At 45.2% G+C, this 41,862-nt stretch carries 33 protein-coding genes and 1 other RNA gene; 13 read left to right on the top strand and 21 right to left on the bottom strand.

Annotated elements, in window-relative coordinates; translation table 11 throughout:
* Nucleotides 1-127: 127 nt before the first annotated feature.
* From BIZ39_RS12125 to BIZ39_RS12090, 8 genes are all read right to left on the bottom strand, one after another.
* Nucleotides 128-1,060: an exopolyphosphatase gene (locus tag BIZ39_RS12125; RefSeq protein WP_187447082.1), complete on the bottom strand. Its 933-nt coding sequence runs from the start codon at nucleotides 1,058-1,060 to the stop codon at nucleotides 128-130.
* 84 nt (nucleotides 1,061-1,144) lie between these two features.
* Nucleotides 1,145-2,434 carry a M24 family metallopeptidase gene (locus tag BIZ39_RS12120; protein WP_187447081.1) on the bottom strand — a complete coding sequence of 430 codons (1,290 nt, stop codon included), beginning with the start codon at nucleotides 2,432-2,434 and terminating at the stop codon, nucleotides 1,145-1,147.
* Between the two features lie 110 nt (nucleotides 2,435-2,544).
* Nucleotides 2,545-3,420, bottom strand: a complete 876-nt coding sequence (locus BIZ39_RS12115; RefSeq protein ID WP_039228032.1) for an EamA family transporter — start codon at nucleotides 3,418-3,420, stop codon at nucleotides 2,545-2,547.
* A gap of 47 nt (nucleotides 3,421-3,467) precedes the next feature.
* Nucleotides 3,468-5,012 carry a M28 family metallopeptidase gene (locus BIZ39_RS12110; protein ID WP_187447084.1) on the bottom strand — a complete coding sequence of 515 codons (1,545 nt, stop codon included), beginning with the start codon at nucleotides 5,010-5,012 and terminating at the stop codon, nucleotides 3,468-3,470.
* Nucleotides 5,013-5,260: 248 nt separating this feature from the next.
* Nucleotides 5,261-6,433, bottom strand: a complete 1,173-nt coding sequence (locus BIZ39_RS12105; protein ID WP_187447080.1) for an FAD-dependent monooxygenase — start codon at nucleotides 6,431-6,433, stop codon at nucleotides 5,261-5,263.
* Nucleotides 6,420-7,766 carry an FAD-dependent monooxygenase gene (locus tag BIZ39_RS12100; RefSeq protein WP_168462683.1) on the bottom strand — a complete coding sequence of 449 codons (1,347 nt, stop codon included), beginning with the start codon at nucleotides 7,764-7,766 and terminating at the stop codon, nucleotides 6,420-6,422. Before BIZ39_RS12100 ends, BIZ39_RS12105 begins: the two co-directional genes overlap by 14 nt.
* Nucleotides 7,767-7,959: 193 nt before the next feature.
* Complete coding sequence (gene pepP, locus BIZ39_RS12095) at nucleotides 7,960-9,279, bottom strand: Xaa-Pro aminopeptidase (protein WP_168462682.1); 1,320 nt, start codon at nucleotides 9,277-9,279, stop codon at nucleotides 7,960-7,962.
* Between the two features lie 76 nt (nucleotides 9,280-9,355).
* On the bottom strand, nucleotides 9,356-9,922 hold the full coding sequence (locus tag BIZ39_RS12090; protein ID WP_039228193.1) for a UPF0149 family protein: 567 nt from the start codon (nucleotides 9,920-9,922) through the stop codon (nucleotides 9,356-9,358).
* A gap of 594 nt (nucleotides 9,923-10,516) precedes the next feature.
* On the opposite strand from BIZ39_RS12090, the gene ssrS reads away from it, so the two are divergent.
* The 7 genes from ssrS (at nucleotide 10,517) to serA (ending at nucleotide 17,537) form a co-directional block, all read left to right on the top strand.
* Nucleotides 10,517-10,699, top strand: a non-coding RNA gene (gene ssrS, locus BIZ39_RS12085) — 6S RNA.
* A 21-nt stretch (nucleotides 10,700-10,720) separates the two neighbouring features.
* The gene (locus BIZ39_RS12080; protein WP_061096417.1) at nucleotides 10,721-11,617 is read left to right on the top strand and encodes a ribokinase; all 897 of its coding nucleotides are present in this window, start codon (nucleotides 10,721-10,723) and stop codon (nucleotides 11,615-11,617) included.
* 22 nt (nucleotides 11,618-11,639) lie between these two features.
* On the top strand, nucleotides 11,640-12,581 hold the full coding sequence (locus BIZ39_RS12075) for a nucleoside hydrolase (RefSeq protein WP_014980008.1): 942 nt from the start codon (nucleotides 11,640-11,642) through the stop codon (nucleotides 12,579-12,581).
* Between the two features lie 115 nt (nucleotides 12,582-12,696).
* Entirely contained in the window at nucleotides 12,697-14,277 is a 1,581-nt protein-coding gene (locus tag BIZ39_RS22525) for an ATP-binding protein (RefSeq protein ID WP_187447083.1), read from the top strand.
* Nucleotides 14,278-14,531: 254 nt separating this feature from the next.
* Nucleotides 14,532-15,212 (top strand): 5-formyltetrahydrofolate cyclo-ligase, encoded by a 681-nt coding sequence (locus tag BIZ39_RS12065; protein WP_222936568.1) that lies wholly within the window; start codon nucleotides 14,532-14,534, stop codon nucleotides 15,210-15,212.
* Between the two features lie 90 nt (nucleotides 15,213-15,302).
* Nucleotides 15,303-15,959 (top strand): ribose-5-phosphate isomerase RpiA, encoded by a 657-nt coding sequence (rpiA, locus tag BIZ39_RS12060; RefSeq protein WP_014950385.1) that lies wholly within the window; start codon nucleotides 15,303-15,305, stop codon nucleotides 15,957-15,959.
* Between the two features lie 348 nt (nucleotides 15,960-16,307).
* Nucleotides 16,308-17,537: a phosphoglycerate dehydrogenase gene (serA, locus tag BIZ39_RS12055; RefSeq protein ID WP_014980012.1), complete on the top strand. Its 1,230-nt coding sequence runs from the start codon at nucleotides 16,308-16,310 to the stop codon at nucleotides 17,535-17,537.
* Between the two features lie 126 nt (nucleotides 17,538-17,663).
* Here serA and BIZ39_RS12050 read toward each other — a convergent pair whose 3' ends face one another.
* The 7 genes from BIZ39_RS12050 to BIZ39_RS12020 all read right to left on the bottom strand — a co-directional run bounded on the left by BIZ39_RS12050 (nucleotide 17,664) and on the right by BIZ39_RS12020 (nucleotide 26,273).
* Complete coding sequence (locus tag BIZ39_RS12050; RefSeq protein WP_014950387.1) at nucleotides 17,664-18,422, bottom strand: YdiY family protein; 759 nt, start codon at nucleotides 18,420-18,422, stop codon at nucleotides 17,664-17,666.
* A 213-nt stretch (nucleotides 18,423-18,635) separates the two neighbouring features.
* Nucleotides 18,636-19,439: a YdiY family protein gene (locus tag BIZ39_RS12045; protein WP_014950388.1), complete on the bottom strand. Its 804-nt coding sequence runs from the start codon at nucleotides 19,437-19,439 to the stop codon at nucleotides 18,636-18,638.
* Nucleotides 19,440-19,572: 133 nt separating this feature from the next.
* The gene (locus tag BIZ39_RS12040) at nucleotides 19,573-20,397 is read right to left on the bottom strand and encodes an HDOD domain-containing protein (protein WP_187447079.1); all 825 of its coding nucleotides are present in this window, start codon (nucleotides 20,395-20,397) and stop codon (nucleotides 19,573-19,575) included.
* A 40-nt stretch (nucleotides 20,398-20,437) separates the two neighbouring features.
* Nucleotides 20,438-20,728 carry a DUF1289 domain-containing protein gene (locus BIZ39_RS12035; protein ID WP_039228189.1) on the bottom strand — a complete coding sequence of 97 codons (291 nt, stop codon included), beginning with the start codon at nucleotides 20,726-20,728 and terminating at the stop codon, nucleotides 20,438-20,440.
* Between the two features lie 271 nt (nucleotides 20,729-20,999).
* A complete protein-coding gene (locus BIZ39_RS12030) occupies nucleotides 21,000-21,710 on the bottom strand; it encodes an SIMPL domain-containing protein (RefSeq protein ID WP_014977212.1) in 711 nt (236 codons plus the stop codon).
* A gap of 163 nt (nucleotides 21,711-21,873) precedes the next feature.
* Entirely contained in the window at nucleotides 21,874-24,996 is a 3,123-nt protein-coding gene (locus BIZ39_RS12025; RefSeq protein ID WP_187447078.1) for an efflux RND transporter permease subunit, read from the bottom strand.
* Nucleotides 24,996-26,273 (bottom strand): efflux RND transporter periplasmic adaptor subunit, encoded by a 1,278-nt coding sequence (locus tag BIZ39_RS12020; RefSeq protein ID WP_187447077.1) that lies wholly within the window; start codon nucleotides 26,271-26,273, stop codon nucleotides 24,996-24,998. Before BIZ39_RS12020 ends, BIZ39_RS12025 begins: the two co-directional genes overlap by 1 nt.
* A 404-nt stretch (nucleotides 26,274-26,677) precedes the next feature.
* Between BIZ39_RS12020 and BIZ39_RS12015 the strand changes: the two genes are divergently transcribed.
* On the top strand, nucleotides 26,678-27,760 hold the full coding sequence (locus BIZ39_RS12015; RefSeq protein ID WP_187447076.1) for a LysR family transcriptional regulator: 1,083 nt from the start codon (nucleotides 26,678-26,680) through the stop codon (nucleotides 27,758-27,760).
* Nucleotides 27,761-27,916: 156 nt separating this feature from the next.
* Here the strand turns inward: BIZ39_RS12015 and lpdA are convergent, their stop codons facing one another.
* From lpdA to ampD, 6 genes are all read right to left on the bottom strand, one after another.
* Nucleotides 27,917-29,338, bottom strand: coding sequence for a dihydrolipoyl dehydrogenase (gene lpdA, locus BIZ39_RS12010; protein ID WP_014950394.1), 1,422 nt, complete (start codon nucleotides 29,336-29,338; stop codon nucleotides 27,917-27,919).
* A 132-nt stretch (nucleotides 29,339-29,470) separates the two neighbouring features.
* Nucleotides 29,471-31,522 (bottom strand): pyruvate dehydrogenase complex dihydrolipoyllysine-residue acetyltransferase, encoded by a 2,052-nt coding sequence (aceF, locus tag BIZ39_RS12005; RefSeq protein ID WP_187447075.1) that lies wholly within the window; start codon nucleotides 31,520-31,522, stop codon nucleotides 29,471-29,473.
* 21 nt (nucleotides 31,523-31,543) lie between these two features.
* Nucleotides 31,544-34,219 carry a pyruvate dehydrogenase (acetyl-transferring), homodimeric type gene (gene aceE / locus BIZ39_RS12000; protein ID WP_187447074.1) on the bottom strand — a complete coding sequence of 892 codons (2,676 nt, stop codon included), beginning with the start codon at nucleotides 34,217-34,219 and terminating at the stop codon, nucleotides 31,544-31,546.
* A gap of 211 nt (nucleotides 34,220-34,430) precedes the next feature.
* Nucleotides 34,431-35,177: a pyruvate dehydrogenase complex transcriptional repressor PdhR gene (gene pdhR / locus BIZ39_RS11995; protein WP_014950397.1), complete on the bottom strand. Its 747-nt coding sequence runs from the start codon at nucleotides 35,175-35,177 to the stop codon at nucleotides 34,431-34,433.
* Nucleotides 35,178-35,542: 365 nt separating this feature from the next.
* Nucleotides 35,543-36,445: a beta-lactamase regulator AmpE gene (gene ampE, locus BIZ39_RS11990; RefSeq protein WP_187447073.1), complete on the bottom strand. Its 903-nt coding sequence runs from the start codon at nucleotides 36,443-36,445 to the stop codon at nucleotides 35,543-35,545.
* A 42-nt stretch (nucleotides 36,446-36,487) separates the two neighbouring features.
* Complete coding sequence (gene ampD, locus BIZ39_RS11985; protein WP_187447072.1) at nucleotides 36,488-37,027, bottom strand: 1,6-anhydro-N-acetylmuramyl-L-alanine amidase AmpD; 540 nt, start codon at nucleotides 37,025-37,027, stop codon at nucleotides 36,488-36,490.
* Between the two features lie 183 nt (nucleotides 37,028-37,210).
* Here ampD and BIZ39_RS11980 point away from each other — a divergent pair, with 183 nt between their 5' ends.
* The 5 genes from BIZ39_RS11980 to BIZ39_RS11960 all read left to right on the top strand — a co-directional run bounded on the left by BIZ39_RS11980 (nucleotide 37,211) and on the right by BIZ39_RS11960 (nucleotide 41,834).
* The gene (locus tag BIZ39_RS11980) at nucleotides 37,211-37,729 is read left to right on the top strand and encodes a TIGR02281 family clan AA aspartic protease (protein ID WP_014977216.1); all 519 of its coding nucleotides are present in this window, start codon (nucleotides 37,211-37,213) and stop codon (nucleotides 37,727-37,729) included.
* A gap of 32 nt (nucleotides 37,730-37,761) precedes the next feature.
* Nucleotides 37,762-38,616, top strand: a complete 855-nt coding sequence (nadC, locus tag BIZ39_RS11975; RefSeq protein ID WP_187447071.1) for a carboxylating nicotinate-nucleotide diphosphorylase — start codon at nucleotides 37,762-37,764, stop codon at nucleotides 38,614-38,616.
* Between the two features lie 568 nt (nucleotides 38,617-39,184).
* A complete protein-coding gene (locus BIZ39_RS11970; protein WP_187447070.1) occupies nucleotides 39,185-39,616 on the top strand; it encodes a prepilin-type N-terminal cleavage/methylation domain-containing protein in 432 nt (143 codons plus the stop codon).
* A 60-nt stretch (nucleotides 39,617-39,676) separates the two neighbouring features.
* Nucleotides 39,677-40,888 carry a type II secretion system F family protein gene (locus tag BIZ39_RS11965; RefSeq protein ID WP_187447069.1) on the top strand — a complete coding sequence of 404 codons (1,212 nt, stop codon included), beginning with the start codon at nucleotides 39,677-39,679 and terminating at the stop codon, nucleotides 40,886-40,888.
* 52 nt (nucleotides 40,889-40,940) lie between these two features.
* Nucleotides 40,941-41,834 (top strand): prepilin peptidase, encoded by an 894-nt coding sequence (locus BIZ39_RS11960; protein ID WP_187447068.1) that lies wholly within the window; start codon nucleotides 40,941-40,943, stop codon nucleotides 41,832-41,834.
* The last annotated feature ends 28 nt before the right edge of the window (nucleotides 41,835-41,862 follow it).

The raw sequence follows: 41,862 nt of genomic DNA, 5'->3' as shown, positions 1-41,862 counted from the left end.
AACTGCACTCAAATGGTACAGCTCCATAGTCGACGGGGCCTGGACCGCAGGCACATGGAATTAAATTCGTGGGGATCCCTCAGGGTCAGAGTACTTTTTCTGCCCCACCGTTCTTATTCAATTAGCTTTAGCCATCACTCGTGATGGTTTCGATAAGCTCGCCGAGTACAGTTTCGGCTTTGCTGGTTTCAACCTGACATGTACCTGCGTTCATGTGACCACCGCCGCCATACTTCAAGCACAACTCTCCCACATTGGTTTTTGAGCTACGATTAGTAATGGATTTACCAATAGCAAATACCACGTTTTGCTTTTTCAGCCCCCACATCTTGTGAATAGAGATATTGCAGTCGGGGTACATGGCATAAATAACAAACCGGTTTGTCGCGTAAATGGTTTCTTGGTCGGTTAAATCAAGCACTACTAGGTTGTCGTATACGGTAGAACACTTGGCAATTTGCGCCTTCGCCATTTCATTGTGCTCGTGATACAAACTCACGCGCTCGGCCACGTCTTCCATTTGCAGTATTTCTTCAATGCTGTGGTCTTTGCACGCATCTATTAGCTTCATCATTAGCTGATAGTTAGAGATTTTGAAATCTCTGAAACGACCAAGCCCAGTTCGCGCATCCATAATGAAATTCATGAGCACCCAATCTGTGGGCTCAAGGATTTCTTCTTCGCTAAACTGTGCAGAGTCTCCTTTATCTACTGCATCCATCATATCTATTGAGATATTAGGAAATTTATCTGCACCACCGTAATAGTCGTAAACAACACGCGCCGCCGACGGCGCTTTCGGGTCAATGATGTGATTATCAATATCGCCTGAGTTACGCACTGTTTCACTTAAGTGATGGTCGAAGGCAATATGGCAACCCGCAACGTAAGGCAGGTTAGTAGTGATATCATTCTCGGTAATATCAATTTTACCGTCTTGCATGTCTTTTGGATGAACAAACAAAATATCGTCAATTAAGTCTAAATCTTTCAATAAAACTGCACATACCAGTCCATCGAAATCACTTCGCGTAACCAATCTAAATTTTCTTTCAGGCATAGTTTATCCATCATTCACTTAGGTAATAATTTTAAGTGTAACAGCTAATAAAAATTTTGAGAGACAGGTTTATTAACTTCTTATTTAGCTTTTTAAATTCAGTAATTTACCCAGCGGTTTCGCCAAACTTTCTGGCGGTTCGGTAAAGTATGCGGGGCCTGTTTCTGTCATGTACAAACAGTCTTCTAAGCGCACACCAAATTCACCCGGAATATAGATACCTGGCTCATTAGAAAAGCACATGCCTTTTCTAAGTGGCGTATTTTCACCACGCACGAAGTTAACGCTCTCGTGTCCTTCCATGCCGATACCGTGACCTGTTCTGTGACTTAGCCCAGGCAATGCATAGTCTTTGCTGTACCCCTTGCTAGCATAGTATTGACGCACTGCGTCGTCCACTTTGCCTGCTGGCTCACCAATTTTAGCTGCGGCAAATGCTACGTTCTGCCCTTCCCTTACTGTATGCCATACGTCCTGAACTTTCTGAGACGCTTTGCCAAATACCAAAGTACGGCTTATGTCGCTTTGGTAACCGTGCACGCTGCAACCGCTGTCTAGCAAGATCACCGAGCCTTCTTTGATAGTTTGTGCTGCGTTTGTGCCATGAGGATAAGCACTTGCATCGTTAAACAGCGCCAAACACCATGTACCGCTGCCGCCTAAGTGCTGCTGTGCGGTGTTCATCAAACTTTTTACATCCTGCTGACTCATGCCAAGCTTTAGGTTACTAAAAACAAACTCGTAAGCACGTAAAGTAACTTCATTGGCCTTATGCATAAGTGCCAGTTCACTCGCAGTTTTATACATGCGACAACCTAGTGTAATTGGCTCGGCGGGAACGATATTAATGTTTGGTAGCGATCGGCTGACTCCAGTAACTACAAAGTAGCGTACGCTGCTTTCAAAGCCGATATTGCCGCTTGTTATACCGCGCGATTTTAAAATATTGGCTACGACATCAAACGGGCTTTCATGCTCTTGCCACACTCTTACATCATCGCCTATAGCTAACGACTCAAGCACACTTGACTTTTCGAAAAATGGCGTAACCACCGCCATGTCGCCTTTCTGAGGGATAACCAGCGCGGTCAAGCGCTCACTACGCCACCATTTAATCCCTGAAAAATAATCCATAGCTGCGCCAGGCTCGACCAGAATCGCCGCAATGTCTTGGGCTTTCATAAGCGACTGCGCTTTTTCAATACGCGCTTTGCGTTCTTCTACGGTAATCGGCTTCGCATTTGCGGTGATATCACTTAGCCCGCTTAAACCGTTAATGTCTGTTGCATTGGTTTGATTAATTGCAGCCATAGAAGCCACAGGAGCAAGCGCAAAGCTAGCGCCCGCTAATTTCAAGAAATGTCGCTTATCCATGTTCCCTTCCTGTCGTTTTAATTAAGGTTGTTTAGCACTTTTTTGTTTTATGAAAATAACATTCAATTGATTTTGTACTAAAAACTTCAGTGTTTAATATTGTCAGTACTTTATGCCCACATAACAAAGATTGCGGCAAGCCCAATAAGAAGTAAGCCAGCAATTTCGCGTTTTGTGACTGCATTTTTTAGCCAGTAATGTGAGAGTATCAAGGTAAGTAACACCTCTAACTGCCCAAGCGTTTTTACTAGCGCCACATGTTGCAATGCCATAGCGGTGAACCAACAAATTGAGCCCAAACAGCTTACCGTGCTAATCGCTAGCACCTGCTTTTTAGCGTTGGTTAGCTGTCTGAACACGAAGGGTTTAGTTAGCGCAATATAACCACTTAAACTTATCGTTTGTACACATAGCACCCATAACAACACCCAAGCAGCAGCCACTGTATGCTGAACATTAAGCATGTGACTGGCTTCGCGCACCAACAGTGATGTCAGCGCAAAGCAGGTACCGCAAGCAAGACCTATAACCATGGTTTTCACACTAATACCATGAAGCCGATTGCCGCTGCTTAACACAAATACTGCTATTGCGCCTATTACTATGCCCGCCCACCCAAGGGGCGTTAAATAACTTCCGAAAAAGAGCATGCCTACAACGCCGGCCACCAAGGCCTCACTCTTCGCTAGACCTGCGCCAATGGCAAAATTCTTCTGCTTGAACAAAATCACCATTAAAGAAGTGGCCGCTATTTGAAGTAGCGAAGCACACAATATCACTGTAATAAAAGAGCCTGAGAACTCAGGCACTTGACTGGCGCTACTGCTGTAGAGAATGAGTAAATAGACGAGAGCTATTGGCGGAGCCAAAATAAAGCGAGAGAGCGTCACCCCAGAGGTGTTAACTGCACCGCTCAGCTTACTCTGAAGTGCATTGCGCACGGTTTGCATAACAACCGCGCCTAACGTAAACAAAATCCAACTCATTAGCGTCGCTTCACCTTGTTATATCGCTACCTACAGTTAAGCGTGAATTACTTTGCCTCTTTCGCTTCCATTGCCTGTGTGCGCTTGTCTTTAAAATCAGAGTCACGTTTCCAGTATGGCCACACATCGCCTTGGGCGTAATAGTTCAGCATAGAGCCGATAAGTGAGAGGTCTTGTTGCACACCACCTAATGTCCAGCTTGGAAGGTAGTCATCATCTGCTTTATGATAGCGTTTGGCGATGAAGCTAGGGTCGGTATCGCCTAAGCTCATGAACAAAATTGAAGGCACGCCCTGCTTAGCAAGCGCGAAGTGATCTGAGCGGAAGAACAGTCCATTTTGAGGTCGCGGATCCATTTTAACCGTTCGTCCTTGTAGCGCGGCAGCTGTTGCTAAATCGTCTTCAATAGATAAATAACCTTCGCCGTACTGCAAAATGTAATCAACGCCATCGTTTACATTCATGCCGTCGATATTTAAAAAAGCCACCATGTTCGATGTTGGTACCGGCGGGTTATTTGCAAAATAATCGGCACCGAGTAGCCCTGTTTCTTCAGCGGTAAACGCACTGAACATTAGTGTGCGCACAAAGCCCTCTTCGCGTTTTGAAAGCGCATCTGCTAACGTAAGCACACCTGCTACGCCTGACGCGTTGTCTACCGCACCATTGTAAATAGTGGTTTGGCCGTTTTTCTCAACTTTGCCTAGGTGGTCCCAGTGAGCGTGAAGCATTACCCACTCTTCTGGCTTATCTGTACCTTCTAAAATGCCTGCAACATTTTGCGACTCGGCACGCTCAATAGTATTGGTGAAGCCCAATGATGCTTTTGTGTTTAGCGCGATGGGAATAAATCCTGGCTTTGAAGCTTTGTCTTTAAGCTCGCCATACTCCATACCCACCTTTTCAAATAGCTGTCTGGCGGCATTTAGGTGAAGCCAACCCATTACACCAACTTGTGAAGCATTGTTGTTGTCGTCGACTAAACTGAATTTGGTATTGGAGTTAGAGTTTTCGACTACGCCCCACCCGTAACCCGCTGGCATGGTTTCATGAATAATGAAAACCGCTTCTGCCCCCTGCCTGGCTGCTTCTTCGTACTTATATGTCCAGCGACCGTAATAGGTCATTGCGTTGCCCTGAAAAAGCTCTGGATCTTTAGAAGCGAAACCCGGGTCGTTTACCAGCATGACAACGGTTTTTCCTTTTACATCCAGGCCTGCGTAATCATTCCAATTGTACTCTGGGGCATTAATGCCATAACCCACAAAAATAACGTCACTATTTGTAAGTGAGTAGTCATTAACAATGCGCTGAGTTCGGGCGGTAAACTCGCTACTTGCGCTAAAGTCAAGCCCGCCTATTTTTAACGATGAAATGTTCTTAGGCGTTATTTTGGCTAAAGGCACAGCTTGAGTATAGCTATCGCCAAAGGCTGGCTTTAGCCCTAGCTTTTTGTATTGGGTTACCAAGTAATCGACTGTTTTCTCTTCCCCTTTCGACAATGGCCCTCGCCCTTCAAACTCATCGCTTGCCAGTGTTTTAACGTGCTGACGATATACGTCCAAATCGATAGAGGCATTACTCAGCGTCATCTTTTTGCTTTTTGTTGTCGCCGACGATTCAGCCAAGGCTAAAGTGGAAACCACTGCGTCGGCATTCGCCGAACTAGTCATTAAAGTAGAAGTAAGTACGGAAGCGGCGCAGACAAAGGAAAAGGCGCGATAAGGTTTGCAAAGATAAGTAAACATAAGCCATTGGTACAAATAAAAAAGGATACCGAAGAGTATCCTGTACCGCTGACTATCTCAACGCCGAAACGACTAAACCACAAGAATGGAGTTTATAGACCCATGGCGTGGCTGACGAAGGCGGTTTTAATGGTGCTGAGTTTATCTGTGGCTGAAAGGCCAATTCCTCGGACCAACTTTTTGAGGGGGGCGTCGCCATCGAATAAGAATTTAAAGCCGTCCATTGCGGCAATCATTTTCGTGGCTTCTGTTTTACGGCTTCGCTCGTAGCTGCGTAAGTGCTTGTACAAACCAATGTCTTTGCCCGACGCCTTTAAGTTGTTTAGGGTTTCCGCCAGTGCGAGCGCATCTTGCATTCCCAAGTTAGCGCCCTGCCCTGCAAGCGGGTGAATGGTATGCGCTGCATCGCCTACCAGCACCACACCGTCTTTCGCCCACTGGCGTGCATAACGCATGGTCAACGGGAAAGCGGCGCGCTTGGTTTCAAGCGAAATAGTGCCAAGAACGCTATTACTAGCCGCAGTTAACGCATTACAGAACGCAGCGTCATCCAATGCCATTAATAAGTTCGCTTGCTCTGGCGTTTGCGACCATACAATAGAACATACATTTGGCTCAGACATAGGCAGTAGCGCGAGCGGTCCCGTGGGTGTGAACGCTTGTCTCGCCACATTACTATGCGGCTCTACCGTTTTGATATTAGCGACAATCGCCGTATGCTCGTAGTCTTTAAAAGTAATAGGCAAGCCAGCCTGCTTTCTCACAAACGAATTTGCGCCATCGGCGCCTACTAACAACCTGCAGCTTAGCACGTCATCATTATCAAGCATCAGCATGGATTGGTTTGGGCCAGCTAATACTCTATCAATACCCGCGGTAATCATCTCCACGTTAGGCTGCGCTTCCACAGATTTAGACAGTGCATTGACTAAAGCTTGATTCTCTACAATCACGCCAAGCGCATCACTGCCCATTTCATCGCATGAAAAGTGAATGTCGCCAAAACTGTCTTTGTCCCACACATGCATGTCGGTGTAAGGGTTGGCGCGGTCTTGCTGCAAATGCGACCACACATCAAACTGTTGAAGCGCTTTAATATTAGCCTGGTTTATGGCACTCACTCTCGCCGTTGGCTTCTCGTCCAGAGTCTGATAACACGCCGCTTTATCGACTATTGCTATGCTCAATTCACTGTGTTTAAGCGCCGCTGCAAGGGTTAGCCCTACAATTCCGCCGCCCACTATCGCTATATCAACATGCTGCATTGTTATCTCTTTTTCTTAGTGGTGTTTCGCCATAGCCCGTCGTGTGTTTAACAAACGCTTTTTTCGCCTGGGGCATCATGCTTAATGCCAATAACGACACATTGCGCCCAATTACCGTTGGAAAATACTGGTTTGAAAAGGTGCGAACTAGCGTATCGGTCAGGGCTATCGTGTTATCCCTGTCATTCTTACGCGAATTGGCGTAATGCTGAGTAATACTAAAAGCGCCTGCATCGAAATTAGCGGATGCGATTGTATCGTTTTTCTCTTCATATGAATTATGCTCGCCGTGCTTTTCCGCTGACACTTGCAGCACAGACACTAAAGTACTTAAGTCGCGTAAGCCTAGATTGAAGCCTTGCCCTGCAATAGGATGTAGCGCCTGTGCCGCATTGCCTACCACCACTGTGCGATGACTAGCAACTTGCTGGGCTTTAGTAAGCGCTAACGGGTAACTTGCCAACTCACTGACTCTCAGTACTTTGCCCTGTCGATAGCCAAATGCTTCCTGTAGGGCCTTGATAAATGCGCGTTGATTTAATGCCATTAACGACTTTGCGGCGTCAGTATCTACAGTCCATACAACTGAAAAGCCGTTTCCACTAGCCTTGATATCATCGATTTCACTGTCGAAAGGCAGGAACGCTAACGGGCCATTTTGGGTGAAACGCTCGTAAGCTCTGTTTTCATGAGGGAGCTGAGTGTGAACGTTAAAGACAATGGCCGTTTGATGATAATCATTGACTGTTTTTGTAATGCCCACCTGGTCAGCTAATCCTGAACGACCGCCATCGGCCAGTACCAGCAACTTTGTGGTAAGCGATTGCCCACTATCTAGCTGCACCTCTACATAATTGCACTGCTGCTTTACGTTCGTTACCTTGGCAGGTGCGATATATTGGTAGCTTGAGGTTGCACCTGCCGCCAATCGCGTTAGTGCGCTTAAGCTCACCACCTGGCCAAACGCGTCAATGTGGTAGTCACTGCTTTGAAGGTTTAATAGCCCCAAGTGCCCTTTGTCACTAACCTCAATATGCTTAATTTGAGGAGGTAACTCACCGTTGTGCTGCTTAGCTACATCATCAAGGTTTAGCCCCATGTGAGACAGTTCTTCAACAGTACGTCTTGCCAAGGCAATCACTCGGGTGTCGGTAAAAGGGTTAAAGTCGACTAAGCTTTTACTGGTTTGCTCTGGGTCAGCCGCATCAATTAGGGTGACAGATAAGCCAGAGCTGTTTGCAGGAAATACTTTCTCTGCGAGTGCTTTGGCTAATACAGTACCGACAATACCACCACCAATAATTACTACATCAACCGCTGCTGCCGATTCCACTGTTTTTATATTCCTGTCGTCCAGAGGCTCTAATTATTAAAAGCGTTAATTCTGAGATTTTTTTCTTTATATTAAAGGCTAGTTTTTAGCGTAATTTAAACTGGTAGTTTAAACCGGTAACTTGAACCAAAGTTCCGTATTTCACACTTATCGCAGTTTTTCAAACCTTGGTAAACCTAGCAAATTTTGACAACTAGGCTCTGCTTTCAGCCATAAGTGCTTCAATCTCATCAATGTCTTTTGGCACATCTGCGGTAAGAATATCGACACCCGTCGCAGTAATCACCACATCATCTTCAATTCTTACACCAATGCCTTTGTATTTTTCCGGCACGTTGCTGTCTTGGCTAATGTAAATGCCGGGCTCAACAGTGATCACCATGCCAGGCTTTAACGGACGGTCTTCACCGTCAATTTTGTAGTTGCCTACATCATGCACATCTAGACCTAAATAGTGCCCTAAACCATGCATGTAAAACTGACGCCACGTTTCATTTTCAAGGTTTTGTGCCACACTACCTTCAAGAACGCCAAGGTCAACTAAACCTTGAGTAATAATTTCTACGCTATGTAACATGGCTTGTGACAGAGTAACGCCGGGCGCTAACATATCTAGCACGCTTTTTTGCGCTTTTAATACAACGGTGTAAATTTCGCGCTGAGCATGCGTGAACTTTCCATTTGCAGGAAACGTTCGCGTGATATCCGCAGCATAACCTTGATATTCAGCACCTGCATCGATCAAGATCAAGTCACCGTCATTTACCTGCGCGTTATTTTGCGTGTAATGCAAAATACACGCATTGTCGCCGCTTCCAACAATAGTGCTATAAGCAGGTGAACGGGCTCCCGCCATCGCAAATTCATGGTGAATTTCAGCTTCTAGCTGGTACTCGTAACAACCAGGCGCGGCGAACTGCATAGCTCGCTTGTGCGCACGTGCGCTTATCTCACCCGCCGCTTTCATCATGGCCACTTCACACGCTGATTTGAATAAACGCATTTCGTGTAAAATAGGCTGTAAGTCGTGAATCGCCCTTGGTGCCAGTGATTCTTTAGGCGCATCGCGCAAGGTGTTTAGCGCTTCAGAAAATAACAGGTCATTGTCTTTCTTGTGACCCAACGAAAAGTACACGTTGTCTTGACCTTGAATTGACGCTAACAGCGCTTCTTCAAGTTCTTGCAACTCAAACGCTTCATCTAGACTAAATCGGGCAAGTGCAGCTTCGGCTCCTAAGCGTTTGCCGTGCCAAATCTCTGCACTTTTGTCTTTCTCTTGTACCACCATTGCACGATAACTTTCACCGTAACGAGGGTGGTTAGACAATATCAACCAAGCATTAGGCTCTTCAAATCCTGTCAGATACCAAAAGTCGCTATCTTGCCTGAATGTATATTCGGTATCGCGACTTCGGGTTACCATACCTGCTGCTGGCACAATACACACACTATTTGGCTCGCACTGTGCAAGCAGTCGGTCCTGCCTGGCGATAAACTCTTGCGCACTAATCATAAAAGAGAAAACCCTAAAAAAATCTCGTTAAAACGAGTGGCGACTTACGGCCACTTTTAATATCTTCAGTTAATTACTAGTGTACGGATGGCGTGTCTTGTTGATCATCTAGAAGTGATTGGCCCAGTTCGCTGAAGCATAAAATTGCTGAAATTTTCACGTATTCTTCAACCTCTAACAGCGCCTTCTCAGACTCTTCGTCCGCGTCCATTGGCTCTTCCATACGTGAAATATCTGAAAAGTCTTCAAGTGCTTCTTTTACGTCGTCAGAACATTGCATAAGGTCTTGCTGGTGTAGACCAAACCCAAGCATGAAACCTTGCACCCAGTTTATTAGCGCAGCACCGCGATCGTTGATAGGCGCTTGATCATCAGGAAGTAACAAATTGAGCGCGAATTCAGGCTCAAGAAGCTGCTGACAGGTTTGATTGAAAAGACTATTTAAAAGGTGCTGGGTAGGGTCGCTAAACGCATCACCCTGATTAATGGTTTCACTCAACGCTTCTAGCCATTTTTGGTCGGTAAGCGACATGCCTCCGCAAAGCATACCGCACAGAATGCCATGCACTTCTGCAGCATCAACAATTACGCCTTGCTGAGACAATTTATTACTTACGCTATCGTAATCGAGCTGTTTTTCCACGAATTGTTCTCTTTTGTTTTGAATAGTTTGAGATACAGGCGCCACTTTTATATAGCGATTAATTACCATCTATTTTGGCTGCGACTTACGTCACTGTCATCTCTTGATGGAGTTAATACTAGCAAAAATCAATGTGTAACGCCTCCTTTTGACCTGCCACTGCTCTAACTTTGAACAAACAGCAAAAGTACATTCAAGGTCTACCAACACTGTGTCGTACACACTTTACACAACGGTACTTAAACGTTATTTACTCACTGTTCAAACAATGTTTAATTTGCGGCTATTTCGCTAAATTCGTTGCCGGACGGCTAGCAACATCGTCAGATTTCATCTAAGATCGCTGGTGTTGGATACGGAATTCCTTTAGCAACAGCGTGACAACGTTCATTAGCCTCTAATGCCTGAATAGCTGATTGGTTATTATTGAGCTTCTCTTATATGCGTGTATAATTGCTGACCAATTGGTCAAGAAAAGTAATATTTTTTTACCGCTTTTATAATCACCACGCAAAATAGTTATAAAGCGCTTTAGGTGATCCTCTTCACTGGATCTCGCGTTTGTTATACCCTGTTGCGTTAATACAACAACAATGTTTCCTGGGATGTTTGCTAGTTCATTCATGTCCCTGGCCGATGCTTTAAACCAAGGAAGTTGAAACAGCTGCTATTGTGCAAGCTCGACGCGTATCGAGAAGCCTACGGCAATTGTGATACTTCCGCCCTGAACTTTTCGGTTCACGGGCGAAACATGGACAGCGGCATTCTGGGAAGCGCCCTCTTTCGACGGAAGAAGAAATGGCAATAATAAATTTTGGCTCTATAAATATTGACCACGTTTATCAGGTAGATCACTTTGTACAACCTGGTGAGACGTTGGCTTCTACCCATTATCAAACCTTATTAGGTGGTAAGGGTGCAAACCAGTCTATTGCTTTAGCGCAAGCAGGTGCAGACGTAAGACACGTCGGCAGCATTCACGAAAACGACGCCTCATTTAAACAAGCTCTTATTAAGAAGGGTGTTGATTGTCGTGGCGTAAAGTGCTCAGAAGTTCCTTCAGGTCACGCGATTATCCAAGTCACGCCTAGCGGTGAAAACGCCATCGTATTATTTGGTGGTGCTAACCAAACCATTACCGCAAAAACCGTAATGCAAGCGTTAGACGATACGCGTCCTTCAGATTGGGTACTAACCCAAAATGAAACAAGCAGCATTGAAGAAGTACTTCGCCAAGCGAAAGAAAAGCAGCTTAAAGTAGCCTTTAACCCAGCGCCTATGAGCGAGTCGGTTAAGCAGCTTCCGTTAGACTGTGTAGATTTACTTATTGTAAATGAAACCGAAGCTGCTGCGATTACCGGTAAAGAAGAACTTGAAGATATTGTGACAGCGTTCAAAGAGCAGTGGTCACACAGCGAAGTTATTATTACACTGGGTAAAGCGGGTGTAATGATGCTGCGCAAAAACGATGTTGTAGAAGTAAAAGCATTCTCTGTAGACGCGGTAGATACCACCGCAGCTGGTGACACCTTTATCGGTTATTTCCTGTCTGCATACAGCAACCACACCGATGCTAAACAAGCATTGCGTCGCGGGTGTGCAGCTTCAGCCATTGCGGTAACACGCGAGGGCGCAGCGCAGAGTATTCCAACACAAAAAGAAGTGGATCGTTTCTTAGCGAAACACGCCAACTAGCAAGACGCACTGAGATAAATTGATGGCACATAAGATCATATTAGATACGGATCCGGGGATTGATGATGCAATGGCGATCTTTTTCGCCTTTCAGTCTCCAGACATTGAAGTACTTGGCTTAACGACCGTTTACGGTAACGTTCCAGTAACAATGGCAGCGCAAAACGCACTGACACTTTGCGAAATTGCAGGTAAAGATATTCCTGTAACTAAAGGTGTTGGCATGCCATGGGTTGGCCCAGAGTCAACGTACGCACACTTCGTACACGGCGAGCACGGCTTCGGTCATATTAAACCTGAAGCGCCTAAAACCGAGCTTGACCCACGCAGCTCTGCGCAGTTTATCGTTGATATGGCGCGTAAATACCCGGGTGAAATCACCATTGTTGCTATTGGCCCACTAGGTAACTTGGCCCTTGCACTTCGTCTTGAGCCAGAACTTCCTAAGTTGGTAAAAGGCGTTAGCATTATGGGTGGTGCAGCGTTTGTACCAGGTAATGTTACGCCGGTAGCTGAAGCGAACATTTGGAACGATGCACATGCAGCAGAAATCGTTTTCGCAGCAGACTGGGAACTGACCATGTTTGGTTTGGACGTAACAAACTTCACGCCGTTCTCGCCAGCCTTTGTTGAAAAGCTTGAAGAGAAAAACAATACCCTTGGTGGTTTTGTGAAAGAAAGCGCCCAGTTCTACATGGATTTCTACTCGCAAAACCGTGAAGACCGCGTGTGTTTCTTCCACGATGCATTCCCGATTGCCCACCTTCGCCACCCTGAACTATTTGAACTGACTGAAGGTCATGTGCGCGTTGGAACAGGGACACTAGATAGAGGGCAAACCGTGGTTGCGCCTAAAGGTACAACACCGAGTCCACTATGGAATGAAGCAAATACCATAAAGGTAGCGACTAAAGTTGACCACAAAAAGCTGGAACAACTATTCATAGACACCTACGCTCTATGATATGTTTAAGGGATTGTTAATACACAATCCCTATTTTATTTAAAGCTAGGTTTAAACTCAACGGTTATGAAAACGGCGCCCCCCCCCTCAAAATGAAGATGAACGTCTTGCCGAACTGCTCAGCTACGACGTACTTGATACTGAAGCTGAACAACTCTTTGATGACCTTACAGCCCTTGCCTCTCAAATTTGTGAAACCCCTATTGCGCTTATCAGCCTCATTGATCCAAACCGCCAATGGTTTAAATCAAGAGTAGGTTTAGACGCAGAAGAAACATCACGAGACATCGCGTTTTGCTCACATGCTATTTTGCAAAGCGATGTGTTTGAAATACCTAACGCTACGTTAGACCCCCGGTTTCACGATAACCCGCTGGTGACTGGCGCGCCTGATATTCGGTTTTACGCCGGCGCACCACTGATTACCCCGTCTGGTCATGCAATTGGCACGCTGTGCGCCATTGATAGCAAACCACGCAAGCTAACCGAAACACAAAAAGCCTCGCTCCAAACCTTAAGTAAATCGGTAGTAGCACATTTAGAGTTAAAGCGGAAAAACCGAGAGCTTGAGCGCACCAGTCAATTCAAGTCTGACTTTCTTTCTTACGTAAGCCACGAAATTAGAACACCGCTTAATGCCATAAATACGTTTAGTCAGTTGCTTGAAGGCGAAGCCCAAAAGTTAAATTTACCCTCGTCATTTACCACCCCGCTTTCTCATGTAAGCCAAAGCGGTGAAAGGCTTTTAGAAATAGTAAATTCTGTTTTAGATATAAAGCAGATAGAAGCGGGGAAAATGCGTGTGATGCCACGCGCGGTGAATACCAAAGACTTTTTCACCCACTTATTTTCGCTTACTAAGATCCGCGCTGAAGACAGCGGTATCGTATTTAGCACCAGTATTGATGACGCTGTGCCCGACTCGTTGTTTTTCGATGACACCAAATTTGGTCAAGTTGCGCTTAATTTGCTGTCGAATGCGATTAAGTTCACTAATCACGGCAAGTCTGTAAAAGCGCAGTTGAAATACAAAAGCGGCAAGGTAATATTTAATGTCATTGATCAAGGCATTGGTATGAGCGATGACGATCAAAAGCGACTTTTTACACCTTTCGAGCGAATGGAAAACGCCCATCAGATAAGTGGAACCGGCTTAGGCTTGAATATATCGAAGCGTCTTATTGAGCTCATGGACGGGTCTATTAAAGTTAGTAGTAAATTGAATCACGGTACCCGAATAAGTGTAACCTTACCTGCCGACGCCCTAAGCGCAAACCAGTTCGTTGAGGCACAACCGCGCAGCTTTGTTGCCCAAGTAAACATAGATAACTCAGTAAATGTATTGGTAGTTGAAGACCACTATATAAACCAAGTGGTTATTCAAACTTTGTTTGAAAAACTGGGCGTGTCGCTTTCTGTGGTAAGCACTGGCGAGGAAGGCGTTGAATACGCCAAGTCTAATCGCGTCGACTTAGTTCTTATGGATCTTAATTTGCCAGGTATTCAAGGCGATGAAGCAACAGTAAAAATAAAGGGGTTTAAGCCAAACTTGCCTATTGTTGCATTGACGGCCGATGTCATTACCCAGCCTGAATATTTGCGAGAACAAGGTCTTGATGACGTACTCACTAAACCCATAGATAGTAGTGAATTGGTGCGTGTGCTCAATCACTATTTAGGGCATCCAGACCAATGATTCTATTTGTTTTATTTAAGTAGCCTTATCTAAATAGTTTTGTCTAAGTAGTTTTACCAAAGTGATTTTACCTGAGTCATCTTTATCTGGCTCAACAAACCTTTTTAACAGCCGTGGTAGTATAAGCTAACTCAATTGTAAGACAGGAGAACTCCTCTACCATGTCCCCCTCATCTTCAGGAAGCGGTACTTCTAGATCGTTGACGTCTAACAAGGTTAATTCAACGGAAACGGTTTCAGCACCAGTTTTAGCAATGAAACCAACGCAGATTGCGCCGTCGCAATCCATACAAACAAGCGTTTCTATAGAAGACATACAGGCCCGCGCTCAGCTTAGAAAAAAGCTTCGCGAGGCACGCCGAGGGTTAACTAACCAGCAACATACGGACGCCGCTAAGCGCATTGCTTCACGACTACGTACACTGCCCTTTCTTGATAACAGCACGACCATAGCCGGATATTTGGTTAACGATGGCGAGGTCAATTTAACCTATTTTATCGAGTCTATTTGGCAGTCTTCACATGATAAAAAATTCGCTCTACCTGTATTACACCCCGTATGTAAAGGACATTTGTTATTTTTGTCTTATACCCAGCACTCTCAATTGGTGAAGAATAAGTACAACATTGAAGAGCCAGTATTGTCGTGTGAAAACGTCGTTCCTGTTAGGCAATGCGACGTTATTCTTATGCCGCTTGTAGGGTTTGATGTAAACGGCAATCGCCTGGGTATGGGGGGCGGCTACTACGACCGAACTTTGAGTTTTACCCAACGCGCGCCAGATTCACATTCATTTTCGGGTAGTAAAGCGCCCAAGTTAGTGGGTATTGCCCACGACATTCAAGAAGTAGATGCTCTGCCCGTTGCACCATGGGATGTCCCCCTTGATGCCATCGTGACGCCCTCGCGCACACTGCAATTCACTAAACCGTGATAGTCATTATAACAAATTGAACATACGAACTTGTGGGTTCACGTGCGCTTATAAGTTACACTTGCGAACACAATAAGTCGGAGAATGACCATGGATCAGAACGCAAAAAAACAAGCCGTAGCCAAAGCAGCCATCGAATATGTTGAAGCAGACAGCATTGTCGGTGTGGGTACAGGTTCTACCGTAAATTTCTTTATTGAAGAACTCGGTAAAATTAAACACAAAATTGAAGGTGCAGTATCAAGTTCAGAAGCCTCTACCGAGCGTTTAAAAGCCTTAGGCATTGAGGTATTCGAGTTAAACGAAGTCAGCAATCTATCGGTTTATATCGACGGTGCCGATGAAGTGACCGAACACAAGCATATGATTAAAGGCGGAGGCGCAGCACTCACTCGCGAGAAAATTGTAGCCGGTGCGGCGACCACGTTTGTGTGTATTGTTGATGAAAGCAAGCGCGTTCCTGTGTTGGGCTCGTTCCCCCTTCCTGTTGAAGTTATTCCCATGGCTCGCTCTTTCGTAGCACGAGAGCTAGTAAAGCTTGGTGGCGATCCTGAATATAGACAAGGTGTTGTCACCGATAACGGCAACGTTATTTTAGATGTTCACAACCTTGAGATTCTGAATCCTCGTGAGCTAGAACAAAAAATAAATAACATTCCTGGCGTGGTAACGAACGGCATTTTCGCACTACGAGGCGCGGACATAGTGCTAAGTGCTACAGATAGTGGTGTTGAAACCTTTAAGTGATAACTGAGTAAGACGTATAGTGCGGTGAAAAGCTATACAAAATACTACTTTCAACTTAACGCGTTTTCTGTTAGTTTCCGTTTAGACGTCTAGATGTCCTTAAAAGAAGTTCACTAAGCGTCTCAACTTTTACGTTAGTTAAGGCCAATTCCTTAACAACGAAAGCAATCAACGTGATTATAAAAGCTTGGTAGCAATAACGCCCAAGCAAGGCTTTCAGAGCTGCAAAGCGATGTCGTTGTAGCCCAGGTTACACACAGCTTTGTGTTTAATACTGGCAGGTTTCTGAGAGTCTTGGATTGGCGGTGCAAGCAAACCAAAATTACATCAGTGAGAGATAGCGAGTTCATGAGCAAAGTTTCATTAGAGAAGGATAAGATCCGAATTTTGTTGTTGGAAGGTGTTCACCAAAGTGCTTTGGAGACACTAAAAAGCAATGGGTATAGCAACATTGAATTTCTCAAGACCTCTCTTCCTGAAGACGAGTTAATTGAGAAAATTAAAGACGCCCACTTTGTTGGTATTCGCTCGCGCACTCAAATTACAGAGAAGGTAGTTGAAGCAGCACAAAAGCTTGTGGCTATCGGTTGTTTCTGTATTGGCACCAACCAAGTTGATCTTGAAGCCACCCAACGCCGCGGCATTCCCGTGTTTAACGCGCCATTTTCTAACACTCGTTCGGTTGCAGAACTTGTACTTGGCCAAATTATCCTTTTACTTCGCCAGGTGCCGAGTAAAAATGCCAAGGCTCACCGCGGTGAGTGGGAAAAAACGGCAGTCGGCTCATATGAAGCCCGTGGTAAGACACTTGGTATCATTGGTTATGGTCATATAGGCACACAGCTGAGTATTCTTGCTGAACACCTAGGTATGCGCGTTCAGTTTTTCGATATCGAAGACAAGCTTGTGCTAGGTAATTCTGCCCAAGTAAAATCGCTTGAAAAGCTGCTTAATACCTCTGACGTTGTTTCACTTCACGTTCCTGAAACACCACAAACTCAAGATATGATTGGTGAAAAAGAACTGTCTCAAATGAAGAAAGGCAGCATTTTGATTAACGCGTCTCGCGGTACTGTGGTAGATATCGATGCGCTTGCGAAGGCATTGGAAAGCGGCCAACTAAACGGCGCTGCTATTGATGTATTCCCGGTTGAGCCTAAATCTAATACTGAAGAATTCGAGTCGCCGCTTCGCGCGTTCGATAATGTCATTCTGACCCCGCATGTGGGCGGCAGCACGCAAGAAGCGCAAGAAAATATTGGTATTGAAGTGGCGGGTAAACTCGCGAAGTACAGCGACAACGGTTCAACGCTGTCAGCCGTTAACTTCCCTGAAGTGTCACTGCCAGAACATACTGGTCGTTCACGCCTACTTCACGTACACAAAAACCAGCCAGGTATTCTTACTCAGATTAACCAAGCGTTTGCAGAAAAAGGCATCAACATCGAAGCCCAGTACCTACAAACTAACGCAGAAATTGGTTATGTAGTAGTTGATGTTAAAGAAGACCGTGGTTATGAAGCACTTGCGGAGCTTCAGCAAATTGACGGCACAATTAAGACACGTATTCTTCACTAAGAAGAGTTGTTTTAAGACTAAATAAAAACGCTGCACAATGTGCAGCGTTTTTTTATGCCTGTGATTTTACTTCAATGCGTTGAAGTGCTCAGCCCTACTTCTGTGCGCTGAGCATATAAGGTAGGCTTAGAAGAAGTTGTAAACTAAGCTAACTGCAGTTTCTGTGTCTAGTTTTTCAACGTCGTCGTCAACATTGGTGTTGTGATCAAGTTTGAAAGAAAGACGCATTGAAAGGTTACCGCTGATTGTAGCTGTAAGTGCAGACTCAGCACGAGATTTCGTGTTGTCAGAACCCACTTCGGTACTTACTGTTTGCGTAAATTTAGCCGTATCTGAAATTTTCCAAGAATAAGCTGATGACGCACGAACGATTACGCTGTCAAGATCTTCGCCATCCTGAGTTTCGATGAATGAGTAACCAGGGCCAATTGAATATTCAAGGGTGTGGCGCTTGTTCTCAAGTACTTTTTGGTTCCAACCCGCCGCAATAGTTGATTGGTAATTAAAGTTACTAAAGCGGTCGTCTTCATATGAAGCGAAGCCGAATAAACGGTTATCAGGATTTTCTAGTTTGTAGTTACCCTGGGCTGAACCAAAGAACTTCTGTGCAGAAGTAAACTCGATATCTTCTTGCTCGCCTGCATCATTTTCTTGTTGAACAGTTTCCTGTTTGTACAGACCTTTTAAAACGTAGTCGTTACTCCATTTTTCAAGCTCTTGGTGAGCCTGTATACCCGCACTGATTGACGTGGTTTCAGTGTTACCTGAAGTCGAAATAAAACCTAGTTCGCCTTCCATTGTAAAAGGCTTAACTTCATCGTCTTGAGCGAAAGCGGCTGGAGAAAGAGAAATTGCAACTAAAGATGCAAGCACTTGCTTTTTCATTGAACAATCCTATTGATTATCGGTCCATTCGTTGTACTCGATACCTTTTGAACTGCAAGGCGGTACAACACGAGTTTTTAAAGAGATCTGCTAGACAGTGCCGCGAGGCGGCAAGCACTGCAAACAACGGTGCGCAGTGTACATTTTCAAAGCTCTCAGTCAATGCGAACACGGTAAAATGCCAAAGATAACCCGTTAATTTACACTAATTGACTAAAAAAACTGATAGACCAGCGCCACGGAGGTCTCTGTGCTTAAGGCTGCGACATCTTCGGCGGTGTCTGTTTCATGGTTTAGTATGAAGGATAACTTCATCGCCAGTGAACCGAATACGTTGGCTGAAAGCGAAGTTTCTGAGCGCGATTTCATATTTTCTTCACCCGCCTCAGTGCTAACAAACTGCCTTAACTTGGCACCTGAGCTCCAGTGGTATTTGTATTCGGCGGACGCTCTTACAATGATGCCATCGTTGACTACGCTTTCATTATCTTCTTCAGCTTCAATAAAACTGTAGCCAGGACCAATGCTATAGCGAAACTCACTGTCTTCACTGCGCCAGAGGCGCTGAGACCAGCCCGCTGCCAGCGAAGCACGGTGATCGTAACCGGTAAATTGATCGTCTTCGTAATCACCGTACATAAAAAGACGGCGACCAGGCGTCATTAGTTTATAGTCGAACTGCGCGCTAGTGAAAAAGCGCTGGGCGCTGATGTCCCGCTCTGTTGTTGGCGTACCGCTTTCTTTATAGAGCAACTCTGCGAAGTAGATACTGCTCCAATTTTCTGTTTCATGGTCCGCATTGACCGCGGCTTTCACACTAGCAGCTGAGGTGTTTCCGGTGTTTACAAGTACACCTAGTTCACCGTCTAGCGTAAAACGAGGAATTTCGTCATCGGTGTCGGGCGTGAAGTCTGCGTGATAGAGGGTTTGTATAAGATCCCTCGCACTTGCGTGCACACACACGCAGCAACAAACAATGCCAACAACAATGCTTGGCCGGAAGATTTTTTTGAACATAATCTGATTTACGTTGAGCTTTATAGTTTTTAGATTACGTCTTAGTACGACGCTTGTTATACCAATCCTCTGGATGAGCTTTACTACATTTTGCTAATTATCAGTAAAGTAACGAAGTTGTTGCACCGAAAGCTCAGTGAATAAGCGACACAGTTTTTGCCGTTTCTTGTTCGGCGTATTCAATTGAATTGCTTATCACTTCCATGTTGAGACTTACTGTATTGGCTATCTCAGGGGTAAAAAGTTCAATGTCAGCGTAACTTTCTTTATTTAACTGACTTACCGTAATTCGATTTGCTAAACACAGGACGCAGATATCTACATCAGATTTATGTTTAGCTTCATCATTCATGAACGTTACCGGATAGTACAACCCAATAGGTAAGTGCCAATTTTCTAGTATGATACCGCTGCAATGAGCAAACGTAAAACCGAAATGCTCCAACTGATTAACGTGCGGTAACCCGTTCGTCTCAGCATTCAGGTATGACTGATAGCGTTTAGTTTCTTTCTTGGCCACGACCAGCTCACTTAAGTTTTGCAATATACCCATTACAAAGAAGCGTTCTGCTCCGCGCACGTTAAGTCTCATCGCAAGACTTTTGGCCACCATGCCGCAATACACTGATGCATACCAATGTTTGTCTAAATTTATTAACTTAGTATCAAAGCGTTTAAATGCTGTGCTGGCAGTTTCTGCAATTACCAAGTTATACAGGGCTTCGCCTCCAATCACACTGATTGCTTTGGCAACAGATTCTACTTGAGAAGGAAACCGAAACAGCGAGCTATTCGCCAGCCTTAGTACCTTCGCGGTAAGAGAGGGATCAGCTCTTATAAGCTCGCCAATATCCTCGGCGCTGGAACGGGGATCGTCTAATGTTGAACGCAGGCGCACGCATATATCCGGTAACGTAAATGATTTCGCGGCATACGAAACATACTTATCTAACGACATCTAGAAACTCTCAGTCTACTTTTTACAAACTCAAGGCCGCTTATTCTGAACTTGGCGGATCATCAAACAGCGTGAACTGCCCAATTGATTCCCCCAGCTCTTTTTGCTGTTGCTTGCGAGCGCGCGTCAGCACCGCTTTTTTGCGCCGAGCACAGGCGCTGATTATTTTACGTTTAGTTGCATCATCAACCTTAAGCCAGTACAGGCGCTCGTCGCGACTTCGATAGCACCCTTTACAGAAACCCCTTGGACCTGACTCACACACACCAATGCATGGGCTTGGAATTTCAAAAAACTCCAGCTGTTGGGATTGTGATTTTTGTTCCGTCATGTCAGTGGCATAACCTTCAAAAGGTGAAACGAATACCACTTAGGCTGCATTTTCAAGCAAGCAACAGTGGCCACGCTTTAGCTTTATCAATATAAATTAAAACGCATACTCCAACATCTAGCCACTAGACATTAGCAGTAAGGCATTCCAATCATCTAAGCCACGCTGCTTTAAAACTAAGCAATTCGACTCGCAGGCCTTTTCGATATGACAAAGCATAGCACGAAATACGGCCTGTTGACTGCTACACCATGTTCGAAAGCCTGATGCGCTAGTCGATAAGTGTGTATTCGATAGTAGAAACCACGCGCACTTTCTTTATATGTGGATGATGACTGTCGCGACTAGAAATACTGAACTGCCCTTGGTTAGCGCGCTTAATTTTGCCCAACGTACTTTTTGAATCTTTGGCAAATTTTTCCGCAACCTCTCTCGCATTGAGCGTAGCTTCTTCAATCATTTCCGGCTTTACTTCGTTTAAGCGGGTAAATACATAGTCGGGCTGAGCGCGGTAGCTTTGGTCTGATAATACAATACCAGTTTTAATTAACTCCCCAATTTGCTGCATAAGCGCTCGCACCTTTTCAACATCATTTGAAAAGACAGTAACGGTTTGAATGGCACTGTAGCGAAATGGCGCTTTTTCACTACTTCCGTATTGTTGCGCCAATTTGTCATTTATTTCAGGCTTTCCAATAGTAATGCTTTCTGCTGAAATGCCCTTCTCTTCTAAAAAGCTAGCCACCTGAAGGCTATTCTTTTCAATATGTTCATATAGTTGAGGTAAGTCATTGCCCGCGTCGACAAATTGAATAGGCCAAATAACCTGATCAGCAATGTATTCTCGCTCTGACAATCCTTTTACGGTTACTACTCTATCCCACGTTTGCATATCGTTCATGGCGGAAGACACCTGAACACCAAGTAAAGACACAGCAACCACCATGCCCATCGCCATTACTATCGCCGCACCTATTTTCATTCGAATCTCCATTCTTTCTGTTTTCACCAGTATACAAGCGAATATAAGCTTTTCGGTTTCAAAAAACGAGATAAAAGCTGACCAAAGGTGGCAAAAAAAAGGCCACTCAAATGAGTGGCCTAAAGAGCCCTTTAAGAGGGCAACGCTTGGGTAGACGGGAGAGTTAATCTTTACGCTGTATCAGGTAATAAAATACCGGAGTCAAGATAAGTCCAAATACGGTAACACCAATCATGCCTGAGAATACTGCTACACCCATGGCTTGACGCATTTCAGAGCCGGCACCGGTTGATACCGCCATTGGCAGCACACCCATAATAAAAGCAATGGATGTCATTAGTATTGGACGAAGACGTAAGCGACTGGCTTCTTTAATGGCTGAAAGCGCGTCCATCCCCTTGTCTTGTAACTCTTTTGCAAACTCGACAATAAGAATAGCGTTCTTCGTTGCAAGGCCAACCAATACAATCAAACCTATTTGGGTAAAAACATTGTTGTCGCCGCCATAAACTTGCACACCAATAAGCGCGCTCAGCAAGGTCATGGGAACGATCAATATGATTGCCAGTGGCAAACGCAGGTTTTCGTATTGTGCAGCCAGTACTAAGAACACCAAAAGCACAACTAATGGGAATACAAACGCTGATGCATTACCCGCTAATATTTGCTGATAGGTGATCTCAGTCCACTCGTAAGTCATACCAAGTGGTAACGTTTCAGCCAGTATTTCTTCAATAGCGGCCTTCGCTTGGTCAGACGAATAGCCTGGCGCTGCTGCACCGTTTATTTCAGCGGTGACGTATCCGTTATAGTGCATAACACGGTCAGGGCCTGCACTGTGCTCAATGTTCAAGAATGAGCCAAGCGGGATCATCTCACCTTGTGCATTACGCACTTTAAACTGGGTAATGTTCTCAATATCCTGACGGTATTGGGCATCAGCTTGTACATTTACTTGGTAAGTTCTACCGAACAAGTTGAAGTCGTTCACGTATAACGAACCTAAGTAGCCCTGCATGGTGGTAAACAAGGTATCGATGTTTACACCTTGGCTTACCGCTTTTTCACGGTCTACATCCACATCGAGCTGAGGTACAGCAACAGTGAAGCTAGTGAATGCATCGGTAAGCGCTGGGTGTGCCCACGCTTTGCCGATCACTTCTTGCGTTACACGCTCAAGTTCTTCAAAGCCTAGGTTTCCTCTGTCTTCAACCTGTAAACGGAAACCACCAATCGTGCCTAACCCCATTACTGGTGGCGGCGGGAATATTGCCACAAAGGCACCTTTTATAGATCCAAAGTTCTGGTTAAGCTGGGCAGCAATGGCGCCACCAGATAGATCAGGCGTCGTTCTTTTATCAAAGTCAGTCAGCGTTGCAAACAACACGCCTGAGCTTGGACTATTGGTAAACCCGTTAATATTCAAGCCAGGGAATGCAATTGCATCTTCAACACCAGGGTGTTCCATAGCAATACGAGACATTTCACGGATCACTTCTTCAGTTCTGTCTAAGCTTGCTGCATTAGGCAGTTGAGCAAAGGCGACCAAATACTGCTTATCTTGCGGCGGAACGTAGCCTGTTGGTGTATTGGCAAACTGGAAGTACGTGAGTCCTAGCAGACCCGCGTAAAGCACCATGATGATACTGCTCTTACGGATAAGCCCACCCACAGCAGCAGTGTAGCGCTTTGAATTACGGTCAAAGAAACGGTTAAACGGTGAAAATACAAAGCGGCCAAACACTTTATCCATTAAACGGGTTAACCAGTCATTCGCTTTACCGTGAGGTTTCAATAGTAATGCAGATAATGCAGGGCTAAGCGTTAACGAGTTAATTGCAGAAATTACCGTAGAGATAGTAATTGTTAGCGCAAACTGCTTATAGAACTGCCCAGTAAGACCGCTCATGAAAGCAGTAGGTACGAATACCGCAGCAAGTACCAGTGTTGTGGCAATGATAGGACCGGTTACTTCTTTCATTGCCTGTACGGTGGCTTCAAACGGCGCTTTGCCTTCAGAGATATTACGCTCTACGTTTTCAACAACAACGATGGCGTCGTCCACAACAATACCGATTGCCAACACTAGACCAAACAGCGACAGTGCATTCAGCGAGAAGCCCATTAGCTGCATAAAGGCGAACGTTCCCACAAGTGAAATAGGCACTGCAACAAGTGGGATAATAGACGCACGCCATGTTTGTAAGAACAGTACAACAACAAGTACAACTAACAATACAGCTTCAAGAAGTGTACTAATTACCGCTTCAATCGAACCGCGAACAAATACGGTAGGGTCGTAGGCAATTTCGTATTCAAGGCCTTCAGGGAACGCCTTAGACAGTTCCGCCATACGAGCGCGAACGTCATCTGAAATTTGGATTGCATTAGAGCCTGGTGCTTGGAAAACCGGCACCGCTGCCGCAGGGTTATTGTTAATAAGTGAACGCAGTGCATAAAACTCTGAACCTAGTTCAATACGCGCAACGTCTTTAAGACGGGTTATTTCACCATTCTCACCCGATTTAACAATAATATTTTTAAATTCGGCTTCATCTTTTAAACGGCCGCGCACATTGATAAGCAGCTGAAATTCGCTGCTACCCGTAGGCTGTGCACCTAGGCTACCTGCCGCCGCTTGCTGGTTTTGGTCGGCGATAGCTGCTGCCACATCGCCAGGGTTTAACTGGAGCGCAGCCAGTTTGTTAGGGTCTAACCACACTCGCATGCTGAATTCACCAGCACCGAACAGGCGCACTTGCCCAACGCCATTGATTCGCGCTAGTTCGTCTTTAACGAACTGATCAGCATAGTTTGAAAGATAAAGCATGTCATAACGATTATCAGGCGACGTCAAGTGCACAACCATGGTTAAATCTGGTGACGATTTTTCAGTCACCACACCTAGGCGCTGCACTTCTTGAGGTAAACGCGGCGTAGCGCGATTTACACGGTTTTGAACCAGCGTTGTAGCTTCATCTGGATCCGTACCAATGGCAAACGTAATTGTTAGCGTCATACGGCCATCACTGGTTGCCTGTGATGACATATACAGCATGTTTTCAACACCGTTTATCTCTTGCTCTAGCGGCGTTGCAACTGTTTCCGCGATAACTTCTGGGTTTGCACCAGGATAATTCGCAGTTACCACCACGGTAGGCGGCACTACTTCTGGGTATTCAGTGATAGGCAGTTGCCAGACAGCAATTGCACCACCGATAAAAATAAGTAAGGAAAGCACGCCCGCAAAAATCGGGCGGCTAATGAAAAACTGCGAAATGTTCATTACTTAAGGCCTGCTGTTGCTGTACCTGTGGCAAATGAACCACCAGATAAAACATCCTCATACTGCGCCATGTTTTGGGTTACTTGTGTTGCGTTATCAACACGTGACTGCCAGCTAGATAAGTTTGCCAGAGCACCTTCATCACCCATAGGCACTTCGTTAGCGGCAACTTGGGCACCAGGGCGAACACGCTGTAAGCCATCAACTACAATGGTGTCGTTTACATTCAAACCGCTTGTGATAATGCGCATGCTGCCCACTTTGTCACCTAGCTTAACCACGCGGTATTCCACTTCACTTTCGTCGTTTACAACCAGTACAAACTTGTTATTAAGATCTGTGCCGATAGCTTTCTCTTTAATAAGAATGCCCTGTTCATCGGTGTCACCTGCCAATTTTAAGTGTGCAAATAACCCCGGAATTAAACGACCTTCTTCGTTATTAAATACGGCGCGAACGCGAAGTGTGCCGGTGCTACCGTTAACCTGGTTGTCGATAAAATCAATTTGACCCCAGTGTTCGTAATCAGACTCGTTAGCAAGGCGCATCGCTACCGGCTGCTCGCTCACTGCTGTTGAAGCCGTTGATTTATCGGTTAGATAGTTTAGGTAGGTCTGCTCATCAATATCGAAATACGCATATAAACGGTCGGTCGATACGATGCGAGTCAACTCTGTTTGTCCTGCGGTAACAAAGTTACCTTCAGTGATGTTTGCTCGAGAAATACGTCCAGAAATAGGTGCTTCAACACGAGCAAAGCCACGATTTAGGCGCGCTACATCAAGTGCGGCTTGCGTTTGGTTTAAGCTTGCAAGCGCTTGGTTTTTCTCAGCTAAACGGGCGTCAAGAACTTCTTCAGAAACCGCCTGGGTTTTACGAAGTTTAAAAGCACGGCTATAGTTTTGCTCAGCCAACTGAACGCGACTTTTGGCTTCTGCAAGCTGTGCAGTCAATCGATCAACTTCTGCTTTAAACGTGCGGTTATCAATTAAGAATAGGGTTTGTCCTTGTTCGACGTATTCGCCTTCGTCAAATGCAACAAAGTCAATATAGCCCGACACGCGAGGGCGAAGCGCAACAATTTGCGGAGACTCTAAACGACCTGTAAAATTATCCCACTCGGTTAAACGCTGAGACACTACCGTTGCCACATCAACAGGAACACCAGCATTTGCGTCAGCGCTCATTGATTGACTTGGATCCTGCTTGTCACCACCACATGCAGCGACAAGCGCAGTTAGGCTTACTATTGCCAATAAACGGGTAAAAGTTTTCATTGCAAGATTCTCTTAAAAATTAAACTAAAGTTTGATGCTGCGCATTATGCATCGCCACCAACAATAAAAATAATTATCTTTTTATATGCAACACATCACATGATGTTATATATTGAAGATCGGGCTGACAGAGACAACTGCTTTTAAAAATTTAGAAGAATGGTTTCGCAGAGAAAATGAGAATAACCGTATAAAAAGCGAGAGCTTAGGGAAATCAACGGTTACAGCGATATAGTGTACCAGTGTCGCTCGTCGCATTCATTTGGAAAATAAATGCTTTTAGCTATAACCTATAACTAAACTATGTCAGTTAAATTACATAGCCAAAAACGCAGTAAACGGCAGCTTTTTTCATTGTTCGATAGGTGAAAGTAGACTGTCCGCAATAGACACCGGAGACAACCATGCGTCCACATGATTTAAATTTATTGATGATTTTTGATGCCATCATGACCGAGGGTGCAATTACCCGCGCAGCTGACAGGCTGTCGATGACGCAACCTGCGGTATCTAACGCACTTTCTCGTATGCGTACAGCCTGGAAAGATGAACTGTTCGTTAAAGACGGCCGTGGTATTCAACCTACCTCATTTGCTAAAAATTTATGGAGTCAGATTCAGGGCCCTTTAGGCGAGCTCGAAGTCGCCGTTAACCCAACTGACTTTAACCCTGCAACAGCTAAGCGTACCTTTCGTATAGCTGCAACTGACAGCATCGTTTCTATGGTGTGGGGGCCGCTACGCAAAGTGATTGAGAATGAAGCGCCAGGTATTAATATCCATGCCATTCCTAATTACGACATGGAAACCGACAAAATACTCAAAGACGCTGAAGCAGAGCTCACTTTCTCTAAATATCAGGAGCCTGGCTCTGTTATTCATGCCGAACATGTTCTCGACCCAAGCTGGGTTGTGGTAATGCGCCCCGATCATCCACTAGCAAAATCTCAATTGACCTTAGAAGACTTTGTTGCGGCTGATCATCTTCTGGTTTCTGTTACAGGCGATGTGACTGGCCCTACAGATCAGGTGCTGGCGAATTTAGGCCTTAAACGCCGCGTGGCAATGTCAGTAAACCAGTTTTATAACGCTACACCGTTATTAAAAGAGAGCAACCTTATTTGTGTAGCACCGTCTTTGGTAATGGAAAAAGAAATTTTCTCAGGGGAACTGGCGGTATTTGAAACGCCAATAGAAATTGTCAGCTCTCCGCTGTCTGTGATGTGGCACAAACGTCAGGATCAAGACGCGGGTTTACAGTGGCTTAGAGGACTCGTAGTTAGATTTATTCGCGAGCGTGTACAACGTCATGAAATGCTGCTCTCTCGATGCTGTAGAAAAGCCTATTGCGCCGAAACGGTTAAGCGCTTTATGGACCAGCGTAATATGGACTGCGAAGAATTTACGCCAGCGCATTTGAAAACGCCCAGCAATGATGAAATGGACAAAAGACTCGACACAGTAGCGGTTGGAAAAGAAACGGCTTAATACTAGCCTGCTTAGTTAACTACTCACTCGGCGAGACTTAACATGTTCGTCATCGCGTTGTGTTACCGCAGGTAAAGTGGTTCTAAAACATTCAAAGCCCTAATAAAAAAACCGCTCAATGAGCGGTTCTTTCATAATTCGAAAAAAGAAGCTAAATTACTTCTTTTTCTTCGCTTTCGGGTTTGGTAGGTCAGTAATACTTCCTTCGAAGATTTCAGACGCAAGACCAATTGATTCGTTAAGCGTTGGGTGAGCATGGATAGTCAATGCTACGTCTTCAGCGTCAGCACCCATCTCAATAGCAAGGCCGATTTCGCCAAGCATTTCGCCCGCGTTGGTACCTACCATAGCACCACCGATTACGCGGCCCGTTTCTTTTTCGAAAATCATCTTGGTCATACCGTTAGTTGCATCAGATGCAATTGCACGGCCTGAAGCAGCCCATGGGAACGTTGCTGTTTCATAGCTTACGCCCTGCTCTTTCGCTTCTTTTTCAGTTAGACCAACCCAAGCAACTTCTGGCTCAGTGTACGCTACTGAAGGAATAGCGCGTGGATCGAAGTAGTGTTTCTGTCCAGCAATTACCTCTGCAGCAACGTGCCCTTCGTGAACTGCTTTGTGCGCAAGCATAGGCTGACCTACAAGGTCACCGATTGCGAAGATGTGGTCAACGTTGGTACGCATTTGCTTATCAACGTTGATGAAGCCACGCTCGTCAACGTTTACGCCAGCTGCATCTGCGCCAACTAGCTTACCGTTTGGCTTACGACCAACAGCAACAAGTACTTTGTCGTAGCGCACTGGCTCAGCAGGTGCGTTCTTACCTTCAAATGTTACGTACAAGCCATCGTCTTTTGCTTCAACCGCAGTCACTTTGGTTTCAAGCATGATGTTAAACTTGTCTTTGTAGTCTTTCATGAACACTTTCATGATGTCTTTGTCAGCTGCTGGAATTAGCTGATCTAAGAATTCAACTACATCAATGTTCGAGCCAAGTGCTTCGTACACAGTACCCATTTCTAGACCGATGATACCACCGCCTAGTACTAGCATTTTCTCTGGAATGTCTTTCATTTCCAGTGCGCCAGTTGAGTCAATTACACGATCATCTTCTGGGATGAACGGTAGGCTTACTGGCTCAGAACCCGCAGCGATAATCGCTTTCTCGAAAGTAATAGTAGTAACGTCGTCACCATTTTTTACTTCTAGGGTGTTTGCGCCTGTAAATTTACCGAAGCCTTGTACATGCTTGGTTTTACGCATTTTAGACATACCGCTAAGGCCATTTGTTAGTTGCTTAACAACGCCGTCTTTGTATTCGCGGATTTTATCTAAATCGATGGTAGGCTCGCCAAACGATACACCGTGGCTAGCAAGGTGCTTCGCTTCTTTCATCACTTTAGCAACGTGAAGAAGGGCTTTTGAAGGGATGCAGCCAACGTTAAGACAAACACCACCAAGCGTGTCGCGTGAGTCTACGATAACTGTTTCAATACCTAAGTCAGCCGCACGGAATGCTGCTGAATAACCGCCAGGGCCGCCGCCCAGTACCACCAATTGCGTTTTAATTTCGCTCATTGTGAACCTCAATCCTGTTCTTGTAGGGTCATGCTATTACTTTTGTGTAATAGCATAACCTAAATGCCACCAAATGGGCTTATAAAATCGTCGAAAATGTTACTGATATTGTAAACTTTTTCGACCTTTTATTTAAAGTATGATTCTGCGTAAGTCAGTTAGGTTTGCAGCAACCTCAGTAGAGAATCTTGCACCTACCGCACCATCGATGACTCGGTGGTCGTATGACAGGCTTAGCGGCACCATTAAGCGCGGCTCAAACTCTTTACCATTCCACTTAGGCTTCATCTCAGACTTCGACACACCTAATATGGCGACTTCTGGTGCATTTACAATAGGTGTAAACGCCGTGCCACCAATACCACCTAGACTAGAGATGGTGAACGTTCCACCCTGCATGTCAGCCGCTTTAAGCTTGCCTTCACGGGCTTTCTTAGAGGTGTCGATAAGCTCTTGAGACAGCTGCTCAATACCTTTCTTATTCACGTCACGAATAACAGGTACAACAAGGCCTCCCGGTGTTTCAACCGCAATGCCAATGTTGATAAACTTCTTAATGATTAAGCTCTCGCCGTCGTCAGACAATGATGAGTTGAATACTTCGTATTTCTCAAGGGCTTTAGCTACCGCTTTCATCACGAATACCAATGGCGTGATCTTAAGTCCAGACTTAATCTTCGCGTGGTAAGCGTTTTGCTCTTTACGGAATTCTTCCACTTCAGTGATATCTGCTTCGTCGAACTGCGTAACGTGGGGGATAGTCGCCCAGTTACGGTGTAAGAACGGTCCAGAGATCTTTTGAATTCGAGAAAGCTTTTGTTCTTCAATCTCGCCAAACTTGCTGTGATCAATAGGCTTAACCGGCACGATTTGAAGTACGTTGTCGCCCACAGGCGCACCGCCTGAAGCTGCTGCTGTGCGAGGTTTCGCAAGCTCAGCTTTCACATAGGCTTGAACGTCTTCTTTCAAGATACGGTTTTTAGGACCAGAGCCGTTAACTTGAGTCAGGTCTACACCAAACTCACGAGCAATACGGCGAACCGAAGGAGAAGCATGTGCTTTACCTGTATTCTTGGCTTCTGGCGCTGGAGGCACAGGAGAACGACCTTGCGAAGCTTCCTGCTGTGATGCTTGTTTAGTCTCTTCTTGCTGTGACTCTTGTTTAGTCTCTTCTTGTTTAGGCGCTTCAGCAGGCTTTTCAGCTGCACTTGAAGAGGATCCACCGCTGGTCTCAAGCTTAACAACCAAGGTGCCTTGCTTAACTTTGTCTCCCGCTTTGATAAAGACTTCTTTAATCGTACCTGCATGTGTTGAAGGCACATCCATGGTCGCTTTATCAGTTTCTAGCGTGATAAGACCGTCTTCTTTTTCAACGGTATCGCCAGCTGATACAAGTACATCGATAACGTCAACTTCACCGTCTTCACCAATGTCTGGTACAGCAACTTCGATAGTCTCGCTACCGGCAGACGCCGCTGGCGCTGACTCTTGCTTTGCACTTTCCTGTGCAGCCGGTGCAGACGCTTCAGAAGAAGCATCGCTAGACGCCGATTCACTTGAAGACGAGCCTGAACCCGCTACTTCAAGCTTAATAACAACCGTACCTTCTTTCACTTTATCGCCAGTACTGATGAATACTTCTTTCACCGTACCTGCGTGTGTTGAAGGAACGTCCATGGTTGCTTTATCGGTTTCAAGGGTAATTAGCCCATCTTCTTTTTCAATGGTGTCGCCCACTGAAACCAATACGTCGATTACGTCTACTTCGTCGTCAGAACCGATATCCGGTACTGCAACTTCAATCACTTCGCTGCTGCCAGACGCAGCTGGCGCTGCTTCTGACTTGCTTTCGTCTTTTGGTGCTTCTTCTTGCTTGGGCGCTTCTTCTTGTGAAGCATCGTCTGAAGATGATTCTTCAGCGGCGCTCTCACCAGCACTATCACCACCAGCAACTTTCATTTCACCAATCACATCGCCTTCTTTGATTTTATCGCCTACTGATACAGACAGGCTTACAATCTCACCTTCAAACGGTGCTGGAATGTCCATTGACGCCTTGTCACTTTCAACAGTAACAACGCCTTCATCAGCCTCAATGTTGTCGCCTACGGCAACACATAGCTCGATAACTTCAACTTCGTCACCGCCTACGTCGGGTACGATAATCTTTTGAATATCTGACATATGTAAAATACCTTATCTGGCTTACGCGTAAAGTGGGTTAAGTTTTTCAGCGTTAATTTCAAAACGCTTAATGGCTTCTGCTACCACTTTCTTCTCAACGTCGCCGCGCTGAGCTAGTTCGTAAAGTGATGCAACCACAATGTATGACGCATTTACTTCAAAGTGAGTACGCAAGTTTTCACGGCTATCGCTTCGACCGAAACCGTCTGTACCTAGGCAGCGGTATTCAGTTTCGATGAACGCGCGTACTTGGTCTGAGTAGTTCTTCACATAGTCGGTGGCAGAAATTGCAGGACCTGCGTCTTTCGTAATTACCTGACCAATGTAAGGTACTTTTTGCTCAGCTTCTGGATTTAGCATGTTCCAGCGCGCAACGTCTTGACCTTCACGCGCTAGCTCGTTGAACGAGGTCACAGAGTAAACGTCAGAAGACACGTTGTAGTCTTCACATAGTATCTGGGCCGCTTTACGCACTTCGTTCAAGATAGTACCTGAGCCCATTAGCTGTACATTAAGCTTAGACTTGTCATTTTCAACACGCTCTAGCTTGTAGATACCTTTAATGATCTGCTCAGCAACATCATCACCTTCTGGCATTGCAGGGTGCTGATAGTTCTCGTTCATTAGCGTTAGGTAATAGAAAATATTTTCATTGTTACCGTACATGCGACGCAGGCCATCTTGAACGATAACCGCGACTTCATAACCGTACGTTGGATCGTAAGTAATACAGTTAGGGATTAGGTTCGCCTGAACGTGTGAATGACCGTCTTGGTGCTGTAGACCTTCACCGTTAAGCGTGGTTCTACCCGCAGTTGCGCCTAAAAGGAAACCACGTGCTTGGCTATCGCCTGCTGCCCATGCCAAGTCACCAACACGTTGGAAACCAAACATCGAGTAGTAGATGTAGAACGGAATAGTGGTAGCGTTACACGTTGAGTAAGACGTACCCGACGCAACCCACGATGCCATTGCACCTAGCTCGTTAATACCTTCTTGTAATACCTGACCTTTCTTATCTTCGCGATAGTAAGCGACTTGGTCGGCATCTTGAGGTACGTATTTCTGGCCTTCGTTGGCATAAATACCTACCTGACGGAATAAGCCTTCCATACCAAACGTACGGGCTTCATCAGGAATAATTGGTACTACACGCTTACCAATTTTCTTATCTTTCAATAGCGCATTAAGTACACGTACAAACGTCATAGTTGACGATACTTGACGGTCACCTGAACCTTTTAAAATAGCATCGAACGCGCTTAGTTCTGGAACTTCTAATTGCTCTTCAGCCTGTTCGCGGCGAGAAGGCAAGTAACCGCCTAGAGCTTCACGACGTGCGCGAAGGTACTTCATTTCTTCGCTGTCTTCGTCGAACTTGAAGTATGGCAGGTCAGCAATCTTGTCGTCTGCTACTGGAATATTGAAACGGTCACGGAACGCTTTGATTGAATCAACGTCCATTTTCTTCACGTTGTGCGCTACGTTTTGTGCTTCGCCTGATGCACCAAGACCGAAACCTTTAACCGTTTTAGCAAGGATTACCGTTGGACGATCGTTCGTATCAATCGCTTTTTGGTAAGCCGCGAATACTTTAACTGGATCGTGGCCACCACGGTTCAAGCGCCAGATGTCGTCGTCAGACATGTTCGCTACAAGTGCCGCTGTTTCAGGATACTTGTTGAAGAAGTTCTCACGGGTGTACTTGCCGCCTTTGGCTTTACAGTTCTGGTATTCACCGTCTACTGTTTCGCCCATAAGCTGAATTAGCTTGCCAGATTTATCACGAGCTAATAGCTCATCCCAGTAGCTACCCCAAATAACTTTCACTACTTCCCAGCCAGCGCCGCGGAACGTACCTTCAAGTTCTTGGATAATTTTGCCGTTACCACGTACCGGGCCGTCTAGACGCTGAAGGTTACAGTTGATAACAAACGTTAGGTTGTCCAGGCCTTCACGAGAAGCAAGACCAATTGCACCCAAGCTCTCTGGCTCATCACACTCACCGTCACCCATGTAGCAGTAAACGCGCTGACCTGAACAGTCTTTGATACCACGGTTAGTTAGATACTTAAGGAAGCGCGCTGTGTAGATAGCTTGAAGTGGACCAAGACCCATAGATACGGTTGGGAATTGCCAGTAGTCTTTCATCAAGTGAGGGTGTGGGTATGACGACAGACCATCGCCAGCACACTCTTGGCGGAAGTTGTTTAACTGTTCTTCAGTTAAGTTGCCTTCCATATATGAGCGCGCATAAATACCTGGAGAAATATGGCCCTGAGCGAAAATAAAGTCGCCGCCTTGATTTTCGTTAGGCGCTTTGAAGAAGTGGTTAAAGCCAACATCGTAAAGCATAGCCGATGATGCGAAGCTACCAATGTGGCCACCAAGCTCTAGGTCTTTCTTAGATGCACGCAATACAATCATCAATGCGTTCCAACGAATTGCCGCACGGATGCGCGCTTCGATGGTCAAGTCGCCAGGCATTTTTGGCTCTTGCGCTGCTGGGATAGTATTGATGTAGGCAGTAGTTGCGTCATACGGTAGATGCGCTCCGCTGCGACGTGCTTTATCAATAAGTTTTTCGAGTAAATAGTGGGCGCGTTCTACGCCTTCCTCTTCTAAAACCGACTCAAGCGCATCAATCCACTCTTTAGTTTCTTGAGGATCTACATCTTGGTGCATCATATCAGACATGGTGCCATCCTATTTTTTGCTTATATAGAAAATCCTCCCTTAGCATTGCCTCTACTCTTAAAGGCGCTAAAAGAAGGAAAACTAAATTACGTTGTACTCACAGTGACCCAATCTGGCTCACCTGCTTTTGCAGTGGCACAGGAAAAACCTGACCGGCCTCTGCGAATGAATAGCTATCTAGCCCTTATCTTATAAAAAGTAAGACTAGTAACTAAATCTCTAATCGTCGCAATGCACGCTGTACGCGGGTATCGCGTTGATTAATGGTTAGTAGCGTTTTTTCAATAAACGCCAAATGCGTATTACATGCCTGACGCGCAGCTTCAGGGTCGCGAGAAGCAATGGCCTCTACAATTTCACGACGCTGCTTAGCAATGTCTTCCACCGCTTCAGGGTGCGCTGCCAACATGTCAAAGTTTCGTTCAATATTGTCCACCAGCATGCTTTGCATGGTGCTCATTACGTGCAACAACACCATATTGTGTGATGCTCTTGCCATAATGATATAAAACTGTCCTAGCGCCTCAGCTTGGGCACGCTTGCTTTCGTGCGCTTTAGGCGTAGGTACGTCGTTCAATGCTTGCTTCAATGCGTTGTAATCTTCAGGTTGACCACGAAGTGCCGCGTAATACGCCGCCATCCCTTCAAGTGCATGACGAAATTCAAGCAAATCAAATTGAGTTTCAGGACGCTGGCTAACTAAGTCCATTAGGGGGTCTGTCATGGCTGAGTTAAGGTTGCGGTTAACAAACGTACCGCCGCCTTGCTTACGTTCTACCAACCCACGTGCCTGTAAATTACCAATGGCTTCCCTAAGCGAAGGTCGCGATACATCAAATTCAAGCGCAAGCTCTCTCTCTGGCGGTAATTTCTGACCAGCCAATAACGTACCGTCGAGTATCATTGACTCGAGTTGCTCGGTAATCACATCAGAGAGTTTTTTTCGCTGCTGCCGCATGCGCGCTACGTATCCTTTTATTTAAACCCTGCTCTATAACAATAGCGACGTTATAAGAGCGGTGAATGTAAAAAATAATCGTGGAATATTTAATCACAAACTCAATTGGTAATACCATTTTACCTATCTAGTTTAAGGCAGATCGATTTCGAGGTAAATACTCACAAGCATAGCAAAGCATTTACCTTTTGCTGGGTGTTAAGCTTTATTGTTGAATTTGTTAAGAAAAATCAGTAACCGCAAACTGGTCTGATGAGGAAGGGAGAATGCATTAATAGGGGCAAAGCGCCTGATCTACCTACAATTAATAAATAGACCAAACGCCCTTCTAAGCCAAGTAGGCTAGTAAATGTTAAAAATAATGACTATGCAAGACTGCCTACAAGCGTGAGCGCTGATGTTATTAGAAGAAGAAAAATAACATTACGTTTTGCTAACTTTACAAGCACCTTCGGTTCTATTGCTGCATTTTCAGCCTGCAACTGCTGTTCATCAGGCGTTAGAATCTCAGCTTTCGAAGAAATTTGTGTAAGCACATCGTATGCAGGTACATCGAACTGAAGTGCATACTTAATCCACTCAGGCAACGCTCGTGAGAAATGTCCCATCATCAACATGCCAAAAGCGGTAACGCGAACAGGAATATAATCAAGCGCAAACATCAATCTTCCCGCAGCGGCTTTTAAAGGGTGATTTGCATCACACAATGCCTCGGTTGTGCTTCGACTCAAGCTATAAAACAGCGCGCCAGGTGCACCAAAAGCAATAAACCACAGCATCACAGCGGCATAGTGTTGATAGTTAAGCCAGGTAAGGTGTTGGCCAAAAGTTTTGCCTTCTGTACCCGCACTTCCGTCACTGTCTGTTTGACTTGCACAATGCCCTAGTTGGTCGGTGTACATACTGCACGCCTGAAGGTCACCTCGATCAGCAGCATTCAAAAAACTCTTGTAGACGGCTCGCAATGCAGGGCAGCCAATACAGATGAACAAAATTATGCTTTGCTCTATAAACGTAAGAAATGCACCAAGTACCCAGTATTCAATTGCTCCCAGCACTACTGCGGGAAGTAAAAGATAGAAATAAAGTGCTGTGGATGAGGCCTTTTTACTCCCCTCCTCACCTTCATTTCCTTCTTGAAACTTAATCAACCCTTTATCTTGAAGAAAAGCACGATATTGAGCGGCATACTTTTCAATATGCCAATTAGGTGTTTTTGTTATCAACCGCTCGAGGCTGAGAACTAATAGCAAGCTCATTAACATCATAGGTATTGAGTTTCCTTTTTTCTGCAGTGCGGATTAGTTAAATTATTTAAACCCAGCAACGCGCATTCTATATCTTGCCCAATCGAAAGCTGCACCAGGGTCAGTTTTTCGCCCTGGTGCTATATCATTATGGCCTACGATACGCCCTAACGTGATCCGAGGATAGTATCTCGTAATAAAATCAGTGAGTTCGCCAAGGGCTTGGTACTGTGCATCGGTGTAAGGCAACGTATCAGTACCTTCAAGTTCAATACCTATAGCATAGTCGTTACAGCGGCTGCGGCCTTGAAACGAAGACAATCCTGCGTGCCATGCGCGCTGTTCGAAGGGTACAAATTGCTCTACTTCACCCGTTCGATAAATCACACAATGAGCGGAAACTCGTAACCCAGCAATTTCTTTATAAAAGGGATGTTCATCAGGATTGAGGGTTCCGGTAAACAATTGGCGAATGCCCGGCGTACCAAACTGTGAAGGAGGTAGTGAAATATTGTGTATCACTAACAGGCTAACGTCTGTGCTGTCAGGACGAGCATCATAATGCGGACTTGCTGTGTACTTTGCTTCGTTGTAAAGCACCATAGTATTTGCTTCGATAATTGATTTTCTGGCTAATAGCCTACATTGTATATGGATATAAGTGTATAGGGCTATACATTGCATTCTAACAAGCTAATCAGCACGTTAGTCTTTTGCTTAAGAGATTACGCCGAGTATTTAGCGATACGAAAAGCGGTGCACCACTATTATAAGAAAGGTAGAAGCATGAATGAACAACAAGACCCGACAGCGTCAACGGGTAAATGGATGGTTGCGCTTGCTTGGATTTGCGGTTTTGGTCTACTGGTTTTTATTTTCTCAGATCTTCTAGAAAAACAAATTAACCCAAATAGCGAACCAACATCAGAGCGTATTGGTTCACAAACCGAAGTCCGACTTAAGCAAAATCGCCAAGGTCACTATGTGACAACAGGTTATATTAATGGTGAGGAAGTCGTATTTCTTGTTGATACGGGTGCCACTGACGTAGCCGTTCCCGCTCATTTGGCTAACAAGCTTCAACTCAAAGCGGGTCGAGAAGGGTTAGCCAGCACAGCTAACGGCGTTGTAAGAGTCGCCGAATCGACCATTGAAACTTTGCGCATTGGTGAAATTGTGGTGCGCGATGTAAAAGCAAACTTAAACCCCGGTATGCAAGATGACCATATATTGCTGGGAATGAGTGTTCTTCGCCAATTAGAGTTTACTCAGCGCGGAGAATGGTTAATATTGCGTACCCTTTAAATACACAGATAGCATAGATCATAGCGATGAAGATGACATCACCAGACATGCAAGCGATTCGAGAGCAAGTATCGAACGCGCTTATTGAAGATCTTGGCGGCGAATTAAATGCTGCAAACGACATTACGGCGAACCTGATAGATGAAAGCGTTAATGCAAAAGCCACTATTATTACGCGAGAGCCTTGCGTGGTTTGTGGAATCGCATGGGCAAACCAAGCATTTGCACTAATCGACGAGTCGGTGTCGCTAACGTGGCATGTAAAAGATGGTGACAAAGCTGATGCCAACACCGTACTGGTTAGTTTGGAAGGCTCTGCTCGCGCGATATTGACGGCAGAACGTACGGCGCTTAACTTCCTACAAACCCTGTCAGCAACCGCCACTGTTACTGCCTTTTACGCTAAGTTTTTAGATGGCTCCAACACCAAAATTCTCGATACCCGCAAAACGTTGCCAGGTCTGCGGCATGCACAGAAATACGCGGTGCGTTGTGGTGGAGGTCAAAACCATCGTGTGGGTCTGTTCGATGCATTCTTAATTAAAGAAAATCACATATTTTCTTGCGGAAACATCGAGAAAGCCGTAAGCCGAGCGAAAACAATGATGCCGGGCAGGCCCGTTGAAGTAGAGGTAGAGAGTTTAACCGAGCTTGAACAAGCCCTTGGAGCAGGTGCCGACATTGTCATGCTGGATAATTTCTCTAACGAACAGATCCAACAGGCAGTAGCGCTCAACAAAGGTCAATGTAAACTGGAAGTATCAGGAAACATTACTGATGAACGACTGGCGTCTCTCGCTAAGCTAGGCGTAGATTACATTTCATCTGGAGCTTTAACCAAACACGTTCAGGCCATTGATTTGTCGCTGCGCATTAATTTGACATAGCAGAGTAAGAAAGATAAAGAGCCAAATTATAAGCTGTATAGGTGGATTTAACATTAGGTAAGCGAATGTGTTGCTTATCCCGTTGTACTTCCACTTTTATAACGCGGCTTCTTTGTTGCACGTGTTTTATTATAAAGCTAAAGTGTTTCAGTGAAATTTACGTTATCGTAATTATCACTTTCCTATACTGTGGCTTTAATTGCTGAGACCTTAATGGTTGAGGTTGCACAGTGATTTTAAATCACCAAGTAGATGTATAATTTACAATACGATTACTCGTCATTCTGTTCAGTCATTTCTCGATAATGCTTTTTGTGTATAGATAGACATGCGCACTTAAGTCATTAACTTTTATACGAAAGTTCAAGTGATAAAGCCTGCCAAGGTGCGGCGAACCATGTCATACTGAAAAAGCTAGACATAGGTATATTCGCCTATACTTGTCAGTAACAAATAAAATTCTATACTGAGTATCAAGTACCAGGGGCGTTAAACGGACGACTCGGGTATAAACGTCAATTTGAATTAGATTTAAACTTTACGTGTTATACACGTCCCGGAGAAAACCATGATGAATATGAATACTAAAAACCAAAAAGGTTTCACCCTAATCGAACTAATGATTGTTGTTGCAATCATCGGCATCCTTGCAGCAATCGCATTGCCTGCTTACCAAAACTACGTGCAAAAAGCTCGTTTCTCAGAAGTATTGAACGCTTCAGCAGCAGCAAAAACAGCGGTTGAAATATGCTATCAGTCAACTGCTGCACTAGCAGATTGCGATGCAACCGCAAATGGTGTTCCAGGAGAGATTACAGCAACTGCCGATGTAGTAGGCGTAAACACAACAGATGGCACAATCGTTGTCACTACTCATGCAGACTACTCCTTGGCAAGCGTTACGGTTAACTTTGTACCGACAGTGGCAGGAAATGCACTAACGTGGGAAATTCAGTGCTCTGATGTGACACTTTCAAATAGCTGTGTACCAATTTCATAAGTCTAGTAACTCAAAAAGCCCAGCTTTCGCTGGGCTTTTTCGTTTGAATCGGAGCAACGTATGCCTAAAGCAGCATCAGTTTTTACTTGGCAAGGTAAAGACAAACACGGACAGTCTCGAAAAGGCGAAATATCTGCGATTACAATTTCCGAAGCTAAAAATTTATTGCGAAGACAGGGAATCTCAGCCAACAAAGTAAAGAAGCTTAGTAAGCCCCTATTCGGTGCACGTGGACAAAAAATAACCCCTGCGGACATTTCGGTAATATCTCGCCAAATTGCCACAATGTTGAGCGCGGGCGTTACGTTAATTCAATCATTAGAAATGATTGCACAAGGTCACGCCAAGCAATCCATGCGAAAGCTTTTAGGCGAAATAACCGATGAGGTAAAAGCGGGTAATCCATTGTCATCGGCGCTTAGAAAACACCCCCTATATTTTGACGATTTATATTGCGATTTGGTTTATACCGGTGAGCAGTCGGGCGCACTTGAAACCATTTATGACCGCATTGCGACCTACAAAGAAAAGGCCGAAGCACTAAAATCAAAAATCAAAAAAGCGATGTTTTACCCTATCGCAGTTTTGGTTGTTGCTTTTATTGTTACGACCATCCTTCTTATATTTGTTGTGCCGCAGTTTGAAGAGATTTTCAGCAGCTTTGGCGCAGAACTCCCTGCCTTCACCCAGTTCGTATTGGCTATTTCCCGATTTGTACAAGACTACGGTATTTTTATCGCCATAGGTATTGGTGGTGCTGGGTTTATGTTTATGCGCACCTATAAGCGAAGCCAGAAGCTACGGGACACGGTAGACCGCAACATTTTAAAAATTCCCGTTATCGGCGAGATACTAAAAAAAGCCAGCATTGCGCGCTTTACCCGAACCCTAGCCACGACCTTCGCAGCAGGTGTGCCGCTTATTGGCGCACTAGAATCCGCTGCCGGAGCTTCGGGCAACGCGGTATACCGCGAGGCCATTTTATACATGCGTAAAGAAGTGGCGGGAGGTATGCCAATGCACGTTGCAATGCGCGCTACACAAGTATTCCCTGACATGGTGACGCAGATGATTGCCATTGGTGAAGAGTCGGGCGCGGTTGATGAAATGCTCAGTAAAATTGCCACCATATATGAAGCTGAAGTCGATGATATGGTAGACGGTCTAACCAGCCTACTAGAACCTATGATCATGGCCGTACTTGGCGTGGTAATCGGCGGCTTAATTGTGGCTATGTACCTCCCTATTTTCCAGATGGGTAACGTGGTATAACGTAGCTCAGCACCTAAAGAACGAAAATCAACAATTATAAGAACCACATACCATGGACGCGATAATTACGCTCAGCCAGCTTTACCCCGCTGTATTCTATTCCCTAGTCTTTTTTGTAAGCTTAATGGTTGGCAGTTTCTTGAACGTGGTGATTTACCGCTTGCCTATTATGATGGAACGCAGTTGGCAGCAAGAGTACCAAAGCTATTTTAGCGAGGGTGCGCCGACGCCCAACGATAAAAACTCAACGGCGTCAGAGGAAGTATTTAACCTTGTAAAACCAGACAGCACATGCCCTAGTTGCGGCCACAAGATTCGCGCATGGGAAAATGTTCCTGTTATTAGCTACCTGTTCCTTAAAGGTAAATGCGCTAAATGCAAAGTTGGAATATCAGTTCGTTACCCGCTGGTTGAATTGTTTACTGCTTTAGCCTGTACGTTTGCGGCCTATCAATTTGGTGTCACATCGCAAGCACTATGGGCCGTATTGTTTACCTACATACTCGTTGCTCTGCTGTTTATTGACTTAGATAAAATGCTATTACCTGACCAGTTGACACTACCTCTACTGTGGTTGGGGTTACTGTTGAGCACGCAACACATTTTTGTAGGCACCACCGACGCTATTATTGGCGCAGCGGCGGGTTATTTAAGTTTATGGTCTGTTTATTGGCTATTTAAACTTGCCACTGGCAAAGAAGGCATGGGCTATGGCGATTTCAAGCTGCTCGCCGCACTTGGCGCTTATACGGGCTGGCAAGGTTTGCCCATTATTATTTTGCTCTCTTCGTTTGTTGGCGCAATTGCAGGCATACTCATAATGGTGATTCAAAACAAAGGTAAGTCGCTGGCAATTCCTTTTGGTCCCTATCTCGCAGTGGCGGGTTGGCTGACACTGCTTTTTAAAGATGCCATTATTACCACCTATCTTGATTACGTACTTTAGTTTGAAGGTGCCGGCATTATGAATAAGC

It is taken from the genome of Alteromonas sp. BZK5, from assembly GCF_014349115.1.
Lineage (GTDB): Bacteria > Pseudomonadota > Gammaproteobacteria > Enterobacterales > Alteromonadaceae > Alteromonas > Alteromonas macleodii.
This window is presented reverse-complemented; position numbering and strand designations above follow the sequence as displayed.

What these genes read in the sequence shown, in the direction of transcription:
- BIZ39_RS12040 (WP_187447079.1), bottom strand. Translation starts at nt 20,397, where the DNA reads ATGTCGTTAGATAAGTATGTTTCGTATGCCGCGAAATCATTTACGTTA.
- serA (WP_014980012.1), top strand. Translation starts at nt 16,308, where the DNA reads ATGAGCAAAGTTTCATTAGAGAAGGATAAGATCCGAATTTTGTTGTTG.
- ampE (WP_187447073.1), bottom strand. Translation starts at nt 36,445, where the DNA reads ATGATGTTAATGAGCTTGCTATTAGTTCTCAGCCTCGAGCGGTTGATA.
- aceF (WP_187447075.1), bottom strand. Translation starts at nt 31,522, where the DNA reads ATGTCAGATATTCAAAAGATTATCGTACCCGACGTAGGCGGTGACGAA.
- BIZ39_RS12115 (WP_039228032.1), bottom strand. Translation starts at nt 3,420, where the DNA reads ATGAGTTGGATTTTGTTTACGTTAGGCGCGGTTGTTATGCAAACCGTG.
- BIZ39_RS12125 (WP_187447082.1), bottom strand. Translation starts at nt 1,060, where the DNA reads ATGCCTGAAAGAAAATTTAGATTGGTTACGCGAAGTGATTTCGATGGA.
- ampD (WP_187447072.1), bottom strand. Translation starts at nt 37,027, where the DNA reads ATGGTGCTTTACAACGAAGCAAAGTACACAGCAAGTCCGCATTATGAT.
- BIZ39_RS12020 (WP_187447077.1), bottom strand. Translation starts at nt 26,273, where the DNA reads ATGAAAACTTTTACCCGTTTATTGGCAATAGTAAGCCTAACTGCGCTT.
- BIZ39_RS11960 (WP_187447068.1), top strand. Translation starts at nt 40,941, where the DNA reads ATGGACGCGATAATTACGCTCAGCCAGCTTTACCCCGCTGTATTCTAT.
- lpdA (WP_014950394.1), bottom strand. Translation starts at nt 29,338, where the DNA reads ATGAGCGAAATTAAAACGCAATTGGTGGTACTGGGCGGCGGCCCTGGC.
- BIZ39_RS12045 (WP_014950388.1), bottom strand. Translation starts at nt 19,439, where the DNA reads ATGTTCAAAAAAATCTTCCGGCCAAGCATTGTTGTTGGCATTGTTTGT.
- BIZ39_RS12050 (WP_014950387.1), bottom strand. Translation starts at nt 18,422, where the DNA reads ATGAAAAAGCAAGTGCTTGCATCTTTAGTTGCAATTTCTCTTTCTCCA.
- BIZ39_RS11965 (WP_187447069.1), top strand. Translation starts at nt 39,677, where the DNA reads ATGCCTAAAGCAGCATCAGTTTTTACTTGGCAAGGTAAAGACAAACAC.
- BIZ39_RS11980 (WP_014977216.1), top strand. Translation starts at nt 37,211, where the DNA reads ATGAATGAACAACAAGACCCGACAGCGTCAACGGGTAAATGGATGGTT.
- BIZ39_RS11970 (WP_187447070.1), top strand. Translation starts at nt 39,185, where the DNA reads ATGATGAATATGAATACTAAAAACCAAAAAGGTTTCACCCTAATCGAA.
- BIZ39_RS12075 (WP_014980008.1), top strand. Translation starts at nt 11,640, where the DNA reads ATGGCACATAAGATCATATTAGATACGGATCCGGGGATTGATGATGCA.
- pepP (WP_168462682.1), bottom strand. Translation starts at nt 9,279, where the DNA reads ATGATTAGTGCGCAAGAGTTTATCGCCAGGCAGGACCGACTGCTTGCA.
- BIZ39_RS12015 (WP_187447076.1), top strand. Translation starts at nt 26,678, where the DNA reads ATGCGTCCACATGATTTAAATTTATTGATGATTTTTGATGCCATCATG.
- BIZ39_RS12080 (WP_061096417.1), top strand. Translation starts at nt 10,721, where the DNA reads ATGGCAATAATAAATTTTGGCTCTATAAATATTGACCACGTTTATCAG.
- BIZ39_RS12065 (WP_222936568.1), top strand. Translation starts at nt 14,532, where the DNA reads ATGAAACCAACGCAGATTGCGCCGTCGCAATCCATACAAACAAGCGTT.
- nadC (WP_187447071.1), top strand. Translation starts at nt 37,762, where the DNA reads ATGACATCACCAGACATGCAAGCGATTCGAGAGCAAGTATCGAACGCG.
- BIZ39_RS12105 (WP_187447080.1), bottom strand. Translation starts at nt 6,433, where the DNA reads ATGCAGCATGTTGATATAGCGATAGTGGGCGGCGGAATTGTAGGGCTA.
- BIZ39_RS12030 (WP_014977212.1), bottom strand. Translation starts at nt 21,710, where the DNA reads ATGAAAATAGGTGCGGCGATAGTAATGGCGATGGGCATGGTGGTTGCT.
- aceE (WP_187447074.1), bottom strand. Translation starts at nt 34,219, where the DNA reads ATGTCTGATATGATGCACCAAGATGTAGATCCTCAAGAAACTAAAGAG.
- BIZ39_RS12110 (WP_187447084.1), bottom strand. Translation starts at nt 5,012, where the DNA reads ATGACGCTGAGTAATGCCTCTATCGATTTGGACGTATATCGTCAGCAC.
- BIZ39_RS12035 (WP_039228189.1), bottom strand. Translation starts at nt 20,728, where the DNA reads ATGACGGAACAAAAATCACAATCCCAACAGCTGGAGTTTTTTGAAATT.
- BIZ39_RS12120 (WP_187447081.1), bottom strand. Translation starts at nt 2,434, where the DNA reads ATGGATAAGCGACATTTCTTGAAATTAGCGGGCGCTAGCTTTGCGCTT.
- rpiA (WP_014950385.1), top strand. Translation starts at nt 15,303, where the DNA reads ATGGATCAGAACGCAAAAAAACAAGCCGTAGCCAAAGCAGCCATCGAA.
- BIZ39_RS12025 (WP_187447078.1), bottom strand. Translation starts at nt 24,996, where the DNA reads ATGAACATTTCGCAGTTTTTCATTAGCCGCCCGATTTTTGCGGGCGTG.
- pdhR (WP_014950397.1), bottom strand. Translation starts at nt 35,177, where the DNA reads ATGCGGCAGCAGCGAAAAAAACTCTCTGATGTGATTACCGAGCAACTC.